Source organism: Xylanibacter ruminicola Ga6B6 (assembly GCF_000687715.1).
In the GTDB taxonomy this organism is placed as follows: domain Bacteria; phylum Bacteroidota; class Bacteroidia; order Bacteroidales; family Bacteroidaceae; genus Prevotella; species Prevotella ruminicola_B.
Map to the genome: position 1 here is coordinate 1 of NZ_JHXD01000009.1, position 56,272 is coordinate 56,272.

Genomic DNA, 56,272 nt, shown 5'->3' on the forward strand with positions numbered 1-56,272 from the left:
GTGTTCGCAGGTCAGGCCGTTGGTGCAACGAGTAGCGAACTGAGTTTCCAGACACTCGTTCCTGGTCAGGACAGCGGTTTCCTGCACACCCACAAGACTCACGAGGAACTTTACATTATCCTGAAGGGTGAAGGCCAGTATCAGGTGGATGGTGAGATATTCCCCGTCAGCGAAGGCACCATCATCCGCGTCGCTCCCGATGGCAAGCGTGCGCTGAAGAACACAGGCAGCGAGAACCTGACCATGCTCTGCATCCAGTACAAGGCCAATGCCTTCACCGAGGCTGACAGTCCCATGACTGATGGTGTCATCCTGCAGGAAGAACTGAAATGGTAAGCGAGATGTTCGACAAAGCAATTCAGTTTCTGAAAGACCACAAAGAGATTGCCCTTGCAACGTGCGAGGGCAATCTTCCTAAGTTGCGCATCTTCCAGATCATGAAGCAGGAAGGGCATGTGCTCTACTTTGCCACTTCTGCACAGAAGGCAGTCTATCGGGAGTTACGCCAGAATCCCAATGTTGAGATACTGGCCTACGCAGATAATATATCCGTCAGATGCTCAGGCATGGTGAACTTCAATGTCGAAGACGGTGTGAAACGATGGATATATGATAATAATCCCGTGCTGCCCCGCCTTTATACAAGTTATGACCAGATGGAATACTTCTGCCTGCCAATAGCAGAGATGGACTATTACGACCTGTCTCCAACACCGCCGGTATTTCAACATTTCGACCTCATTGCAGGTGAGGTCGGCAACGGTTTCGTTGGTGAGAGGTACAAGAATAATCAATAATTTTATTTCTATAACGATTCAAGATATGAATACAAACAGACTAGCTAATCCGCTATCTCAAAAAGGTAGCGGATTTTTCATATCCTTATTCGCCTATGATTGTTATTACCAACTCTCTGGAACCACCACAATTACGATATTCGCAGAAGTAGATACCCTGCCATGTGCCGAGATTCAACTTTTGTTAAAACTGATGGCAAAGATAGCGATTTTACGCTGATTATTGGTAAATTTGCAACAAAAGTTGCGAAAATGGGCTGCATCTCAGCAAAAAGCAAGCTTTCTGCATTCGATTTGCACCATCTTTGCCACCATATTTAAATGAATTTAGGCAAAAGAGTATTATAAAACAAATAATATGAAGAGTTTTAAGTCAACAGTAGGATTTATCTGCGTAGTCCTCATGCTGGCAGCGTGTGGACAGCAGAACAAAAATGAAACAACTATGGATTTTACAGATGATGTTCAGGTGGCTCTCGCCGACAGCGGGCGCATCGATTTAAACAGCCTGCAGTGGACACGTGAGCCAAAGGGCTATGAGGTAAAGGGCGACACCATTCTCATCACCACTGCACCAAAAACCGACCTCTGGCAGCGCACGTACTATCACTTCCAGAACGACAACGCCCCCGTTCTGCAGATGAAGACCCGTGAGAAATTCTTCAGTTTCGTGGTGAAGACCGACTTCACAGGCAGTCACCATCGCTTTGACCAATGTGGTATCGTGATGTATCTTGGCAGCGAGAACTGGCTGAAAGGCTCGGTGGAATACGAGAACGATGAGTTTCAGCATCTGGGTAGCGTAGTGACGAACAATGGCTACTCCGACTGGGCCACGACGGCTATTCCCGCAAACGTGAAAACCATGTGGTATCGCTTCTCCCGCCGCGAGGATGACTACTGTATCGAGTGCTCTGCTGACGGACAGACGTTCAGCCAGATGCGTGTCTGCCACATGCCTGCTGCCGCTGATGAAATCAGCTTCGGCATCTATGCCTGCTCGCCCGAGGAGTCGTCCTTCACAGCCATCTTCTCCGATATGAAGATTACCGAATGTGCCTGGAAGGCTCACGATGGTCAACAGCCTGACGAGTAAATTCCAATTTGGCAAGTCCCTTTATTTGTACCTTTTCACTTTATTTCGGCTGAAGACTCTGGCGATACTCGCTGGGCGACAGGCCAAGATGCTTGGTGCAGTAACGGCTGAAGTATGAGAGCGATGTAAAATTCATCGCATCGGCTATCTGGGTGAGGGACAGGCGTTCGTCATTCAGATAGTCTTTCAGTATAGGTACGGTGTGGCGGTCGATGTATGAGGTGACGCTGTGGCCGGTCACCCGTTTGATGGTGGCAGAGAGATATTTTGGCGATACGTTCAGACGCTCGGCATAGTAGCTCACATCACGCTCCGTTCGGCTGATGCCAGTGGCAAGCAGAGCCATCAGTTGTTTCACGATGTAGGCTGTGCGGTCGGTATGGGTGTCTGTTGCATCACGCCCAGCATGGGCCTCGAAGATGTCGTACATCATCGTTAGGCACAGACTGCCCATCAGTTCGCGATAAAACTGCAAATGGCGGTCATCCATGCGGTCGTGAAGACGATGGAAGTCATCAAGCAGATGTCGTGCTTGTTCATCTGTCAGTTTGATGATGGGGTCTTGGTTCAGCGAGATACTGCCACCGATGCTGTAGTTGTTCGATGGCAGCAGGTTCTGTAGGAACTTGTAATCGGCAGCAAACCACTCCACCTGCAAGTCTGCATGTGCCGCCAGGTTGCTGATACGATCGGGCATCGGTATCACAACCAGGTCGTTTTTTACGATGTGATAGCAATGCTCGTTGAACACAAAACTTGCCTCACCTGCCGTGCAAAGCAGATGCATGCAGGTGTGGCTCAACTCACGGGCATTCATCCCGTAGAAGTCTGTGGAATATAGAAAATCTGAATTCATATCTTTGTCTTTTGGGTGCGAAGATACACATTATTTTATATATTAAAGAATGATTTGTGTAAAAAGTGAAAATCGTGAAGTAATTTGTGAAACCGATATATCGAAAAATCGCCGTAACTTTGCACCCAGATTCAAAAGTATATTTAAAATGAATATCAAGTGTATCATTACTGCCGTTCTGGCTTTGCTTGTATCCACAGCATGCAACGGCGGTGCTAAACAGGAGAAAGTTATGAACAAAGACGGAAAGGCAATTGTAGTGTTCTTCTCGCATGCGGGAGACAACTACGCAGTAGGAAACATCGAGGTGGGCAATACGAAAATTGTGGCAGACTACATCACAGAGTTAACTGGTGCTGAGCAGTTTGAAATTGTTACCCACAAGTATGACGGCATGGCTTATACACCACTCATCAATCTGGCGAAGGAAGAGGCTAAGAACGGTGAGTTGCCTGAATATGAAGGTGACATCGACCTAAACAAATACGACACTGTGTTTATTGGTGGCCCCGTATGGTGGGGCACTTATCCGCAAGTAATGTTTACCTTCTTCAAGAAACACGCTAATGACCTGAAAGGCAAGACAGTCATCCCTTTCACCACCCACGAAGGCTCGGGTTTGGCCAATTGTGTGGAGGATGTGAAGGCAGCCTTCCCAGGGGCCAACGTCCAGAAGGGCTTCAGCATCTACGGTCACGAGGTGCACACGGAAAAGAAAAAGGTCGAGAAGTGGCTCAATGGTTTAGGATATTAAAATTGGAAATTATGGAGTATATTACATTATCAAACGGTGTCAAGATGCCGACATTGGGCTACGGCGTGTTTTTGGTAAGCCCTGACGAGTGTGAACGTTGTGTCAGCGATGCGTTAAGTGTAGGCTACCGCCTGATTGATACGGCACAGGCCTACCAGAACGAGGAGGGCGTTGGCAATGCCTGGCGCAAGAGTGGTATCAAACGCGAAGATCTGTTCCTCGTTACAAAGGTATGGATTTCTAATGCCGGTGAGGAAAAAGCAGCTAAGAGTATCGACGAGAGCCTGCGCAAGTTGCAGACAGACTATATTGACCTATTGCTTATCCATCAGGCCTACGGCGATGTGTTCGGTACTTGGCGGGCTATAGAGAAGGCGTATCGTGCTGGCAAGGTTCGCGCCATCGGCGTCAGCAATTTTCAGGCAGGCCGTTTCTTCGACTTCGCCCACTATGTAGAGCTGAAGCCGATGGTGAACCAGTTGGAGTGCAACACGCTCTCTCAGCAAACGGGCATCGAGCCGATTCATGGCGAGTTTGGCACCAAGATGATGGCATGGTATCCACTCGGTGGACAAGGTACTGACGGCATCGTGAAGAGTGAACTGCTGGCAGCTATAGGTGCTAAGTACAATAAAACAGCTGCCCAGGTTGCCCTCCGATGGCTCACCCAGCGCGGCATCGTAGCTATTCCCAAGTCGAGTCATAAGGAGCGTATGGCGCAAAACTTCGATGTCTTCGACTTCTCGCTGAGTGAGGATGATATGGCTCAGATAGCCAAGATGAACCAGCACGATGCAGGCACCAGAGATTTCGGTGACCCGCAGTTTGTGAAGTACTTGATAAAGACATACGGATGATGAAACAGGTATCAGTATTAGTGGGTGCTGGCAGTATTGGACAGGCTATTATCCGTCGTGTGTCGGCTGGTAAGCACATCGTGCTGGCAGACTACTCCATAGAGAATGCTCAGCGAGCAGCAAAGGCGCTGGAGGATGCAGGCTTTGAGTGTTCAACTATCCAATGCGACCTCGGCTCAAAAGAGGACATATTGAAGTTGGTGGAGTTTGCCACCAACAAGGGAGACGTGACAAATGTTGTCAATGCTGCTGGTGTATCGCCGTCACAGGCTCCTGTGGAAGAAATACTACGCGTAGACCTCTATGGAACAAGTGTCCTGTTGGAAGAGTTCGGTAAGGTGATTGCAGAGGGTGGCTCAGGTGTGATTATCTCGTCACAAAGCGGTCATCGTCTGCCAGCCTTACCACAAGAGCAAAACGATGCCTTAGCAACGACTCCTGTTGACGAACTGTTAGATTTGCCATTCCTAAAGGAAATCAACGACACGCTGAAAGCATACCAATACTCGAAGCGTTGCAATGTGCTCCGGGTGATGTTTGAGGCTACCCGCTGGGGGCGTCGTGGAGCTACCATTAACTCTATCTCACCAGGTATCATCATCACGCCATTGGCTAACGATGAACTGCATGGCCCGCGCAAGGATGGTTATCTGAAGATGATAGAGGGCATGCCAGCCCGTCGTGCAGGAACGCCAGACGAAGTGGGCGATATGGCTGAGTTCCTAATGTCCTCGCGCGGACGTTTCATCAGCGGTGCCGACTTCCTGATTGACGGAGGCTGCACAGCTTCCTATTGGTATGGTGACTTACAATATCTAAAAGCGACACATTGATGAACCGCCTTATTACGATATTGTTTTTGGGAATAACAACAATCATCATGCAAGCAAAGACGGACAAAGAACAGATAGAAACTCTCTATCGAGACATGTACGAGGCTATGGTGGCAAAGGACACGGTGGTACTAAACCGTGTCCATGCCGATGATTTTGTGCTGACTCACATGACAGGGATGCACCAGTCGAAGCAGGAATACATCAAGGCGATCACCAATGGTACGCTAAACTATTTTTCTGCCGAGCATGAGCAGATGGAGATCAAAGTCAGTGGCAATCATGCTACGCTGACAGGTCGCAGCCGAGTTACTGCAGCTGTTTTCGGAGGCGGACGTCATACTTGGCATCTGCAACTCACGCTCCAGTTAGTTAAACGTAACGGTCAGTGGATGTTCACCAACGCCAGAGCATCAACATATTAAACTCCTGCTGTGATTACCCATGTATAAATCCTAATTATTATTTTTTATTCTGCAAATCTTCTCTCCTGCAACATATTTTGAGCCGTAGAGCAACACGACTTTGGAAGTTTCTTTGTAATTTTGTACCCGAATTCTGATATTCGGTAAAACTAAAAAACAAATACACATTATGAAGGTATTATTATTAAACGGAAGTGCCAACAGAAAAGGCAACACATTTACAGCACTATCGGAGATTGCTAAGCAATTGGAGAAGAATGGTGTAGAGTCAGAAATCATGCAACTGGGTAACAAGCCCGTCCGTGGCTGCATTGCCTGTGGCCAGTGCAGGGCAAAGCAACTGGGCCAGTGTGTCTTCGATGATGATGTCTGCAACCGTATCGTTGAAAAGCTCAATGAGGCTGATGCCCTCATTGTGGGTTCGCCTGTCTATTATGGTCAACCCAACGGTGCTGTGATGGCAGTCCTGCAACGTGCTTTCTACTCAGGTGCCAAGGTTCAGAACAAGCCTGCGGCAGCGGTAGCTATCTGCCGTCGTGGTGGTGCTACGGCTGCATACCAGACGATGAACATGATATTCGAGATGATGAACATGCCTGTGGTTACTTCGCAATACTGGAACATCGCTTATGGTCAGGTACCGGGTGAAGCGGCACAAGACACAGAGGGTATGCAAACCATGCGAACCCTTGCCGACAATATGGCATGGCTATTGAAGAAGATTCATGCCGAAGGCAACCCCGAATACCCTGAGCGCGAACCTTGGAGCCCTATGAACTTTATCAGATAAATCAGAGACAATGACGATACAAGAATTTCGTGATTACATGACATCAGGCAAACCCGTCGTTGGCGGTGGTGATGTCCACATGATGTTTCATCAGCTGTCGCAGGAGGCACTGAAGATAACAGCAGAGATTAACGGCAGGTATCATACTCCAGAGCAGCTGCACGATTTGCTGGAACAGCTTTGGGGGCGTGAGGTACCCAAGACGGTAGGCATGTTTCCTCCGTTTCATACCGACTGCGGCAAGAACACCATCGTTGGTGAACGGGTCTTCATCAACATGGGTTGTAAGTTCCAAGACCAAGGTGGCATCACCATCGACGAGGGTGCACTCATAGGTCACAACGTCGTGTTGGCAACCATCAACCATGACCTTGACCCTGCCAAGCGTCAAAGCATGAGCTATGCACCAATTCACATCGGCAAAAACGTATGGATAGGAGCCAATGCTACCGTGTTGGCAGGCGTAACTATTGGTGATGGAGCCGTAGTAGCTGCTGGTGCAGTAGTGACAAAGGATGTAGAACCGAATACGATTGTTGGAGGTGTGCCAGCAAAGGTGATTAAAAAGATAGAAGAATAAAATATGAAAAAGGTTATTGTTATTTCTACGAGCCTACGTCATGGCTCAAACAGCGACATACTCGCCGACCAGTTTGTGGAAGGTGCCAAGTCTGCAGGAAACGAGGTGGAGAAGATTTCTCTCGTTGGCAAGAACATCCAGTTCTGCAAGGGTTGTCTGGGTTGCCAAAAGTTAGGGCGTTGTGTCATCAATGATGATGTGAACGACATCATGGCCAAGGTGCTGAAGGCTGATGTTATCTGCTGGGCAACACCTATCTACTATTACGAGATGAGCGGCCAGATGAAGACCCTCATAGACCGCATGAATGCGATGTATGAACAGGATTATGCGTTTCGTGATGTCTATCTGCTGACTACGGCTGCAGAGGATGAAACCGAGACTCCGAAGCGTGCAGAGACGGGGTTGACGGGCTGGATAGACTGCTATCCCAAGAGTCGCCTGGCAGGAACGCTTTTCTGCGGAGGTGTGAATGACCCTCGTGAAATTGAGGGCAATCCGAAACTGCAGGAGGCTTTTGATTTAGGAAAGAGCATCAGCTAAGACAATGAAGAGTAAAATGGTTGCTGGCGAAACCAAACGGCTGAGCCGAGTGCTCCGCTCTTATGCTGAAAAGTATGAGACGGCATTTTTCATTGAAGGAGATCCGTCTTGGTTCATGCATCAGGCAAGTGGCAAGGCAAATCAAGAAGTGACTGCTTTCATTGCTGCGTGTCTGGGTTATCGAATTGAGGGAATACTCGACTTCTCGCTCATCGGTATTCTTGCTAAGATATCAACTTGTTTGGCAGAGAATGGCATTGGTATCTTCGCCATCTCGACCTTCAACACCGACTACATCCTGACCAAGGCAGAGAACTTTGAGAAGGCAGTCAAAACGTTAGAAGCCGAAGGATACAAGATATGTTGACCATCGACACAACAAATATGTGCTCACACCTGCAAAAGAAACATGACGCTGACCTACATCTTCCATAGCGGCTTTGTGCTTGAAACGGAGCAGTCCATCTTGGTATTCGACTACTGGATGGATCCCTGTGGTGTGATGGATGGCGTGCTACGGAGTGAGAAACCCATGTATGTTTTCTCCAGCCACTTCCACGAAGACCATTTTACGAAGGAAATCTTTGAGTGGAAGAAGCTGCGTGAAGGTATCACCTACATTCTCTCCAAGGACATCTACAAACATCGGAGAGCCAGCAAGGAGGATGCTGACGTATGGTTGGCAAAAGGTGGTATATGGTCTGACGATACCATATCCGTATGGGCGTTAGGCAGCACAGACAGCGGCGTGTCGTGGATTGTTGAGACCGAAGGTAAACGTATCTTCCATGCGGGCGACCTGAACAACTGGTATGCAAAGTTTCTGTCAGACGACAATCCTGATCAGGAGCGATACAGCTTTGAGATGGAGGAGGTGTTTAACCCGATAGCTCACGAGAAGCAATTCCTTGGCGAGCTGAAGGATATCCGCAAGGTTGCCGACAGTTTCGATGTGGTGATGTTCCCCATAGATGGGCGTGTCGGCAACGGCTATACCCTTGGTGGCCGACAATTCATCGAGCGGTTCAAGGTCGGACTGTTCGTTCCTATGCACTTCACTTCAGGCTTCGAATCTTCATGGCGCATGAAGGAATTTACTGACGAAAAGGACATCACTTTCTGGGAAATCAACAGGGAAGGAGAAACTATTGAAATCTGAGTGCCGCTCGGCTTTGCCGCTTGCCTAAGCAAGAACTTTTTCCTATCAATATACGTCTAACAGATAGAAAATTTTAAAAGATAACGATTATGATACTCTCAACCGCTCGGCGACGAAGGAGACGCTTGGCTCGTCCAAGAACCCCACAGATTGAAGGTCACACCATCCGCGACATCGTAGGAGGCCGTGCTGGCGCTTACGAGAAGGTGCTTTCCGAAGCCAAGGACACCTCCATGCAGGAGATGATACAGCGTGCTCAGGCTCTTGGAGCCCGCTCGAGCTCTGCTCGCTTGCTACCAACGGGACGCAAGAATGCCATCGTAGGCATTGACATCGACTATGAGACTGTCGTCACAGACAGATGAATCAGAATATATCTTTTAAATTGCACTACCTAAATCATCTGTGCCAACTGCTATATTATTGCCTAACTTTTATATAAACTTGTTTTTATAACTCTATCACACGGAAAGTGTAAGGGGGGAGCGTGAGGGCGTTGGGGCCTGCTACTCCTTGCTTCATCTCAAGCGTCTGGTCGGTGGGCTGACCGCTGAACTCCTCGGTCTTGCTGTCGGCTGGGATAGTGAGGCCGTTGGCTTTGATGGTGAGCTCTACGGGCAGGGCGTTTACCAACTTGAGATAGCGACGGCCGGTGGCACTGTGGCGAACCAGACTGACGCCTACGCGATGTTTAAGTTCGGGGGCAATCTGGATGTCGGTGCTCACGTACTTGTCGCCACCATATACCGAGAACATGCGCTGAACATGGTAGGCAGGGGTGGGGCGGACTTCGGTGTTAGAGAAGTAGATCATGTCGGGATCCCAGTTGTGGTGCTTATCCTTGGCCAGCATCGGGGCGTAGCTGGTCATCTCTACCACGTCGCCATTGCGCTCAACATCGGTGAGATAGAGGGCTTCGGCCAGTGCGGTCTCGATATTGGGACGCTTGACATTGGTTGAGGCTGCATATTCGCCAAGATAAACCTTAGGCATGGTGCGATCGTAACCGTCGTAATAGTTGCGATGGTGCATGAACCAACCGGTTGACTCGTAGTAGTGCTCATCAACCATATACTGCAGCTCGGGATGGCGCTTGGTGAAGTCCCATCCTTCGACGTAATCGGCACTTGGGGCGTGGAAAGGTCCTACGGTGCCACAAATCTTAATTTCGGGATATTTCTGACGGATGGCCTTGCAGATCATCTCGTAGCGCTCTTCGAACACGGTGCCGATGATGTCCTCGTTGCCTATACCTATATATTTAAGGTTGAATGGGGCGGGGTGACCGGCATCAGCGCGAAGCTTGGCCCACTTGGAGGTGGCGGAATCGCCATTGGCCCACTCAATCAGGTCGAGCAGCTCCTGGATGTAAGCTGGCATCTGATCCATAGGGATGCCGCACTGCTGACCGCCTATACCCTGGGCGTTGGCGGCTGAGTTCTGGCATGGAACGCCTGCTGCAAGCACTGGGAGTGGCTCGGCACCGATGTCTTCGCAGAACTGGAAATACTCGAAGAATCCCAGTCCGCGTGTCTGATGATAGCCCCAGATATTGAAGTCGGGTTTGCGGTCCTGAAGTGGACCTACGGTGTGGTTCCAATGGTAGATATTGTCGAGGCCCTGACCATGGCTCATGCAACCGCCTGGGAAACGGACGAACTTGGGCTTCAGGTCGGCGATGACCTGAGCTAAGTCGCGACGCAGACCGTTAGGACGGTTCAAAAATGTTTCTTGTGGAAAGAGCGAAATCATATCGAGTCCCACACGGACGGACTTCTGCGGAATGATGGCCAGACGGGCCTTGGTGCAGCTCTTCTTGGTGCTGAGCACGCAGGTGTACTGTTGCCAATCGGTGCCCTGGGTTTTGAGTTTGCTGCTGGCAAGTATGGTGCCATCGGTGCCTATTAGCTGAATCGTGAAGTTCTGCTTCTGACCGTCGGCCAGAACATACATCGAGAAGTTGTACTTATGGCCGGCCTCTACGGCGATGCCATCCCAACCCTCGTTCCACAGTGTGTCGGCAGCAATCACAGCATAGTGGGGATTGTTGCTGCTGAGTGGGTGCTGGGTGGAAATATCGATAGGACTGGCTGAGTGCCAGGCGGTGGTGGCGTTCCACTCGCGACGATCTTTTGCGTTGTATTCGAAGTCGCGGTTCTGAATCAGTTCGGCATACAGACCGCCATCGGCAGCATAGCTGATGTCTTCGAAGAAGATACCTATCAGTTTGTCGCTGATGGTCTTCTCGCTGTTGCTCACGTGAAGTGTGGCTGTCACAGGCTGATGGGACAGCAGGGAATTCTTGGCATCGTCGTGCATGCGCTCACTGCTGAGACGTGCGTCGGCCTGCAACTGTTGGAAGTGACTAGTGATGGTGCTGAGCTCCTGCGCTGTGATGTCGAAGGTGTTGCCCTCGTGCAACTTGCCTGCTATGGTGGCGGTGTCGCGCGTCCAGGCAGCCTGATCGATCAGGCTCTTCTGGTCTTTGCTGAATTGACGGAAGTTGCCCGATGCAGATACCCAGCGCTTGTCGCCGGTCTTCGTCTGATAATAGATGTCGAAGGTGCCATTGTCATTGGCAAAGACTACCGGCTTGAGGCACTGTGGCGTTGACATCACAGGATAGTCTTGTGGGCGCCAGGTTACCAAGTTGCGGCTATAGGCTGCGGCAAAGAGTGGTGAACTGTCGTTGACCTGAAACACCAGGCGCCAGGTGCCATCGGCAGCGCGGGCCACTGAGGGGTGGTACATGCGCTTCTCGGCTCCCCATGTGCCATAGTCGGACGAGCACAGCTGACCCATCTCCTGCCAACCGTTGGGGGTGAATTGTGCTACATGCAAGCCGGCGTGCTCACCTGGGCTATAGACAAACACGCGCTTGGTGGTCTGAGCGCAAACGCTGATAGACGCTGTGGCGAAAATGCCTAAGAGGTAAAATCTTGATTCCTTCATTATTATTGTGTCATTAATTCTTTGAGGATGCAAAGGTAATGAATTATAGCGTAAAAATGCAAGTGAAATTCAGAAAAAGTTGCTTGGGAAGGAAATATCTTCAAAAACTTTTGTATATTTGTACCCGATATGATTATTACTATCTTTTTAAAACGTTACTATTTTGGAACTATTATGAACTGTAAAAAATCGCTCTTTATGGCCTGCTGGGCTGCTATGGCTGCCACTGCACAGGCTCAGATAACCATTGATATCGATGCACAGCAGCGAGGCCCTAAGGTGAGCCCCATGCTTTATGGAATCTTTTATGAGGATATCAACCATGCCGCTGATGGAGGCATCTATGCCGAACTGATCAGAAACCGCTCGTTTGAGGATGGACCGCGCTTTGGTGCTCCTGCCGACATGCAGGGGTGGGCTACCGTGGCTGCAGAGCCTTCTGTGTTGGCCGCCCGTCTCATTCAAGACTCGAAGAAAACGCCTCTGCTCAATAGTGCCCAGCACCATGCCCTGCAGTTGGATGTCAAGGCATCACCAGCTGCGCCTGTAAGTCTGATTAACGAGGGCTACTGGGGGATTAACGCCGTGCAGGGACGCACCTATCGCCTGTCGTTCTGGGCCAAGGCGCCAGCCTATAGGGGCACCGTGAAGGCAGAACTGCGCTCGGCCGACGGAAAACAGGTGTACGCTCAGCAGCAGGTGGCTGTATTCGCCGCTGCTAAAAAGCGGGGGTGGACAAAATACGAGGCCACGCTGACCGCTCTTGACAATGATGCCCAGGCGCAGTTCGCGCTTGTGTTCGATGGTGTAGGACAGGTGCAGCTGGATATGGTGAGCCTCTTCCCACCCACATTCCGCAATCGTGAGAACGGTATGCGTCCTGATTTGGCCAACATGCTGTGGCAGTTGCATCCTAAGTTTATGCGATTCCCTGGTGGTTGTTTCGTGGAGGGGCAGGAGAGTCCCGACAATGCCTTCCGCTGGCAGCGCACCATCGGTCCTGTCGAAGAGCGTGAAGGCCACTGGAATGTGAACTGGGGCTACCGTACCACCGACGGACTGGGGTATCATGAGTATCTGCAGTTGGCTGAGGATCTGGGGGCCAAACCGCTCTACGTGGTGAACGTGGGGATATGGCACGGCGGACAAACACCTTACGATAGTATCCAACCATGGATAGACGAGTGCTTGAATGCGCTGGAGTATGCCAACGGTCCCGTCAGTTCCAAGTATGGAGCCATGCGTGCCAAAAACGGTCATCCAGAACCCTTCGGAATAGAATATCTTGAGGTGGGTAATGAGAACAACCAGCCCGATCCGCGGCAGCAGAGCGATCACTATTACGAGCGTTACGAACAGTTCTACAATGCCATCAAGGCCAAATATCCCGATATGAAAATCATAGGCAATGTGGTGGCTTGGGGCGATGATAATCCGAAATGGGGCAGCAGTCTGCCCGTGGATTTGTTGGACGAGCATTATTACCGCTCGCCCGACTGGTTTGCTGATGCTTTCCACAAATACGACAGCTACGACCGCCAAGGACCTAAGGTGTATGTGGGTGAATATGCCGTGACCAATGGCTACGGCACGCTGGGCAATATGAATGCTGCACTGGGCGAGGCCATCTATATGATGGGTATGGAGAACAATGCCGACGTGGTGGAACTGGCATCTTATGCCCCCATCTTCGTCAACGAGAATGATGCCCGTTGGCGCCCGGATATGATACGCTTCAGCAGCAGTCGTGCGATGGGCACTCCGAGCTACTACGTGCAACAGCTCATGCCACAGCATCTGGGCACGCAGGTGCTGAAAGTGCAGCAAACTAATCCTTATAAAGATAAGGTGGTGAAACAGATTACGCCAAAGCAGAGTAGAGTGGGGTATGGTACATGGAACACACGCGCCACTTTCCAATGTGATAAAGAGGTGGACTGCATGTATGGCGACTGGCAGATAGAGGGTGGCATGCTGCACCAGACTGGACATAAGGATGCCACGCGCTGCATTCAGAAGGATGTCATAGACGGCGATCACTATACCTGTAAGTTCCGCTGTCGCAAAGACGAAGGGGCCGAGGGCTTTATCGTCATCTTTAACTATGTGGATGACAAGAACTACTGTTGGGTGAACCTTGGCGGATGGACCAACTCGCAGCATGCCATCGAGCAGATTAGCAATGGCGGCAAACTGCTGACCGACAGTAAGCGTGGGCGCATTGAGGCAGGGCGCTGGTATGATGTTACCCTGCAGGTGGCAGGCGACAGTGTGAAGGTATGGCTCGACAATGAGCAGCTGTTTGATACTGTGCTCAAGCGCGACCACACCAAGGGCATCTACTCATCGGCCACCATCAACGACGCCACTGGCGAGATTATTGTAAAAGTGGTGAACAACGATGATGCTGCCACCACAGCTCGTATTAGTCTGAAGAACTTTGCGCCAAGCGAAGCCCGAGTAGTGAGGTTGGCAGCCAACGACGGTATGGAGGAGAATACGCTCCAGCAGCCCACAACCATTCATCCCGTAGAGCAACAACTCTCGACAGCTGATGACCACGTGATGCTAACCGTGCCCCCATATTCGCTGAACATCGTCACAATAAAAACGTCGTGACTGCGAAACAGGCTCTTTTTCTCATTTTTTTCGTGATTTATTTGGTGGTTTAATTTGAAAAGTGTAGTTTTTTGCCATCAAAACTCATTGAAAAGTGTATAAAGGTCATGCTGTATAGGAAGATTACATCATACATCGAAGACAATTTGAACTGAGAACCTTATATCCTGTTGATTATCACCATGTTCTTTTGAGTCATACGATAGTCAGAGAGTAGGTTCCAAATGCCATCTTCTGATAAAACTCCACGTTTTAGGTCGGGAGGGAGATTTCCGGTTTCATCAGCAGCAAAGTCCTGCTTCCACAATTCACTGCTATAGTATTTGCTGAGTTCGGCAATATCTTCTTTAATAGCTTTCAGAGAATCTGCAGTCCCATCTTTGATGGCAGCCAAGGCTTTATTGAAACGTTGCTCCATCCACTTGATTCGCTCGATTTGTAACAGTTTACAAATCGGATTCTCTCTGATAATCTTTGGTGCAGACCTTCCTGCCAGCACAAGCACCTTTTTGCCGTTTCGGTAGATATGTAGTTGACGAGAGCGGACTACGGCAGTCAGCTCTGGATCATCCTGCATGGCTATCCATAGATAATGAAACATGCCATCCTCTTTAAACAGCTTCTTTTGCAAGTGCGAGCACATGCTTGTTGTGTCAGTCGTCAGCATTCTATTATAATCACAAAACATTTTTAAAGCTATGGCAAAGATAGTTGTTTTCAGAATAAAATTCGAATTTTTGCCTTCACTATTAGGATAGTTTATGAAGAAAAATGCTTTTTCAAGTAATATTTCTTGTGTGGACACAAAAAAAAAGACACCGCTTAAGCGATGTCTTTTGGAGGGTGCCCGGTGGGACTCGAACCCACGACATTCAGAACCACAATCTGACGCTCTAACCAACTGAACTACGGGCACCATTTCTGAATTGCGGGTGCAAAGGTACGGAGATTTTTTTAATCTACCAAACATTTGATGTAGTTTTTTATAAAAATTTAGTTTTTGGTTAAAAATGTATAACAAAGAGAGGCCGCTCGCGCGCGTTTCAATTATTCTTTGTAATTTTGCAGCCGTGAAGATAAAAGAAGTGCTGAGCGCCCTTGAACGTTTCGCGCCTCTGCCCTTGCAGGAAAGTTGGGATAATGCTGGCTTGCAACTGGGACTGACAGAGACGGAGGTTTCAGGGGCATTATTGTGTCTGGACGTGAACGAACGTATCGTTGACGAGGCTATGGCGAAGGGTTGCAATCTGATTGTAAGCCACCATCCGCTGTTGTTTCGTGGTTTGAAAACCATCAGCGATCTGACCGACGTTCAGCGCACCGTGATGCGTGCTATTAAGCAGGGCATAGCGGTGGTATCGATGCACACCAATATGGATAATGCCCGTGGTGGTGTGAACTTTAAGATAGCTCAGAAGCTGGGGCTGCAGAATGTGGCGTTTTTCGCGCAGAAGCAGGTTGACGGCATTGAGGCTGGCAGTGGGGTAGTGGGCGAGTTGCCCGAAGCTATGGCTGCCGACGACTTTATTATTGGTGTGAAGAATGCCTTAGGTGTGGAGTGTGCGATGTGCAACGAGTTGCTGCGCCGCCCCATTAAGCGCGTGGCCATCTGCGGTGGTGCGGGCGATTTTCTGCTCGACGAGGCCGTTAAGAACCAGGCCGATGCGTTTATTACTGGCGAGATGCACTACCATCAGTACTTTGGCTATGAGCAGCAGATACAGATTTGCGTGATAGGTCACTATCAGAGCGAACAGTACACTGCCGAAATCTTTGAGGAGATTATCCAGAAAGAGTGCCCCGGCGTAAAGACCTGCATAGCCGAAACATGTACGAATCCAATATTGTATATTTAAATAAATTAGTAGAATTATGGCAAAGAAAGATCCATCAGAACTGTCAGTTGAAGAGCGCCTGAAGACGCTGTATCAGTTGCAGACCGCCCTCTCGGCTATCGACGAGAAGCGTATGTTGCGCGGTGAGCTGCCCCTGGAAGTACAAGACCTGGAAGACGAGATTGAGGGTTTGACCACTCGTGTTGAGAAGATTGCAAACGAGATTGCGGACTACCAGAGAGCTATCAGCCAGAAGAAGGGCGAGATTGCCGATGCCGAGGCCAGCGTAGAGCGCTATAAGGCTCAGCTGGATGAGGTTAAGAACAACCGTGAATACGACACACTCTCGAAGGAGATTGAGTTCCAGACACTGGAAATTGAGCTGTGTAATAAGAAGATTCGCGAGGCTAACAACAAGATTGCCGACAAGCAGCGTGAGCAGGAAAGCAGCGAGGCTCTGATTGCAGAGCGTCAGAGCGACCTGGAGGTTAAGAAGAACGAGCTTGAGGAAATTATGGAAGAGACTCGCGTAGAGGAGGAGAAGCTGAAGGAGCAGGTTAAGACACTAGAGGCTAAGATTGAGGGTCGTTTGCTTACTTCGTTCAAGCGCATCCGTAGAAATGCTCGCAACGGTCTGGGTATCGTTTACGTACAGCGTGATGCCTGCGGTGGTTGCTTTAACAAGATTCCACCCCAGCGCCAGTTGGATATCAAGATGCACAAGAAGATTATTGTATGCGAGTACTGCGGACGTATCATGATCGACCCAGAGCTGGCAGGCGTTAAGATCGACAAGGCAACAGGTGCTACCGAGGAGAAGAAGGGTCGTGCAAAGCGCTCTATCCGCAAGACTTCGACCTCGAAGAAGTCGACCGATGCCAACGATATGGAATAATCGGAAATGTTATAAATTCTGATAGTCGGGGATATCCTCTAAAAAGTAATATTTTTGGTTGGCATAATCCATTTTACAGCAGATGTGCTGCATGCCGTTGCTAACTATCAGATAATCTACCTTCAGCAAAAGATTGTAAGCCGATATTTGGTTGAACGTCTTTTGCTGAAGTTTTATTTGTGGGGCTTTGTACTCGATAATCATCTGTGGGGCGGCCACCTTATTATATAATACGGTGTCGCAGCGCAGGCGCTTTTCGCCCACGTTCAGCTCAATCTCGTTACCCATCAGTCCGGCTGGGTAACCCTTGTGTTCAACCAGATAATGCACAAAATGCTGGCGAACCCACTCCTCGGGTGTCAGCGCTACGTATTTTCGGCGTAAAAAGTCGAAAATTACCTGTTTATTGCCCTGCTGGGCTATTTTTATTTCGTATGTAGGGAGGTTTAATCGAAACATTTTTGTAAATTTGCAGGCAAAATTACAAATAATAAATGAAATAGCAACATGGCTGAGGCAAAAAATGTGAGTTTTGAGAGCATTATGCGCGATTTGGAGGCTGGAAAATTTGCGCCCGTCTACTATCTGATGGGCGACGAATCGTATTATATCGACAAGATTGCCGACTATATAGCCGACCACGCATTACGCCCTGAGGAACGTGATTTTAACCAGACTGTGGTGTTCGGATCGGACGTGAATGCGTCGCAGATTGCCGATCTGGCGCGTCGCTATCCTATGATGGCCGAGCGCCAGGTGGTGATAGTAAAAGAGGCGCAGAATATTAAGAATACGGAGGCGCTTGAGCGCTATTTTGCGCAGCCTATGGCCAGTACGGTTTTGGTGATGTGCCACAAGAACGGCAAGGTTGACGGTAGAAAATCGGGCTACGTGAAGGCGATCAAATCACACGGCATACTGTTTGAGAGTATGAAACTCAAGGATAGAGAACTGCCTGGTTTTATAGAAAACTACCTGAGAACGCGTCGTGTGAAGATTGATGCCAAATCGGTTCAGATGATAGCCGAGAATATTGGCGCCGATTTGAGTCGACTGGTGGGCGAGCTGGATAAAGTGATTATTTCGTTGCCCGAGGAGAATAGGGTAGTGACCCCGCAGGTGGTTGAGGAGCAGATTGGTGTGAGCAAAGAGTTTAATGGATTTGAGCTTCGCGATGCCATTGTGAACCGAAATGTGTTTAAGGCAAATCAGATAATAAAATATTTTGACGAAAATCCAAAGGCTGGTTCCATCTACTCATTTCTCCCGTTGCTCTTTAATTACTTCCAGAATTTGATGATTGCGTATTATGCGCCAAATAATAAGAGTCAGGAGGGTGTTGCAGAGTGGCTGGAATTCAAAAATCCATGGCAAGCTAAGGACTACATGACGGGTATGCGAAACTACTCTGGAATGAAGGTGATGCAGATCATTTCTAAAATGCGAGAGATTGACGCTAAAAGTAAGGGCTTGGATAACCCAAATACCCCTGCTGGAGAGCTTATGAAAGAACTGATTTTTTACATTTTGCACTAAATTAGGCCAAAAGCTTACTCTAGAATTTGCAAAAACAGCGCTTTTCGTGAGCGCTTTTTTTGTGCCTAAATGTCTGTAAAATAGGGGAGTTACGGCATTTCCTACCCGTTCAAAACTCGCGTATTTCCAGCTTTTCGGCCGATGGTTCAGAATACGCGAGAAATGGCAAAATCGCAATTTCTGGAGCTCGACGAATTCGGTCTTCACATTTATTAGGATTTGATTCTGTTGATTTAAATTCTTAAATCCGAATATTTGTTTAGGGATTTATTGGTTTGAGGATGTTGATTTTGAAAATTAAAAGCAAAAATCAGGTATTTAGATTTAAATATCAATATCTAAATATTGAGATTCTGCTTTGTATATTGATATTTATGCATACTAATTATAATAGGTTTAAGTGGTTAAATATCAACTAGTTATGTGGGTCGTATATAAACACCTTGCAGAAATTAATACTGTATTAAACCAAAAGCTGCAAAAGAGGTTTTAAAAGTATAAAGATTATGTAACTACCTTATTTATACCCAATTAGTTAGCTTAAAATATTAAAATAAGCCTTTGTATAGATTTATAATCACGAATTTAGATTTAAAAATATAAAGTCCAATTTTACCCTTAATCATCTTTTGGTTTACAAATATAAAACTATAAACTAAAATTATAAAATCTTAAATTGTATCTACATTTGTTGTATATTTCATTTTTTTGTTTTACCTTTGTAAACTGAAAGAAAACAGGGCCTAACAGCCCTATTAAGCACTTAGTTACAGCAATGAAAGATAGAATCAGGCAAATTATGGAGAGCCAGCACATGACTCAGCAGCTCTTCGCCGACTACATCGGTCAGAGTCCAGCTACCCTTAGTAGCATCTTCAACGGTCGTACACGTCCTACCTTAAACATCGTTGAAGCCATCAAAAAGAAAATTCCTAACATCAATACCGATTGGTTGATGTTTGGCTCGGGTGATATGTATCTGCTCCAAAATAACCCCGATCAGGATCTGTTTTCGGAGGCTGATGGTACCCCTGGTACCCACCCTATCGAGCAAAATCTGATGTTGAATTTTGATGATGCATCTGTACAGGCCCCCCAAAATGTGGCTCAGCAGCCCCAAAATTATAATAGTGTACGTAATACACACCCCGAAATTGCTCGCGAAGAGGTAAAATTCATTGACAAACCGCAGCGTAAGGTAATCGAGATTCGTGTGTTTTACGATGATCAGACATGGGATACTTTTGTACCTGCGAAGAAATAAAGTTTTGTGGTTTCAAAAAATAATAGTACCTTTGTACCCGAATTAAAAATTTGAAGTATGAAGAAGTATATACTTGACCTCAAGGTGAAGCAGGTAGAGCAGATTCATCAGCGTTATGTGCTTATAAAACTAACTGATGATAAACCTCTGCCCGATATGCTGCCCGGTCAGTTTGTCGAGGTGCGTGTAGATGGTTCTACATCTACCTTTTTACGCCGCCCCATTTCCATTAACTTTGTTGATCGCACCGCCAACGAGCTTTGGCTGTTAGTAGCCACCATAGGCGACGGAACCCGTACATTAGCTAAACTGCAACCTGGCGATACGCTTAACTGTGTGCTACCATTAGGCAACGGCTTTACACCTGCCAAAACTGGCGAGAAGGTGCTGCTGGTTGGCGGTGGCGTAGGTGTGGCCCCACTGCTGTATATGGGTGCCGAGATGAAGCGCCAGGGTATTGAGCCAACTTTCCTGTTAGGAGCGCGTACGGCCAACGACCTGTTGATGTTGCCTATATTTAATATGTACGGGCGCGTGTACGTAACAACCGAGGACGGATCGATGGGTGAGAAGGGATTTGTAACTAATCACTCGCTGCTGAGTCTGGAGCGCTTCGACCGTATCAGTACCTGTGGTCCAACGCCAATGATGAAGGCTGTGGCTCGTTATGCCCGCCAGAACAACATCGACTGTGAGGCCTCGTTAGAGAACCTGATGGCTTGCGGACTGGGTGCTTGCCTGTGCTGCGTAGAGAAAACTACCGAGGGCAATTTGTGTGTTTGTAAGGATGGACCCGTGTTTAATATTAAGAAACTGTTATGGCAAGACTAAATGTAAAGATTGCTGACTTGGAGCTGAAGAACCCTGTGATGACTGCATCGGGTACTTTTGGTTACGGATTGGAGTTTGCCGACCTGATGCCTCTGGATGGTATCGGCGGTATTATTGTGAAGGGAACCACCCTGAATCCACGTGAGGGTAACGACTATCCACGTATGGCCGAAACAGCCAGCGGTATGCTGAACTGTGTAGGACTGCAGAATAAAGGCGTAGATTACTTCTGTGAGCACATCTATCCGCTGATTAAGGATATAGATACCAATATGATTGTAAACGTGAGCGGATCGAGTCCTGAGGATTATGCTGAGTGTGCTGCCCGTATCGATGCATTAGAAAAAATCCCTGCCATCGAGCTGAATATCTCGTGTCCTAACGTAAAGGATGGCGGTATGGCCTTTGGTGTTACGTGTGCTGGTGCTGCCAGTGTGGTAAAGGCTGTGCGCCAGCGTTACCACAAAACACTGATAGTAAAGCTGAGTCCTAACGTAACTGATATTGCCGAGATTGCGCGTGCTGTAGAGGCCGAGGGTGCTGATAGCGTATCGCTGATAAATACGCTGATGGGTATGGCTATTGATATCGAGAAGCGCAAAACACTGCTGAGTATCAATACTGGCGGTTTGAGCGGTCCCTGTGTAAAGCCTGTGGCGCTGCGTATGGTGTGGCAGGTGGCTAAGGCCGTTAAGATACCTGTAATAGGCTTAGGTGGTATTAGTTGTGCCAAGGATGCCATCGAGTTCCTGATGGCTGGTGCAACGGCTATCGAGATTGGTACAGCCAACTTCCTGGATCCGGCAGTAAGTATCAAGGTGAGAGATGGCATTAACGAGTGGCTTGATGCACACGGCTGCCAGTCGGTAAGCGAGATAATAGGGGTTATTTAACCCCTTTTTTTGTGCCGTATAGATACAAAATTTGGGGGCTACCAATCGGCAGCCCCCAACCAACACAAAAACTAAACTAGACTTAACTAAAGCAATTCCGGGGTTTTCCCAAATCCCTGATTGCGGTGCAAAGATACGCATAGTTTTTGAAACTACCAAATCTTTTTTGCATTTTTTTGCAATCGGGGTGTTCTTTTCTATAAAATTACCGCATTTCGCAGTAAAATATAGTCTAAAATTGTCATTGCAGCCATCGATTCAACAACAGGCACTGCTCTGGGCAAAACGCACGGATCGTGGCGCCCGTGAGCCGTGAAAGTGGTGGCATTTCCTTCCTTATCTACTGTTTGCTGTTCAGTAAGAATAGTGGCTACTGGTTTAAAGGCCACGCGGAAGTAAATGTCCTGCCCGTTGCTGATACCGCCCTGAATGCCGCCACTGTGATTAGTGGTGGTAGTGATGGGCTGCTGATTGTCAGTTGATGGTACGAACACGTCGTTTACCTGACTGCCACGCATGGTAGCACTGTCGAAACCATCGCCATACTCAAAGCCTTTGACGGCATTGATGCTCAGCATGGCCTGACCTAACGAGGCGTGCAACTTATCGAACTCAGGCTCGCCTAAGCCTGTGGGACATCCCTTGATTACACAAGTAATGATACCGCCAATGGTGTCTCCCTCGGCCTTTACCTTAGCTATCAGCGCCTCCATTTCGGCTGCTTTCTGCTGGTCGGGGCATCGTACGGCGTTAGTCGCGGTAAGACTAAGGTCGTAACGGCTGTAATCCTTATCAAGTGCAATATCGCCTACCTGTGATGTGTAGGCCTGAATACTGATACCCTTCTGGCGCAATACCAGTTTGGCCAATGCGCCGCCCACGCAACGGCTGATGGTGATACGTGCCGATGAGCGGCCGCCACCACGATGATCGCGAATGCCGTACTTCTCGAAATACGTATAGTCGGCATGCGATGGACGGAAAAGGTTACGCATATTCTCGTAATCGTTGGAGTGCTGATTGGTGTTACAAACGATGAATCCGATGGGGCAGCCTGTAGATTTGCCCTCAAACACACCGCTTAGCAGTTCTACACGGTCGGCTTCCTGTCGCGAGGTGGTGATAGCACTCTGACCAGGGCGACGGCGATTCAGCTCGCTCTGAATAAACTCCATATCGATGTCGATGTCGGCAGGCATGCCATCAATCACGCCGCCAACGGCCTCGCCATGACTCTCGCCGAAGGTTGTGAGTGTGAATATGTGTCCAAATGTGTTGCGCATAGGGGTAGGGGGATTTTTTAGGGGTTAGTGACAGTGTCCGCAACCGCAACCACAACCATCGTCGTGGTGGTGATGCTCGTGATCGCAGCCTTCGTGATTGCAGCCCTCGTGGTCGCCACCGCAGCCACCACAACCGCCGCATCCGCCTGTCATGTGCTTAATCAGGTGCTGAATCTCCTCGTCGGTAGCCTCGCGGTTCTCAATCACCTTACCCTTGAAGTTCAGGGTCTTGCCAGCCAATGGGTGGTTGGTGTCAACAGTAACACCGTCTTCCTCGATCTTTACCACCTTAGCCATGAACTGATGGTCCTCGTTGTCCATCAGGGTGATAACGGCACCCTCGAAGATGTTATCGTGATCGAAATGACCGTTAACGGTAAATACCTCGCGGCTAACCTTGTGAACGCCCTCAGCTACATACTCGCCGAATGCCTGAGCAGGAGCCAACTCGAAATCAAAGTCGCTGCCCTTCTCAAGACTCTTTACCTTCTCCTCGAAGGCATCGAGTGCTACGCTGAAGCCGGTGATAAACTCAAATGGACGGTCGTCGCCAGTCTGCTCCTCAAGCTCACTCTTGCCATCCTTCAGGCTGTATAACTGGTATACAACCGACATGAATCTGTTTTTTGTCTCTTCCATTATACCTATTATATATATATTTAGTTTCAGCCTGCAAAGTTACGCATTTTCTGCCAAATACACGAACGTTTAATTGGAAAAAGTAAAAAAATACTTATTTCTGCCTTTCTTTGATATGTATCAATAAAAGGACTGTGTTCGCACACAATTACACAAAAATGCTTGCGAGTATCAAAAAATCGCCGTACCTTTGCACCGTCAAAAAGACAAAAGGATAACAAATTAAAGTATAAAAGTAGGTTGGCTGTAAAAAGTCACCGAGTAAAAAAAGAAAGGGTAAAAAGATGAAAAAGATGATGATGACATTGGTAGCAATGCTGAGCATGACAACTGCATTTGCTGAGGGTGAGAACACTAACGCTGTAAACAACGTTGAGGCTTACAAGATGGACGTTAACATGGACAAGCTCTCAAAGGTTCTGAACCTGGCTATCGACCAGCGCGAGGCAGTAGAGAACATCCACAATGTATTCAATACTGAGATTTCTTATGCAGCTCAGGCAAGTAACAGCGAGCGCGAGGCTATGGTTAAGCACGCTATCGATACCGACGTAAAGCGTATGCGCTACGTGCTCAACGAGGATCAGATACGTACATACCTCCTGTTGCTGAACACCACTATCAACAACCGTGGTTTGAACAAGTAAATTCGTAGTTTTTTAGTTATTATTGGTCATTCTTTATAGAGGCATTCCTTTGGGAATGTCTCTATTTTTATGCTTAAAATTTGCAAATGTCGATTTTTTTTGCTTACTTTGCACGCTGAAAATGATTATAACCAAATAATAGCATAAAAGGTATGAAGAATATTAAGTTTTTACTGATGTCGATGGTTGCCGCTCTGCTGGTTAGCTGCGGTACCACAAGTACTGTGCCTATCACAGGTCGCAAGCAGAATCTGATGGTTAGCGATGGTGAGATGCTGAGTCTGTCGACCCAGCAGTATCAGGAGTTTATGAAAACTGCCAAGCTTTCTACCGATGCCACCAAAACCGCTATGGTTAAGCGTGTGGGACAGAATCTGGCCAACGCTGTGGTAAGCTATCTGAATGCTAACGGTATGCAGAACGATGTGCAGAACTACAAGTGGCAGTTTAACCTGGTGGCCGATAAGCAGGCCAACGCATGGTGTATGCCTGGCGGACTGATTGTGGTTTACGAAGGTATCTTGCCTATCACACAGGACGAGGCTTCGTTGGCTATCGTGCTTGGACATGAGATTGCCCACGCTGTAGCACGTCACTCTGCCGAGCAGATGAGCACCCAGATCAAGCAGCAGTATGGTGTGCAGGGAGCAGGTGCTCTGGCCAGCATTCTGGGTGTAGGCAGCAATACCGTTGCCGTCGGCCAGGCTGTGGTTAGCTCTGGTATCAACTTGTTTAATCTTAAATACTCGCGTAGCCATGAGAGCGAGGCTGATTACATGGGTTTGATTTTTGCTGCGATGGCAGGTTATAATCCTGAAGCTGCTGTTACTTTCTGGCAGCGTATGGCATCGGCCAGCACCAGCAACACATCTGAGTTCCTGAGCGATCACCCATCAGATGCTACCCGTATCAAGAATATTCAGGGTTGGTTGCCCGAGGCTAAGAAGTACTACAAGCCAAAGACCACCACTACGGCTAAGAAGACAACCACCACAAAAAAGACTACAACTAAAAAAACTACAAAAAAGAAGTAAATAAATGAATAGAAGTACAATTACTATTGCGTTTGCTGCCTGCGCAATGATGGCACAGGCGCAGACACAGGGTGGAGGCATCTCTGCCCAGATGTTACAGGAAATCCAGAAGGAACAGAAACAGTGTGGTAAGGAGCGTGTTATCGCCAATGCCATCTATGGTATGAGCATTGATGCGCTGGCCAAGAACTACAAGGTGGCCGCCCTGCCTATCGACACTCATTTCTCGGTTGAAACCCGTAAGCAGTCGATTACCGATCAGAAATCATCTGGCCGTTGCTGGATGTTCAGCGGACTGAACGTGCTGCGTTCAAACTATATGGCTCAGGCCGATTCTGTAAGCATCGAGTTCTCACAGGCTTATCTGTTCTTCTGGGATCAGTTGGAGAAGTCGAACCTGATGCTTCAGGGCGTGATTGATACTGCCAAGAAGCCTATGGACGATCAGCGTGTGCAGTTCTTCTTCCAGTCGCCTATTGGTGATGGTGGTACTTTCTGCGGTGTGGCCGACCTGGCACCCAAATACGGACTGGTTCCCTCAGAGATCATGCCTGAGAGCTTTACTAGCGAGAACACCTCGAAGGCTCGCAGTCTGATTTCGTCGAAACTGCGTGAGTTTGGACTCCAGCTGCGTGATATGGTAGCTAAGAAAAAGAGTGCTGCCGATATCCAGAAGGCAAAGACCGAGATGCTGGCTCAGATCTATCGTATGCTGAAGCTGACACTGGGCGTTCCCGTTGAGAAGTTCACCTATGCTTTCCACGATAAGAACGGTCGCCAGTTAGGCGAAGCCAAGGAGTACACCCCACTGAGTTTCTATCAGGAGGTAGTAGGTGGCGAGCTGAACGGCACCTTTATCATGGTGATGAACGACCCACGTCGTGAGTACTACAAGACTTACGAGGTAGAGTACGATCGCCACACCTATGATGGAAGCAACTGGCGCTATCTGAACCTGCCTATGGAGGAGATTGAGCAGCTGGCTATCGCCTCGCTGAAGGATGGCCGTAAGATGTACAGCTCGTACGATGTTGGCAAACTGCTGGATCGTAAACGTGGCTATGCTTCGTTAGATAATTTCGACTACGGATCGGTATTCGGAACCACCTTTAAGATGGACAAGGCTCAGCGTATTTCTACCTTTGACAGTGGTTCTACCCACGCTATGACGTTGACTGCTGTCGACCTGGATAAGCAGGGCAAACCCATTAAGTGGAAGGTTGAGAACTCGTGGGGTGCTACCAACGGTCAGCAGGGCTGCCTGATTATGACTGCCGACTGGTTCCGTGAGTATATGTTCCGACTGGTTGTAAATAAAAAGTATGTTTCAGAGAAGTTGCTGAAGGCATACAACACCAAGCCAGTAATGGTAATGCCCGAGGACCCATTGTTCTTGCCCGATGAGTAAAGCTATTATTGTAGGCGCCTCATCAGGTATCGGACTCGAAGTGGCCCGTCTATTCATCCAGCGAGGCTGGACGGTAGGCGTGGCCGCTCGTCGTTTAGACCTGTTGCAAACCATTGGCGCCGCCGATGTGGAGCAGATTGATGTAACCAGTGCTGATGCACCCGATAAGCTGATGCAGCTGGTTGAGCGTTTGGGGGGAATGGATTTGTTTTTCTATGCTTCGGGTATCGGAAAGCAGAACCGTGAACTAACGCCCGATATCGAGTTGGCTACTGTTGAGACCAATGGCTTGGGCTTTACCCGTATGATAGGCTGTGCCTATCGCTATTTTGCCCAGCAGGGCAGGGGACATATCGCTGCTATCACCTCTATCGCTGGTACCAAAGGACTTGGTCCGGCACCAGCCTATTCGGCAACCAAAGCCATGCAGAATGTGTATCTGCAGGCTTTAGAGCAGCAGGCCAACGCCCGAAAGCTCGATATCAGGTTTACCGATATCCGTCCTGGTTTTGTGGATACGGCCCTGTTGAGTGGTACGTTCCACTATCCCATGATGCTGAAGCCACAGGCTGTGGCACGCGAGATTGTGAGTGCCATCGAACATCATAAGCACATTCGTGTGATCGACTGGAAATATCGCATCCTGACTGCCGTTTGGCGCAGAATACCCAGATGCATCTGGCGTAGAATCAAATTGTAAAATCGATTAAAACTAAACTATATTATAATGAATAAGGTAGAGAAATACCAGTTGCTGCAGCAGCAGATCAAGGCGCTGAGCGCTGGTGAGACCGATCAGGTGGCTGTGATGGCTAATGTGGCTGCAGCCATATATTTGGAGATGGGATTCTGGTGGACAGGATTCTATCGTGTACAGAACGGCGAGTTGGTACTGGGTCCATTCCAGGGACCTGTGGCCTGCATGCATATCGGCTATGGCAAGGGTGTATGCGGAACCTCGTGGAAACAGGGCGAGACCATTGTGGTGCCCGATGTAGAACAGTTCCCTGGTCATATCGCTTGCAGCAGCGAGTCGCGTTCGGAAATTGTTGTGCCAGTAAGATCGGCCGAAGGCGAAATTATAGCTGTACTCGACATCGATAGCAAGGATTTGGCAACATTCGATGAGGTTGACAAGCAGTGGCTGGAAGAGATTGTCAAGGTGTTCGAATAAAAAATAAAAAAACGCAGAGAAATTTTTGGCAGTGTGGGCAGAAATGCTTAAATTTGCACCCGATTTAAATAGTTAACGCCCAAGTCGCATCCTCGTGTAGGGTGGGAGCGAACTGACAAGACGACGGCTCTCGGGTAGGGCTGGCACGGAACGCAGGGATTAAGTACAACTCCTTGGCAAACTTATTGGCGAGCCGAGTAAAAATTTAAAGCTATATGGCACAAATGAATTTCGGTGGCGTAACAGAAACTGTTGTCACCAGCAAAGAGTTCTCACTTGAGAAAGCACGTGAAGTATTGAAAAATGAGACCATCGCTGTAATCGGTTATGGCGTTCAGGGACCAGGCCAGGCCTGCAACCTGCGTGATAACGGATTTAATGTGATTGTGGGTCAGCGCCCTGGCAAGACCTACGACAAGGCTGTGGCCGACGGTTGGGTTCCTGGCGAGACTCTGTTCTCAATCGAGGAAGCCGCTGAGAAGGGTACTATTCTTTGCATGCTGCTCTCTGATGCTGGTCAGATTCAGCAGTGGCCCACCATCAAACAGTATCTGAAGCCTGGCAAGACTCTTTATTACAGCCACGGTTTCGCCATCAACTGGAGCGATCGTACAGGTGTAGTTCCTCCAAAGGATGTTGACGTGATTATGGTTGCACCTAAGGGTAGTGGTACCAGCCTGCGCACTATGTTCTGCGAGGGTCGTGGTTTGAACTGCTCATATGCTGTTTACCAGGATGCTACTGGTAATGCTAAGGAGAAGACTCTGGCCTTTGGTATCGGTATTGGTGCTGGATATATGTTTGAGACCACCTTCGAGCGCGAGGCTACATCAGACTTGACTGGTGAGCGTGGTTCGTTGATGGGTGCCATTCAGGGACTGCTGCTGGCTCAGTACGAGGTACTGCGCGAGCACGGACACTCTCCCTCAGAGGCTTTCAATGAAACTGTAGAGGAATTGACCCAGAGCCTTGGCCCTCTCTTCGGTGCTAAGGGTATGGACTGGATGTATGCTAACTGCTCGACCACCGCACAGCGCGGTGCTCTCGACTGGGCTCCACGATTCCACGATGCTATCAAGCCCGTTATGGAGTGGTTGTACTACTCGGTACAGACGGGTAACGAGGCTCAGATTACCATCGACGCTAACTCGAAGCCCGACTACCGCGCCGGACTGGAGAAAGAGTTGGAGGCTATGCGTAATCAGGAAATGTGGCGTGCTGGCGAGACCGTACGTAAGCTGCGTCCTGAGAACCAAGACGTATAACACTACAATCACGGGGGTGCACACGCATCCCCGTGATTCATTTTTAAATATGATATGGGAAAATTAGTAATTAATTCGTACGATGAATTCGCAGCCCACTTGGGTGAGGAGCTCGGCGCTTCTGACTGGCTGCAAGTAGACCAAGACCGTATTAATCTTTTTGCCGACGCTACACTGGATCATCAGTGGATTCACGTTGACGTGGAGCGCGCCAAGAAGGAGAGTCAGTATCAGAGCACTATCGCTCACGGCTATCTGACCCTGTCGCTGTTGCCCTATATGTGGGACCAGATTATCGAGGTGAACAACATTAAGATGCTGGTTAACTACGGAATGGACAAGATGCGATTCGGACAGCCAGTTATCACAGGCTCAAAGGTACGTTTGGTAACCAAATTGCACAACATTCAGAACCTGCGTGGTATCTGTAAGGCAGAGATTGAGTTCAGAATTGAAATCGAGGGACAGCGCAAACCCGCACTCGAGGGTATCGCATCGTTCCTGTATTATTTTAATTAATAGGTATGGGTGGATTTTTTGGAACCATTTCCACAAAGTGCTGTGTAAACGATTTGTTCTACGGCACCGATTATAATTCGCACCTGGGTACCAAGCGTGCAGGACTGGTAACATTTGATGAGGAGAAAGGTTTTAGTCGTAAAATCCATAACCTGGAGCGTGATTATTTCCGCTCTAAGTTTGAGGATGAACTCGACTCGTTTTCAGGAAAACAGGGTCTTGGCGTAATTAGCGATACCGACCCACAACCCATACTCGTTAACTCGCACTTAGGCCGCTATGCCGTAGTTACCGTAGCTAAGATTAACAACCTGGAGGAGATTGCACAAGAGCTGCTGGATCGCCGCATGCACTTTAGTGAGTACTCGGCCAATACCATCAACCAGACAGAGCTGGTGGCCCTGCTTATTAATATGGGTCGCACATTTGTTGAAGGTATCAACCTGGTTTACAAAAAGATTGAGGGATCGTGCTCGATGCTGATTCTGACCGAGAAGGGTATTATTGCTGCCCGCGACTTCCTGGGCCGCACACCTATCGTTATCGGACAGAAGGATGGCGCCTATGCCGTAAGTAGCGAGACTACCAGTTTCCCCAATCTCGACTATAAGCGTGTTCGTGACCTTGGTCCTGGTGAGATTGTATATCTTACTGCCGATAAGCTGGAGGTACTGCAGGAGCCTTGGAAACGTGAGCAGATCTGCTCGTTCCTTTGGGTTTACTATGGTTTCCCCGCATCAGATTATAATGGTATCAACGTAGAAAACGTACGTGAGACCAATGGTAAGATGATGGGTGAGAGGGATGAAACTGAGGTTGACTGCGTTTGCGGTGTGCCCGATTCGGGTGTTGGTATGGCACTCGGTTATGCCGAGGGTAAGGGCGTACCTTACAAGCGTGCCGTATTGAAGTATACACCAACCTGGCCCCGTTCGTTTACTCCTGGCAACCAGGAGCGCCGTTCGCTGGTGGCTAAGATGAAACTGATACCTAACCCAGCTTTACTGAAGGATCAGCGCGTGGTATTCTGCGACGACTCTATCGTACGTGGTACACAGCTCAAGGATAACGTAAAGACTTTCTTTGAGTATGGCGCTAAAGAGGTGCATTGCCGTATCTCTTGTCCACCACTGGTTTACGGTTGTCCATTCATCGGCTTTACCTCATCAAAGAGCGATATGGAGTTGATTACACGCCGTATCATCAAGGACTTTGAGGGCGACGATAAGAAGAATCTGGAGAAGTATGCTACCACCGATTCACCTGAGTACAAGCGTATGGTAGATGAGATTGCCAAGCGTCTGGGCCTGACCTCGCTGAAGTTTGCTAAGCTTGAGGATCTGGTTAAGAGCATTGGTATGGACAAGTGCCGCGTGTGCACACACTGCTTTGATGGCAGCAGCTACTGCCACGAGCATGATAAAGAAGACGAGCGTCAGCTTAAGTTAGATTTCTGATTTAAGACTTCGCGATACATCCATCCTCCAGTCGGATGATATATTCTTCGTCTGTGAGATATTCAATTGCAGCATCGAGTTCGCTTACGGGCAGCTCGATGCTTTTTAATTCGGTAATAAAGTGGGGCTTGCCATCATCCAACAACTGCAGAATTTTCTTGGCTGCTGCATTTAGACGGGCTTCAATCACCATCCCCTCAGCGCGATGAGCCAGACAAACATCGCACTGCTCGCAATTATGATCGTTCTCCTCGCCAAAATAGCGTAACAGCTGTCGGCTACGACACACCTTATCGTTGGTAGCGTAGCGGATCATGGCCTGAATATGTGCTTCAAACTGTACTTTGCGCTCTTCGTACACCTCAGGCATCAGCTGTATAAACTCCTTATCCTCGCGGCGCTGGGTGTAGCGGATGTAAGGCGTCTTTTTTTGTGGGATAAAGTGCAGGATATGGCGCTGCGACAAACTCTTAAGCACCAGATAAACCTGCTGGGGCTTTAAGTTGGTGGCCTGCGCCAGGAAAGCTTCGTCGATAAAATTGTAATCGGTAAACAGTCCGCCGTAATTGCGCAGCAGGGCTGTGATGATAGCGTCTTCGTTCGGACTGTTGTTCTCCAAACGATACAGATCGCTACGGCTCACGGTAAACTTTACGCGTGCCTTGTTGTCCTGCTCCTCAGTATATTCCAGATAGCCTGCGCGCTGCAGAATCTTAAGGGCCGAATCAACTCGGATAGGGAAGTGGTTGAAGTTGTGGCAGAACTTATCGATATTAAACTCGAACGTATGGTTAAAACCTGAGCCCACACCTATCTGATAATAATAGGCCAGATGCTCATAAACCTGGCGGATGTAATCCTTATCAGGGAAGGTGTCGGTAATGCGCTTTTTAAGTTTGGTTTCGTCGTGGCGGTTATACAAAAGTACAGCATATGCCTTGAAACCATCGCGACCAGCACGACCTGCCTCCTGGAAATAGGCCTCGATACTATCCGGACAATCCATATGTATCACCACACGCACATCGGGCTTGTCGATACCCATGCCAAAGGCGTTGGTAGCCACCATTACACGATACTTGTTTTCCTGCCACTCGCGCTGTCGCTCATCTTTCGTGCTGGCATCAAGGCCTGCATGATAGAATGTGGCTGTAATACCAGCTTCGCTGATTATCTGTGCAAACTCCTTGGTGCGCAGGCGACTGCGGGCATACACAATAGCCGAGCCATTTACGTGTTTTAGAATGTGTATCAGCTGTTCTGTCTTATCCTCAGCGTGCCTTACCACATAAGCCAGATTCTTGCGCTCAAAACTCATCTTGAACACAGAGAAGTCGCCTGACAGTTTTGCTTGGATATCATCAACGACCTGAGGGGTGGCAGTGGCAGTGAGTGCCAATACGGGCACACCAGGCACCAGACTGCGTATCTTTGCTATCTGCAGATAAGAGGGACGGAAATCGTAACCCCATTGCGAAATACAGTGGGCTTCGTCAACCGTAATAAAGCTCACCTTCATGTGGTGGAGCTTGGTCTGGAACAAGTCGGATGAGAGTCGCTCTGGCGAAACATAGAGCAGCTTGATGGCGCCAAAGATGGCGTTTTCGAGTGTTACAATGATTTCCTCGTGGGTAAGTCCGCTGTAGATAGCGGCTGCTTTGATACCTCTGCGGCGCAGATTCTCAACCTGGTCTTTCATCAGGGCTATCAGAGGGGTAATTACAATGCAAGTGCCCTCGTGTGCCAAAGCTGGAACCTGGAAGGTAATGGATTTACCACCACCAGTAGGCATCAGTCCTAATGTATCGTGGCCACTACCGATAGACTCGATGATTTCGCGCTGAATACCGCGGAAATCATCGTAGCCCCAGTAGCGATGAAGAATCTCCCTATAATTATCAATTGTCAATTGTCAAATGATTAATTATTCCTCAGAAGGCTGAATATCTTCTATCTGCAGCTGCACTTCAGTGCGCTTGTAGATATTATCTTCGATAGTGTAGACAATATCGAACGAACGCTTTGATTTGATGTAGCGTGCCGATGCGCTCTGTCCGAAGGCAATGCCATTGAGCACGTTGCTTGATTTAGAATCAACCAGCTCGAGTTTGATGTGCTCCTGCTGACGGCCCACTACCTTTGAGGTTCCGTAATCGTAAACATTGCGTGTACAGAACAGTGGTTTGGGATTATCGGGACCATGAGGTGCAAACTTCTTCAGGTCGTTGTGCAGGCGCTTGGTAACATCCTTAAAGTCGATAACCGCATCGATATCGAGTGTCGCCTCAGTCTGTTCTGGCTGAATGTGCTCCATCACGTATTTCTGGAAGCGGCTGCGGAACTCAGGGATGTTCTCGATCTTGAGCGAAAGACCTACAGCATAGGTGTGACCGCCAAAGTTCTCAAGCAAATCGCGACAGCTCTTGATGGCATCATACACATCGTAGCCAGCCACACTGCGGGCCGAACCTGTAGCAATACCGTTGAACTTGGTGAGTACTACCGTGGGGCGGTAGTAGAGTTCGGTGAGTCGCGAAGCTACAATGCCGATTACACCCTTTTTCCAGTTCTCATCGTAAAGCACGATACTGGCGTGATGCTTCTGGCTCTCCAGCTTTTCTACAATCTGGTTGGCCTCTTCGGTCATCTGCTTGTCAACATCCTTACGCTGCTCGTTGTACTCGTTAATATGGTTCGCCTCGGCCAGTGCCTTGTTCAGGTCTTTCTCAACCAGCAGGTCGACAGCCTCGGTACCATTCTGCATACGTCCTGATGCATTGATACGTGGACCAATCTTGAATACGATATCACTCATGGTGATTTCGCGTCCGGTCAAGCCACAGATATCAATAATAGCCTTTAAGCCCACCGACGGGCTCTGGTTCAGCTGTTTCAGTCCGTGGTAGGCCAGAATACGGTTCTCACCCATGATAGGCACGATATCAGCTGCAATACTTACAGCACAGAAATCGAGCAGTGGTATCAGTCGCGAGAATGGGATGCCATTGTTCTTGGCAAATGCCTGCATAAATTTAAAACCTACACCGCATCCACACAGGTCTTTGAATGGGTAGGTGGAATCTTCGCGCTTGGGGTTGAGTATCGCGACAGCATTGGGCAACTCATCATCGGGCACGTGGTGGTCGCAAATGATGAAATCAATGCCCAGACTCTTGGCATAGGCAATCTCTTCGATGGCCTTGATACCGCAATCCAGTACAATAATGAGCTTGATGCCTTTTTCTGCAGCATAATGTAGTCCCTTCTTGCTGATACCGTATCCCTCTTCATAGCGGTCGGGGATGTAATATTCGATGTTTGAATAGAACTGCTGCAGGAATTTGTACACCAAGGCTACCGCCGTACATCCATCGACATCGTAGTCGCCGTAGACCATGATACGCTCTTTGCGCCCCATCGCATCGTTGAGCCTGTCTACCGCCACATCCATGTCGTTCATCAGGAACGGATCTATCAGCTCGTTTAGCATCGGACGGAAGAAGCGCTTGGCAGCGCTCTCCGTTTTGATGCCTCGCTGGATAAGGAGATTGGCGAGTATCGGACTCATGCCGATTTTCTCTCCAAGCTCCTTAGCCGCCGTCTGTTGTTCTGATGTAGGTGGTTGGTAATTCCACTTAAAATGCATTAGATACCTAACTTTTTACGTATGTCGGCAGGAATAGCATTCTTATTAATCAGGAAGTCCATCGTGTTCAGAGCGATGTAATCCTTTGTCATATACCAGATTCCCTTGTAGGCACCAGTCTCGCCCCAAGAGTTCTTCACCAGATAATACTCCTTACCATACTGATCCTTGGCAACACCGTAAATCAGCATACCGTGGTCGTCGGTCAGCTCCCAGTTGTCGAAACGCTCCTGTCGCATCTCCTGTGTAGGCTTAACCTCAGGCACCTTGCAACCCAGTGAGTCGATGATGTTACGCTTCTTGTCCTGAGCCAGATTCAGCCAGCGAGCCATATCGCTACCAGCGAGGCTCTGAGCAGCCTTACCGTCAACGGCATAAGCCAGGCCGTTACGTGTGAATCCCTCTTCTGATACGTCGCCGCCCCAAGCGATGGTGTAACCGTTCTCAACAGCGTTGTCGATCACGCGCATCATCTCGTCCATTGGCAGGTTGTAGCTCTGTGGGAAACGCCAGTTGTCCTGTACCTCTACAGCGAAAGTAGAGTAGAAGGGGTGGTGAGTATAGCTAGTAATGCTAACATAATCGTCGAGGTTGATGTCTAACGAAGCCATGAAGCTCTTTGGAGTATACTCCTTGCCCTCGAAAGTGAATTTCTCAGGGCACTTGCCCAGATAAGCATCCAGGATACCCTGCAATCCAACCTTCCACTGGTTAGAAATCTTGCGAGCGCTACTCTTGGCAATAGCAGCAACGTATGGCTCAAGCTGACCAAAGAACTCGTTGAAGTTGTTCAGTGAGTCGCCATACAGCGAGCCTGGGAAAGGCATGATACCCTGTGGAATGATACCATGAGTCTTCATGGTGGCGAGCACGTCCTCTGCCGATCCACCCTGAGCAAACTGGCAGTCGCCGTGATAGCGAACAACCTGGATAGCACGCTCCATGTAAGTCTTGTTGGCTACGAACGACTCGTCGAGGTCGTAACTCTTACCTGTTGCCTTCAGGATCTCAGCCTCAAAGAAAGAGAGGGTAGAGTAGTCCCAGCACGTACCCGAACGGTTCTGATCCTTAATGCTTGTGATAGGGTTCTCCTTGATGGTAGTGAACACGGGCTTGTTCGCATCCTTTGCAGGCGCCTTTTTCTTGGCTGCCGAAGCACTCAAGGCCATGATAGCCACGAGTGCAAGTGTTGTCATTTTCTTCATTTTGTTTTTATTTTTTAATTTATTAATTATTCATAGCCATAAACTCCTCAACATCCTTGGGGTGGTAAGGAATTCTGTTTTTGCCCAGGAATCGGCAGCCGTCCTTGGTAATCAGGATGTCGTCCTCGATACGAATACCGCCAAAGTCCTTGTAGGTCTCGAGCTTGTCGAAGTTCAGGAACTCCTTGCAGTGTCCGCTGGCTTTCCATTCGTCGATGAGCTGTGGAATAAAATAGATACCAGGCTCGTCGGTAATTACAAAGCCCTCTTCAAGCTTGCGGCCCATACGCAGACAGTTGGTACCAAACTGCTTGAGGTTAGGACGTGTCTCCTCGTCAAAACCTACGTAAATCTGACCCAGTCCTTCCATGTCGTGAACGTCCATACCCATCATGTGTCCCAGTCCGTGAGGCAGGAACATGGCATGGGCGCCGGCACGAACGGCCTCGTCGGTATCACCCTTCATCAAACCGAGCTCCTTCAGGCGCTCTGTCATCAGTCGGCATACTGCAAAGTGTACATCCATATATTTTACGCCTGGTTTAGCCACCTCGATGGCATAATCGTGACAGGCCTCTACAATCGAGTAGATTTCTAACTGGCGCTGACTGAACTTACCGTTAACTGGCATGGTACGGGTGTGGTCCGAGCAATAGTCGTCCAGTTCGCATCCTGCATCGCAAAGAGCCAGTCGGCCAGCTTCCAGTTTAGCATCCGATGGGTTGCCGTGCATAATCTCGCCATGCTGGCTGAAGATAGTTGCAAAGCTGGTACCCTGAGCCAGACTGCGGGCGATACCGTCCACCTGTCCGCCGATATAACGCTCGGTTACACCTGGACGAATCAGCTTCTGGGCTGTGGTATGCATCATATAGCCCACCTCGCAGGCACGCTCAATAGCCTCAATCTCCTGTGGCTCCTTGGTGGCGCGCATTTTTACTACAGCCTTAATCAGCTGCAGCGAGGCCTGCTCCTTCTGCTGGTTGGGATGAATGCCCAGCAGGTCCATAATCTGTATCTTGGTATCGAAACGGTATGGGGGTAGGAAGTGATATTTAGTGTTGGGTGAGAGGTTATGGATATATGTAGCCAGTTCCTTCATGGGGGCTGTCTTCTTTACGCCAACCTCAGCAGCCAGATCGGCTACCGATGGGGTAAAGCCCATCCATACGATATCCTCTACGTCGATATCATCGCCAAAAATCATCTCTTCGTTGTTGTCGATATCAATCACACCTACCAGTCCGTCGCGGTGCTGTCCGAAGTAGTAAAGAAAAGAAGAATCCTGTCGCATAGGAGCATAAGCGTTGGCCGGATAATTAACCGGTGCATCGTTGTTTCCAAACAGAATAATAACTCCTTCGCCTACGAGTTTCTTCAGTTCTTCGCGTCTCTTAATATAAGTATCTATGCTAAACATTTGTCGAAAATACGTTTAATTTTATCAATTTGTCGGCAAAGATACACATTATTTATCAAAAAGCCATCCCTTTACTCCTATTTTTTACAATAATTATGCAGATTAGTAGAATTTATTTCGTACCTTTGCACGCAAAATTAGAAAAATAAGACTAAAAGACATATGGGAAAAGTAATTTTGACGGGCGACCGTCCCACTGGTAAACTTCACCTTGGACACTATGTCGGTTCACTCCGTCGTCGTGTTCAATTGCAGAATCAGGGCGATTTTGATCGCATGTTTGTGTTTATGGCCGATGTGCAGGCTCTGACTGATAATGCTGATAATCCTGAGAAAATTCGCCAAAATATCATCGAGGTAGCACTCGACTACCTGGCTGCAGGTCTCGATCCTGAGAAGTGTACGCTCTTTATCCAGAGTCAGATTCCTGAGCTGGCCGAGCTTACCACCTATCTGATGAACCTGGTTTCGGTTAGTCGTGTACAGCGCAACCCAACTGTTAAGACCGAGGTAAAGATGCGTGGTTTCGAGGGCGAGAGTATTCCTCTCGGATTCTTCTGCTACCCTGTATCGCAGGCTGCCGATATCACCCTGTTCAAGGCCACTACCGTTCCTGCAGGTGAAGACCAGGAGCCTATGCTCGAGGTAACTCGCGAGTTGGTTCGCCGTTTCAATCAGATTTATGCACCTGTATTGGTTGAGCCTAACATCATGCTGCCCGAGAACCTCACAGCACGCCGCTTGCCTGGTACTGATGGTAAGGAGAAGATGTCGAAGTCGCTGGGCAACTGCATCTACCTCTCTGATACAGCCGAGGATGTATGGCAGAAGGTGCGCTCTATGTACACCGACCCTGAGCACGTGAACCTGAACGATCCTGGTCACGTAGAGGGCAACGCTGTGTTTACTTATCTCGACGCTTTCTCTACCGATGAGGATTTTGCCAACTTCCTGCCTGAGTATCAGAATCTCGACGAGCTGAAGGATCACTACCGTCGTGGCGGTCTGGGCGATATGAAGTGCAAGAAGTTCCTGAATCAGGTGCTCAACCAGTTCCTGGAGCCCATGCGCCAGCGTCGTGCTGAGTTCGAGAAGGATATCCCTGAGATTTACAATATCCTGAAGAAGGGTACAGAGCAGGCTCGCGAGGTTGGCGCCCAGACCATGGACGAGGTTCGCAAGGCCATGCGTATCGATTATTTCAACGATGCCGAGCTTATCCGTCAGCAAGCTGAGCGTTTCGCAAAATAAAAACAAAAATGGTGCTCAACTCGAGCACCATTTTTGTTATTTCTCTTTTAGTAAGTCGGGACGGAGACGGCGTGTACGCTCCATGGCCTGTTCAAATTCCCATTCGCGTATTTTTGCTTCGTTACCGCTCAGCAGTATCTCGGGCACTTTCCAGCCCTTGTAGTCGGCAGGGCGGGTGTAGATAGGTGCTGCCAGAATATCATCCTGGAAGCAATCGCTCAGTGCACTCTGTTCGTCGCCAATCACGCCAGGCACCACTCTCACGATGGCATCAGCAATCATGGCTGCTACCAGTTCACCACCCGTCAGCACAAAGTCGCCGATCGAAATCTCCTTGGTAATCAGATGCTCACGAATACGCTGGTCGATACCTTTATAGTGGCCGGCCAATATGATGAGGTTGCCCTTCATGGAGAGGTCGTTGGCCATATGCTGGTCGAAACGCTCACCGTCGGGCGAGGTGAATATCACCTCATCATAGTCGCGCTCGGCTTTCAGGGCTGTGATACAACGGTCGATAGGCTCGCACTGCATCACCATACCTGCGCTACCACCGTATGGGTAGTCATCCACGCGGCGCCATTTGTCAAGTGTGTAGTCTCTCAGGTTGTGCAAACGGATTTCTGCCAATCCCTTTTTCTCTGCTCTAGCCAGAATCGACTCGTGTACAAAGCCTTCCAACATCTCTGGCAGTACGGTTATAATATCTATTCTCATCTAAAAAATGCTTTAATTCGTTCTATATACTTCATGCCTGTTTGTCGGCCAATATCATACACACGCTGCATCTCGTCAGGGTTGTGTGAGATATGTCCGATGGGCAGTTTCTCGTCGGGACGTATCACCAATGCTCGTCCCGTTGACTCTGCCTGATACACATACGATAGTTGCTGGTTGTACATCACGTGTCGCTGGTCCATCGCCTCTATCATCTTCGGATATTTTCTGAGCGCTATGCGCATCAGCGGCATCAGCTTGTTGTGCTCTTTCACGTAGCCGTCGGGCTGGGTGAGTATCACCAGATTCTTCTCGTAGCCGATACTTTCAAAATACTCTAGTGGTATCGAGTCGGCCACACCGCCATCCAGCACCTTCATGCCTTCCAACTCAACCACCTTCGATACCAGTGGCATCGAGGCCGAGGCGCGAATCCAGTCGTAGGTGGTGGGTGTCACTTTCGGCAGACTCTTATATACCGCCTTACCCGTCTCGACATCCGTGCAAACGGCGATGAACTCCATGGGGTTGGCATCGTAGGCCGCATTGTCAAACACGTCATATTTGGTAGGGATTACATGGTAGCCGAACTCGGCATTGTAGAGATCGCCCGATTTCAACAATGACTGCCACGAACAGAACCGGCTGTCGTGGGCAAATGCCTTGTTGTAGCGTATGGCGCGCCCTATCTGACGACTCTTGTAATTGCAGCCAAAGGCTGCTCCTGCCGAGACACCAATTAGTCCGTCGGGCTCAATCCTGGCTTCCATCATCACATCGATGATGCCTGCCGTAAACAGCCCGCGCATAGCGCCTCCTTCTAATACCAGTCCCTTTTTCATGGGTGCAAAGATAATTATTTTAATTAAGAATTAAGAAATAAGAATTAAGAAATAACAAAAATTATGTTGATTATTTGGCGATTTCGCTTTTTCTACTTATTTTTGCAGCAGTTATGAATAGGATAGCATTATTGGTTGTATCGTTTATGACGTCGCTGATGGTTTGTGCTCAAGCTATCTATGATCCCAAGTGTGTGACCATGATGGATGCACCTTTGGAGGGTACCGATTCGGCGTTTATACCTGCACTTAAAAGCGTGGGATTTGTACCTGTTGAGAATGACGACGAAGAAGAGGGTACCTATCATTTTACGGGCGACTTTTATGGTATTAAGGATGCTCGCCTTGAGGTAACGGTAAACGAAAAAACTAAACTGCTCAGTGAGGCTACTGTAACCTGTGGTCCTTATCGCACCCGCGAACTTTTCGAGCGTAATCAGAAGTATTTGCTGGGTAAGCTGCAGCGCGAGTGGGGTAACTTTAAGGCCAAGGGTGATGGCTCGCTCTATATCCTGACCGAATACGGCTATATCCGTCAGAGTGTGACGCTCCACGAGAATGGGGCGCACTCCATCACCTACTATTATCTGAATATGGCCCCATATTATAAAGATGTGTCGAATATGGGCCTGAAAGGATTTGTGCAGGAGGTGATTACTGAGAATCCTGTGGCCGAGAATCCCATTGAGCATTTCGACGAGATGGGTAAGATAGAATCGGCCGAACTCACAGAACGTAAGTATAATCAGGTGGGCTATCTGATCTCGGCTACCACTACCGAGGGTGGCGAGAAAAAGCTGATTACCTACGAGTATAACGACGAGGGTAATCTGAAGCGCACAATTCAGACAAACACAGTTTCAGGTTTGAAACTGGTTACTGATTACAAGTGGAATGATGATGGAGAGATGGTTCAGCAGAGTCAGAAAGCCTTCGACAAGGACAATGAGTGCATTATGAGCGTAACGATGAAATACGACATACAGGAACGTGACGACAACGATAACTGGACTCGCAACCAGCTGCACATTACCAACTGGCTAAAAGGACAGCGTGCCCAGACGATGGAAGTCGTCCAGACACGCACTATCAGTTATTGGGATGAGGATTAACCTATCATCTCTAGGAATTCCTCCTCGCTCATAATCTTAATTCCCAGCTTCTCTGCCTTCTGCAGTTTTGATGGTCCCATATTCTCGCCAGCCAGTATAAACGATGTTTTGCTGCTGATGCTACCTACGTTTTTACCACCATTCTGCTCGATGATGGTCTTGTACTCATCACGGCTGTGATGGGTAAACACACCACTAATCACAATGCTTTGTCCTGCAAGCTTATCAGATATGTTAGCCGTCTGAGCCTCAGATAGTTCCATCTGCAAACCATAACCTCTCAGTCGCTCCACAATCTTCAGGTTCTCCTCGTTATGGAAGTAGGTGATAATACTCTTGGCCATCACCTCGCCTATACCCTCAATCTCCTGCAACTCCTCAATGCCGGCATTCATCAGCGCATCGATATTCTTAAAGTGGCGTGCCAGCAGTTTAGCCGATGTTTCGCCAACAAAGCGGATGCCAAGGGCGAATACTACACGCTCGAAAGGTACTTCTTTCGAAGCTGCGATGCCATTAACCACGCGCTGGGCCGACTTGGTGCGACTGCCATCGCCATTAATCTGCTGCACATCAATGTCATACAGGTCGGCAATGTTATGTATCAGTCCGTGGCGGTAGTAATCATCCACCGTCTCGGGACCCAGTGAATCGATATTCATGGCCTTGCGGGCAATAAAGTGCTCGATACGACCCTTGATTTGTGGCGGACAACCGCTATCATTGGGACAATACCACGCAGCCTCGCCCTCGTAGCGGACCAATGGAGTGCCGCATTCAGGACAACGCTTAATAAACTCAACGGGCTGGGCGATGATGGGGCGCTGATCGATATCCACACCAACAATTTTGGGGATAATCTCGCCACCCTTCTCTACATATACGTAGTCGCCAATATGCAGGTCGAAACTCTTGATAAAATCCTCGTTGTTAAGGGTGGCGCGCTTAACTGTTGTGCCTGCCAATTGTACAGGATCCATGTTGGCCACTGGGGTGATGGCGCCAGTACGGCCCACTTGATAGGTAACCTCGTTCAGGCGGGTGCAAACACGCTCGGCCTTGAACTTATAAGCGATGGCCCAACGTGGACTCTTGGCTGTAAAGCCTAAGGCACGTTGCTGACGGATAGAGTTTACTTTCAGCACAATACCATCTGTTGCTACAGGCAGTTTTTTGCGCTCGGTGTCCCAGTAGTTGATGAAGTCGTAAATCTCCTGCAGCGTTTTTACCTTCTTCATACCCTCCGAGATCTTAAAGCCCCACTGTCGAGCCACTTCCAGATTCTCAAAGTGTCCCTCGGCAGGCAGCTCTTCGCCTAGCAGATAATACAAGTAGGCATCCAACTGGCGGCTTGCTACCAAGCTCGACTTCTGACTCTTCAATGTGCCGCTTGCTGCGTTTCGTGGGTTGGCGAACAAGGGCTCCTCGGCCTCTTCGCGCTCCTTGTTAAGGCGTTCAAACACGCTCCAAGGCATCAGAATCTCGCCACGAATCTCAAATTCGCGAGGGTAGGCTGGGGCAGCAAACAAGTCGCCGGCAGCAGGTGGTGTAAGTACCAAAGGTATGCTTCGTATGGTTTTTACATTCGTGGTCACATCGTCGCCATGCACACCATCGCCACGTGTCACGGCCTGTGTCAGCTTGCCATCCACGTAGGTAAGTGAAATCGACAGTCCGTCGTATTTCATTTCGCAGCACACCTCAAAATCCTCGCCCGCCAGGCCTTTCTTCACGCTCTCGTACCAGTCGGCCACATCCTGCTCGTTGTAGGTGTTGGCCAGCGATAGCATGGGGTATTTATGCTCCACCTGTCGGAACTCTTCGTTCAGGTCGCTACCCACGCGTTGGGTGGGCGAATTTGGGTCCGCCATCTCAGGGTGCTTAGCCTCCAGGTCCTGCAGTTCGTGCATCATAAAGTCGAACTCCTGGTCGCCTATAATAGGCTGGTTCAGCACGTAGTATTTGTAATTATGCTCGTGCAGCTCTTTGCGGAGCTGTTCAATACGTTTAATTTCGTCCATGATTAAAATAATTATTGGTTGCAAATTTACTATTTTTTTTTGTACGAACCAAAAAAATAGTGTAATTTTGCAATCGTTATGTGGATGATGTTTCGTGTGGTGCCCATCATGTGGCGTGCGGTTCGTCCCAGTAAGGTACAGGATATGCCTGCTGTGGTAAACTCTTTCTGGATGCGGAAAGGGTTCGAGGGGCTCACGTTCTTTGGACATATCCTTACCCCGTCGCAAGCTGAGGCCGATCTATTTGGTCATCATCAAGAGATGAAGAACCACGAGATGATTCATCTGCGCCAAGCCCAGTCGTGTGGCGATTCGTGGTGGCGCTTCTACCTATTATATATATGGTACTGGCTCAAGGCCTTGCCTGCCAATCGGCAGCTAAAGCATGGCGCTTACCTGGTGAATCCCTTCGAGCTGGAGGCCTATCGCCACATGAACGATCTTACTTATCTGGCGAATGGCAAGGCCACTGAATGGCGCCAATACACCAAAATGTCAATCAAAGAAAGAATCAAATTGTATGAACAAAAAACTCCAAGCGCATAGCGCTATCTTTTTAGCCAACACCATCTTCGGATTAGGTGTTCCTGTAACCAAACTGTTGCTCGATGAGTGGGTTACCCCTATGGGCTATATGGCCTCTCGTTCTTTGGGAGCTTGTATCGTGTTTTGGGCGATTGCGGCCTTTTTGCCTAAGAAGAAGGTTGAACGTAAGGACTTGATAACCATATTGTTAGGTGGTTTGCTTGGATTTGTAGTTTCACAAACCCTTACTGCCTGGTCGCTCGATTATACCAGCCCGGTTTACTTCTCGCTTATAGCCACACTTACCCCTGTTGCGGTAATGCTTTGTGCGGCACTCACCATTGGCGAGAAGATTACGCCTATGAAATCTATAGGTGTGTTGTTGGGTATAGCAGGCGCTGTGTTGATGGTGTTAATGAGTCAGTCGATGGGGTCGGGTAAGAACGATCTTATTGGTATCGTACTTGCCATTCTGAGTGTACTTACCTGGGCCATCTATCTCATTATCACCCGCAATGTGGCCTCCAAGTATTCACCCGTTACCCAGATGAAGTATGTGTTCCTTATTTCAGCCATCGTTACCGTGCCCATCGCTTGGCCTGAACTCTCTGCCAACGCCCTTTATACCCCAGCGTGGGGCTGGGATGGTGTAGCCGAGATGGCCTTTATCGTGATTGGTGCCACAGCCTTTGGTTTCTTCCTCATTCCCTTTGCCATGAAGTATCTGCAGGCCACAACGGTAAGTATCTATACCAACCTGCAACCCGTTATCGCCTCGTTTGTGGCTATCCTTCTGGGACAGGATGTCATAACCTGGGATAAGCCCGTAGCTGGCGCCTTGGTGCTCATTAGTGCCTACATTGTTACAGTAGTCACCGCCAAGGAAAAATAGTTATACTTTGAATACTATCTTTGCCATCATTAATAATGTATAAACTACAAAAATGAGGCTCCAGATGAAATAATCGATAATTACCTGTAACATAACTCTATAACGTTTAATTGTGATTATTCGTTTCTATACTCTAATATATCGCCTGGCTGACAGCCCAGCTCACGGCAGATAGCTTCGAGTGTGCTGAAGCGGATGGCCTTGGCCTTACCCGTCTTCAGTATCGAGAGGTTGGCAAGCGTAAGTCCTACGCGCTCAGCCAGTTCGCTGAGCGACATTTTTCGCTTGGCCATCTCAACGTCTAAGTTTACTACTATTTGTCCCATAGGCTTAAATCGTTAAATCCTGTTCCTCTTTCAGTTTCATGGCATCCTTAATCAATTTGGGGATAAACATAAAACAAATCATAACAAAGAGTAACGGACCAGTTAATACTCTGCGGGCATGAGCGGCCATCTTAAAGATGTTTTCTTGGTTAGCATAATCGAACATATAGTCGTAAACCATACCCGATACGATAAAATATGCCAGACTTGCTACGCCCCATACATAGAAGAGCCACATACACCACTTGGAATACTGCTTATTGATGTAAACAAGGTAAACCATGATAAAATAAAGGCATGAGAAAATGAGTGCGCCGACTATGTATACCATATTAGATAGGTAATAACAATAATCTTCGTTCGATTCTGCGCAAAGTAGACCTTGTGCTACGCCCCAGATTCCCCAGCAGAATAATGCTAACCAGCCTAAGGCGAATATAATAAAAATGGTAGATGCTGATAACTTTTTCATATGCAATTAAATCGTTAAATCCTGTTCCTCTTTCAACTTTAATCCGATAGCAAAAGCCTCGGCCATGATAAGAACAAACACGCCGTCTAAAATCGAACTTAGAACATCACTCCAAGCTTCTAACGGTCTATCAATCTCTGGCGTCAAAACACCTATTACTATTATTGGTGTAATAATGAAACACCACCCAACAATACGTAGCAACGAAACATTATCCCAAGTAAACACTTCGCCATGGTTCACACAGAGAATAAAACGGATAAAGCAGCCAAGAGCGTAAAGCCAGGTCAAAACACCGATTAAAAACAAAATAAAACCCAATGCAGCATAACCGCCCATAGGTTCGTGGTGGTTTGCGCCTTCATGCCAGCCTTTGGCGAAATCCTCGGCACCAGCTAAGCAACTCATTACAAAGCTGACAATCATCAGCACCAGCAGCAGAATACAGAAGCAATTCAGTTTCTTTTTCATATAATTTATCGTTTATTATTGATTATACAGTAAGTTCTTGTTCCTTCTTAAGTTTGATGGTGTCCTTGATGAGTTTAGGCATGAAGATGAAGCTAAACCCAAGGAAATAGAGTGGGGCACCATATATACTGCGGGCCATGGATGGGAAACGGTCGAGGTGTTCAGTACCAATGTGGTTGAAAACATAGTCGAGCGTATTGCCTGCAGATATATAATAAACGACGAACACTACTGCTGTGAGATAATACAGCCATAAAATCCAGCGGGTGTACTGCTTATGTATATAAGTAAGGTAGCACACAACGAAGTAGACACACCAGGTGATAGTCTTACCAATGAACTCAACCAGGTCGCAAAGGGCTTTACAATAATCGTAATCAGTTGTAGCTCGACGCATGGTCTGGATGTCGTCAATAATAGAATAGGCTACATAGCCAAAGAAGAGCAACAATAGAATTGTGCTAACTGGGTTCTTTTTGGCATTCTGAAATAAACTTGTACTCATAGTCGTATTTATCGTTTTAATTTGTTTATTTATCGTTTATCGATATGCAAAAGTAGAAATATTTTCAATACCAACCAAATAAAAACGATAAAAACTTATCGAAAAACGATAAATTTAACTTTCTGTAACTAAATATTCCCCAAATACACATGCTTGATGCCCTCTTCTTCGGCTATCTGCTTGGCAGCATATAGTGTTTGATGAGGGGTAGGTGGGGTATCTTGCATTTTATAGCGAGGGAAGAATCGGCTAAAGTGTAATGGTGCTTCGGATAAGCCATTATCTTTCAACCATTTGCACATTTCTTTAATCATCTGCATATCGTCGTTGATGCCTGGAATCACCAGGTTGGTTATCTCTAACCAAACGCCAGCATCACGCATAGCTAGAATGGTGTCGAGTACAGGTTGCAGATGGCCGCCACTCACACGCTGGTATATACTTTCGCTAAACGATTTTAAATCTACGTTGGCGGCATCAAGATAAGGTAGCAGATGGCTCAGTGGTTCCTGGCAAACATAGCCAGCTGAAACCAATATGTTCCAGAGTCCGGCTTCGTGGGCTTTTCGGGCTGTATCAGTGATATATTCTATATAGGTAAGTGGCTCGGTGTAGGTATAGGCGATGCTTGGACAATGGTGCTTTTGGCATAGTGCAACCACTTCGCTAGGTTGTAGCTCATAGTAGTTCACATCTTGTGGTGAAACCTGCGATATCTCGTGATTCTGACAGTTTAAGCAACGGAAGTTACATCCTGTACAAGCTATGGAGAGACATGTAGTGCCTGGGTGAAAATGGTAAAGTGGCTTCTTCTCTATCGGATCGATGGCCAGCGAACAAGGCTTGGCATACACCTCGCTCACCAGCGTGCCGCCATGATTCCGTCTACTGCGGCAGATACCCGTTTGGCCATCGCTTATCTTACAGTGATGCGGACATAGTTCGCATTCCACTCGTCCATCCTCCAATCGATGATAATATCTGCACTCCATCAGAAAACTATTGCTTCGTAAACATACAATTCTGCATCGCGCCATCCATCCCAACCTATGCCAGCCTTATCTTGTGCGCAATGCCCTATGAATTCTTCTTTAGTCCAGTTCACCTCATCGGCTACTTGTGGAAGGAAAGTGCCGCTACGATAACCTTTCTTAATATAGATGCCATGATGATGCAATTCAAACTCGTCGATATTCTGTATGCGGCGCATAGGTGTGAGCACAGAAATCTCGATGTCGATATCAGCAAGTTCATCACTGGTAACGGGCATAAATCGTGGGTCTTCGAATGCTGCAGCACGAGCCATCTTGGCCACAATCTCATGTAGAGCAAAATCCTCGCCAAAGTGCCCTATACAACCACGCAATCGTCCATGTTTGTGCAGCGATACAAAGGCTCCGCATTTCGAATTGAGAAAGGATGAGCGGATTGGTTGCTGTGCGATAGGCTTACCGTCAAGGGTATCTTTAATGCTTTGAAAAGCGATGTCCTTCAGCGCTTTCTTGTCGTCATCAGAAAGAGCGAAACTTGTGTTGTTACGCAGGATGGCGAACGAATGATAGCCCACCACGCGACTAAGATCGCGATTGTCGATATCGCCAGAGTTCTGATACATCAGGTGCTTAACGTCGTATCTACTATCCATCATCAGCATTAACGTAACGATGGCAAATTCACCGCATGCACTCGTTGCCAGATTGCGTTTGCCGCTATTTGCATTGGCTTCGATGGCGGCAATAAACTCCTCTACATCGCCTGTTTCGATGGCTTTGCCTGTTTTTGCATCCACCTCGTAGGCATCTTGGTACGATGGATAATGCGAAAAATCGCTGCTGATTACAAACAGATTCTCGTCAGTAAAATACGGTTTCAGCACATCGGCCATCCGTTTAAGTTTGTAGTAGTCGTTGGCCGAAATGATGATAGGCACTATTGGGGGCACTTCGCCCAGTTTGCGCTGCAGAAATGGCAGTTGCACCTCCAGACAATGCTCTTGCGCATGAGCCGAACGGTGATAGGCGAAAATGCTATCAGCCTTAGTCAGTTCGATAGCTGTTTCGTGGTCCACTTTTACATTGCCAAGTGGTGTGGCGTAATAGTCGGCCTCGGTGTTTACCGATGCACCATTAAGCCATTCGTGATGGCTGGGACCTAACAAGAAAATGCGTTTGTATTCTTTCTTGGCATCAATCGTCATATAGGCCGATGCTGCCACATTTCCAGAGAAATAGTAGCCTGCATGGGGTACAATGAGTGCTGCCAGATTATCGTAAACCTGACTATTGTGCTGTTTTAGCAGGCTATCCACCTCATTCTCAAGCTCTTCTGCATCGCCCGTGTAAAAGCGGTTGGCCTGTGTGGCTGGTCTTACTTGTCCTAATTTCATGTCGCAAAGATAGCAATAATCTCCATATCATCCTAATATTTTCGCTATTAAATTTGGAACTTCCCACTTTTTTGTTTACTTTTGCGGACGAGCTATAGATGTTAGCGTATGGCACATTATTATAAAACAATTATTGCATTGATGCTGATGGCAACAACGGCATCGGCACAGGAGAATCTGCAGCGCGGAGCCATTGCTTCGCAGGTAAAGAAATCGTTTACTACGGTGAAGGAACTTCCGATAACCAGTGTAAAGAACCAATATCGTAGTGGTACCTGCTGGGCATACGCTACATTGGGCTATTTTGAAAGCGAGATACTGCGACAAACGGGTAAAACCTACGACCTGTGCGAGATGTTTGTGGTTAACAACGACTATATGGACAATGCCACACACTATGTGCGTATGCATGGCTACAGTCAGATATCAGAGGGAGGCTCGTGTGATGATGTGCTTGAGGTGATACGTCAGCATGGCATCTGCCCTGAGAACGCAATGCCTGCACCAGGCTCGTTAACGGGCGATTCGCTGGCTAATTTCAAAGTGTTCTTCCCAGAGTTGGAACGTACTGTAAGCAGTATCGTAACAAAAAATGCCAAGGCCCCCAAGGCTCATTGGCAGGATAGCGTGCAGGCAGTCATAAATCGCTATATTGGCAGCTGTCCTGAGCAGTTCGTATATCAGGGAAAAACGTACACGCCAAAAACATTTGCTGAGAGTCTTGGTCTGAACCTCGACGATTATGTAAGTCTTACTAGCTTTACCCACCATCCGTTCAACCAATGGTTTGTGATTGAGGCACCCTACAAATGGCGACTGAAACCTAGTTACAACATCCCCATAGAGCAGTTGATGGATGTACTTGATAAGGCTATTGATGCAGGTTATACAGTAGCTTGGGGTGGCGATGTAACAGGTGATTTTACGCGCACAGGATTGGCTATGCTACCCGAAGGCGTGAAGCCTACCCAGCAGTTGCGACAGGCACAATGGGACGACTGGCGATTTACCTACGACCACGTGATGCTTATCTACGGCAAGGCCACAGACGAGCAAGGTAATCCTTACTATATGGTAAAGAACTCATGGGGCCAGAGTGGCGATTACAAAGGTATATGGTATATGTCGCGCGACTATATCGCCCTGAACACTACCTACATCTTCCTTAACCGCCACGCACTTCCCAAAGGTTTTAAACTGTAATTTGTTGTAGTCCTCCTTACGGATGACTGCAGTCCTGATACTAAATGACTCGAGTCCTTCCTAAGGAGGACTCGAGTCATTAATAAGGAGGACTGGAACTGGGATTAATCGTTCCAGTTCAGTTTCTCTACATAAGCATCAAACTTTAGCTCTTCGTGGCCGATGGCTTTAAGGGCATCTTCAACTTGCTTGATATCGCTGGGTGAACAGAGTTGGGCACCCTTGCGACGTTCGAAGTAAGGATTGCGACCAAACTTGCCCTGCAGTTGATACATAAACGTCTGGTACTCATCGGGTAGCATCTTCTTCTGCATATTCTTAAAACCTTTGCCATAAACCTGAGGCTTATCGTCGCGATAGTATTCGCAACCTTCGCCAGTTTGGGTTAGCTGTGGATTCAGAATTGTTACTGCCGTCAGGTTGCTAGGCAAGTTCTGCATAGCCAACTGGCGCAAACAGTGGTCGGCCATCTTGCAATCTGCCTTGATGCAATGCAGATAGCAGCCAGGAACTTCATCGTAATTAATCTTGCTCATAAATAGTTTTGTTATTTTTGTTAAACCTCTCACTCAAATACACTGAAAGTCGCATCTGTAAAGGAGTTGAGGCTTATGAGAGGTTTGTGTAACCTCTCACTATACCTCTCACTCAACCTCTCACTTTTTTCATCGTCATGCTGCATCAACAGGCACCACATTGTAGTATTTAACATGTCCGCGCTCAGTATGCTCAAAGCCCAGATCCTTCATTGCCAATCCCAAATGCACCTTGGTGCTAACGGTCTTTTTAAGCGAAGGATACTCCTTGCTAATCAACTCCAGCATCTGCGTGCAGTTCATTGCTTTTACCTTCTCGCCTTCGTTAGGTTTGCGGAAACATGCCTCAATAATCTCTGTAATGTCCTTTTCGTCGGTATAGTTCTGGTTCAGCTCCTGAATACGTGCCACCTGCTCGTTGGTAAACCAGTAAGGTGCCTTCAACTCGTTCACCTCATACACCAACTGAGCATATAGCTGCTCGTAATCAATCTCACCAGCATTGTCGATATACTGCCCATCAGGAATCTCAATACAGATGAATCGACGACTACCTGTTACATCCGACAAGGGATGGGGATTGTTGGTAGTGGCCACGAACGATGCATAACGAGGGCGATCCTGCTGCGAACTGCCATAGATGGTACGTCCGTTAACCTTGATTTTCGAGAGCGTTTGCTTCAAGGCCGCCTGCTGACTGGGGCGGATGGCATCCAACTCATCGAGATTCACCAGCAGATTATTAGTCAAGGCCATCTCCTTATCGAACTTGTTTGATAGGTTCAGATGGTCGAGATAATACTCCTGTAGTTCAGGAGGCAGCAAACGAGCGATGAAAGTTGACTTGCCACAGCCCTGCGAACCAATCAGCGTGGGCACACTCTCGTTGGCATGCAGCTTATCCTTCTGCAACCAATGCGCCACAGCCGAACGGAACCAGATAACCAGGAAATCCAACTGCTCGCTGCTGATGCCAGGCAAGCGGCTGAACAACTTGGCCAGATGATTCTGTCCGTCCCATTTGGGCAGATGCATTAGAAACTCATTGATAGGATCGTACACGGGCGTTGCATCCGAGTAAATTACCTCTTGGATATCAGTCTTAGGACTGTTTTTGGTAATCTGCTCCTGCTTAGCCTTGCGAACGATGCTGTTCAGAGCTTCAGACGTAAGCGTTCGCCAAACAGGCTGACTATCAGCCTGTTTGGTATTCAAGATTAGGTACTCTACCTTGCCGTTGAGAATGTTTCGACGGAACTGGTAATTGTCAGAAAGGAACTGCTCAACCGCGAGCGAGTTCTGCAGAGAGGCTCCTAGAGACTCTCCGTTAATTGTCATTTTACTCATAAGATATTGTCAGTTTATTATTTATAATTCTGTTAAGTGCACTTTTCATACTCACGTATGTCTTTGTGTACGGTTTTTGCTATTGCGCTGGCAAAGTTACAAAAATTAAAAGGCGGTTTCAAGTCTTTCCTGTTAAATTTTTGTTAAATTCCCCAAGTGTTAAAATTGAGTGAGAGGTTGAGTGAGAGGTTAGGTGAGAGGTTTGCCCAACCTCTCATGTCTCAAAATCCCAGTGTTTATGCACCTTTCGCCGCATTTGAGTGAGAGGTTGAGACCATGAGCCTTATTGTGTGTTTTTGTGGTATTCGTTTTTATTCGCGGAATTTGATGGTTTGGGTTTCGTAGTTCATATCTTCGATGATGGCGAGGGATTCCAGGTGGTAGCCTTCTTCACGAAGTATGCGACCGCCATTCTGGTTGCCCTTTTCTACTGCAATACCAATGCCTGCAATTGTGGCACCTGCCTGGTGGGCGATGTCGATAAGGGCGTGAACAGCTTCGCCTTCGGCAAGGAAATCATCTACTATCAGCAGATGGTCGGAAGCTGAGAGATAGGGGACTGAAACAAACACCATGTTCTGCATCTTATGGGTAAAAGAATAGGCGTGCGACATGTATTTGTCGTCGCTGCTATTGAGTGTCTGGCTCTTCTTAGCAAACACTACGGGCACATCAAGACTGTTGCCAAGCATCGTGGCAATAGCTATGCCACTGGCTTCGATGGTGAGAATCTTGGTAATCTTGGTGTCTGCAAACCTTCTCTTGAACTCCAGGGTAATAAACCGCATCACGTCCATCTGAATCTGATGATTGAGAAAACTGTCAATCTTCAGAATATTACCAGGTCTGACCTCACACTCTTGAAGGATTTTCTGTTCTAGATAGTTCATAAAAACACAAAAGGCCCCACCTTAGCGGTGAGGCTTTAATTATTATTTTAGTTTGCTGATTCGAATTCTTCGAGGAATCGGGTGTCGTTCTCAGAGAACATGCGGAGGTCGGAAACACGGTATTTGAGGTTGGTGATACGCTCAACACCCATACCGAAGGCGTAACCTGTATATTCCTTAGAGTCGATACCGCAGAGCTCGAGCACGTTAGGATCAACCATACCGCAACCCAGAATCTCTACCCAGCCGGTGTGCTTACAGAAGCCGCAGCCCTCGCCACCACAGATAAAGCAAGAGATATCCATCTCGGCACTGGGCTCGGTGAATGGGAAGTAAGATGGGCGCAGACGAATCTTGGTGTCGGCACCAAACATCTCCTTGGCAAACGAAAGCAGAACCTGCTTCAGATCGGTAAACGATACGTTCTTATCGATATACAAACCCTCAACCTGATGGAAGAAGCAGTGTGCACGGGCGGTGATGGCCTCGTTACGATATACGCGACCTGGACAGATTACACGGATAGGAGCGGTAAGCTTACCGTTCTCGTCGTGCATGTGCTCCATCACACGAGCCTGAACACTTGATGTGTGCGAACGCAACAGGATATTCTTGGTAACATCGTTAGGATGCTGCGATACAAAGAAGGTATCCTGCATATCGCGTGCGGGGTGATCGGCAGCAAAATTCATCTTGGTGAAGATGTGGTTATCATCTTCAACCTCAGGACCATCGGCGAGCACAAAGCCCATACGCGAGAAAATATCGATAATCTCGTTGGTTACGATTGTAAGTGGATGGCGTGTACCCAGCTCAATGGGGTAGGGTGTGCGGGTAAGGTCGAGAGCCTCTTCGCCTCCCTCCTGGGTCTCGCACTCCTCGCGCAGCTGATTGATGCGCTCGGTGGCCAGTGTCTTCAGTTCGTTAATCTTCATGCCGACAGTTTTTTTCTGATCGGCAGCAACCTCGCGGAAGTCGTTCATCAGGGCTGTAATCTCACCCTTCTTGCTCAGATATTTCAGTCGGAGCTGCTCAACTTCCTCTGCGTTTTTGGCGCTCAAATTCTGTACTTCTTTCAGAAGTTCGTCTATCTTATCAAGTATCATAAACTATAAAAATTGCAATTTTGCGTGCAAAGGTACTTATTTTTTGGGATAAAAAGAACAAAAGAACAGAAAAAAGTTTATTCTTGTGTACTTATATCTAAAAAAATGTGTATCTTTGCCGAAATTTTGAGAGAAATAGAAAGATTAGGGTACTACATTAAGTAGATGAAAAGGTTTTTTATCGCGATTTTCGCAACGGTACTGATGATGTTCTCATGCACAGGGAACAAAGCCAATCAGACAGAAGAGGTGCCAGCCGATAGTGTGGCTGACTCTATTGACACCACGGATGTTGACTCGATGGAGATGCTGATTACAGAAACTCCAATGCCAAGAGCTGCTGATGCCATGTTCGACGATTTCTTGTTTAACTTCCTGGCTAACAAGAAACTACAGAAAGAGCGCATTGTTTTCCCACTCAGAGTGACCGAAAACGGAAAGACGACCACAGTTGAAAAGGACAAATGGAAGATGGAACACCTGTTTATGCGTCAGGGGTACTATACCTTGTTATTTAACGACGACAAGCAGATGCAGCTGATGAAGGATACTGCCGTGAGCGAGGCTGTGGTTGAGAAGATCCTGCTGTCGAAGAATCAGGTAAAGAACTATGTGTTCCAGCGTATCAAAGGCGCGTGGCTGTTGCTCGAAATCAGAGTTACGCCACTGCAGGCTGATGCAAACTCTTCGTTCCTGAGTTTCTATCGCCGATTTGTTACAGATAGCGTTTTCCAGGTTAATAGCTTGAGCGAAACGGTGGATTTTGTAGGTCCTGATCCCGACGACGACTTTAACATGATGGAAGGTGTGATTACACCTGATACATGGGAGGCCTTTGCGCCAACCCTGCCACATAAAACCCTTTATAACATAATATATGGCAAACCACAACCTGAGGGTAAGCAGAAGATTTATCTGCTGCGAGGTGTGGCTAACGGACTCGAAATGGAGTTGCGCTTTAGAAAAGAAGGCGGCAAATGGCTGCTGAAGAAAATGATGACATAAGAGTGAATAGTGATTAGTGAATAGGTAATAGTGAGAAGAGAACAGAACTATAGTCTGAAGCAACATAACACATTTGGCATTGAGGCTAAGTGTGCACAGTTTGTGGAGTACAGCACTGAGGCCGAAGCTAAAGAGGTGGCCGAGTTGCTACGCACCACGCGCGTACCTTATATTATAATAGGTGGTGGCAGTAATTTGCTGCTTACTCGCGATTACGAGGGTATTGTGGTTCATTCGACCTGTAAAGGTATAGAGCGCAATGGCAACCGTCTGGTGTGTGGTAGCGGCGAGGTGTTCGACGATGTAGTGGCCCAGAGCATTGAAATGGGACTTTATGGTGCTGAGAACCTGTCGCTGATTCCTGGCGATGTGGGTGCGAGTGCCGTTCAGAATATCGGTGCTTATGGTGCTGAGGCTAAGGACTTGATTCGTAGCATTCGTGCTGTTGAGATTGCCACAGGAAATGTGTGCGTGATAGAGAATGCTGAGTGCGAATATGGTTATCGTCAGAGCAAGTTTAAGCACGACTGGAAGAATCAGTACCTGATACTAAGCGTAGAGTACGAATTTGCAGCTACGTTCGAGCCCCGATTAGACTATGGTAATATTCGTGCCGAGCTGGAGAAGGAGGGCATTAGCCTGCCTACAGCCCAGCAGTTACGTGATACGATTATCCGCATACGCGAGGCTAAATTGCCCGATCCCAAGGTGCTGGGCAATGCAGGCAGCTTTTTTATGAATCCCATTGTGGATCGCCAGAAATACGAGGCGTTAGCTGCTCAGTACGAAGTTATGCCGCACTACGACATCGATGCCGAACACGTAAAAATACCCGCTGGTTGGATGATCGACCAGTGTGGATGGAAAGGAAAATCGATGGGTAGGGCAGGTGTACACGATAAGCAGGCTTTGGTACTGGTAAATCGTGGTGGCGCAACAGGTCAGGAGGTGGTGGCACTTTGCCAGCAGATTCAGGCCGACGTGAAGCAGAAATTTGGTATCGATATCTATCCGGAAGTGAACGTGATATGAAACTAACGTTTTTAGGCACAGGAACCTCGTGTGGCGTACCCGTTATCGGGTGCCAGTGTAAGGTATGTAAAAGTACCGACCCGAAGGATAAGCGTACACGCTGTTCGGCGTTGGTTGAAACAGATAATACACGTATATTGATAGATTGCGGACCAGATTTTCGTGCGCAGATATTGCCACAGCCTTTCCGTAAAATCGATGGCATCCTGATTACCCACTCGCATTACGATCATATGGGCGGTATGGACGATATCCGTCCGTATTGTCAGTTTGGTGCTATCAATGTGTATGCTGATGCGCTGGCCAAACAGGGTATGCTGCAAATGCTGCCATACTGTTTTGCTGATAACCGCTATCCGGGTGTGCCTGCAATAGGGCTGCATGAGATTGAGCCACACAAGCCTTTGCAGATTGGTGATAT

59 protein-coding genes, 1 tRNA gene and 1 pseudogene (1 of these 61 cut by a window edge) are annotated in these 56,272 nt (G+C 48.1%); 36 read left to right on the forward strand and 25 right to left on the reverse strand.

Annotated features, from left to right (window positions below):
- Nucleotides 1–336: cupin domain-containing protein (locus tag T500_RS0106985; protein ID WP_028907516.1), on the forward strand; the 336-nt coding region annotated here is incomplete at its 5' end.
- Nucleotides 337–341: 5 nt separating this feature from the next.
- On the forward strand, nucleotides 342–797 hold the full coding sequence (locus tag T500_RS0106990) for a pyridoxamine 5'-phosphate oxidase family protein (protein ID WP_036908786.1): 456 nt from the start codon (nucleotides 342–344) through the stop codon (nucleotides 795–797).
- Nucleotides 798–882: 85 nt separating this feature from the next.
- On the opposite strand, the pseudogene T500_RS16915 reads toward T500_RS0106990, so the two are convergent.
- A pseudogene (locus tag T500_RS16915) lies at nucleotides 883–978 on the reverse strand (YjbQ family protein); the annotation flags it as partial.
- 177 nt (nucleotides 979–1,155) lie between these two features.
- Here T500_RS16915 and T500_RS0106995 point away from each other — a divergent pair.
- Complete coding sequence (locus T500_RS0106995; RefSeq protein WP_230580868.1) at nucleotides 1,156–1,893, forward strand: DUF1349 domain-containing protein; 738 nt, start codon at nucleotides 1,156–1,158, stop codon at nucleotides 1,891–1,893.
- A 40-nt stretch (nucleotides 1,894–1,933) separates the two neighbouring features.
- Here T500_RS0106995 and T500_RS0107000 read toward each other — a convergent pair whose 3' ends face one another.
- A complete protein-coding gene (locus T500_RS0107000) occupies nucleotides 1,934–2,749 on the reverse strand; it encodes a helix-turn-helix domain-containing protein (protein ID WP_028907519.1) in 816 nt (271 codons plus the stop codon).
- A 148-nt stretch (nucleotides 2,750–2,897) separates the two neighbouring features.
- Here T500_RS0107000 and T500_RS0107005 point away from each other — a divergent pair, with 148 nt between their 5' ends.
- The 10 genes from T500_RS0107005 to T500_RS15410 all read left to right on the forward strand — a co-directional run bounded on the left by T500_RS0107005 (nucleotide 2,898) and on the right by T500_RS15410 (nucleotide 9,055).
- Nucleotides 2,898–3,503 carry a flavodoxin gene (locus T500_RS0107005; protein ID WP_051611937.1) on the forward strand — a complete coding sequence of 202 codons (606 nt, stop codon included), beginning with the start codon at nucleotides 2,898–2,900 and terminating at the stop codon, nucleotides 3,501–3,503.
- Between the two features lie 11 nt (nucleotides 3,504–3,514).
- Entirely contained in the window at nucleotides 3,515–4,360 is an 846-nt protein-coding gene (locus tag T500_RS0107010; protein ID WP_028907521.1) for an aldo/keto reductase, read from the forward strand.
- Nucleotides 4,357–5,193, forward strand: a complete 837-nt coding sequence (locus tag T500_RS0107015) for an SDR family oxidoreductase (protein WP_036908743.1) — start codon at nucleotides 4,357–4,359, stop codon at nucleotides 5,191–5,193. Before T500_RS0107010 ends, T500_RS0107015 begins: the two co-directional genes overlap by 4 nt.
- Before the next feature lie 47 nt (nucleotides 5,194–5,240).
- Nucleotides 5,241–5,618, forward strand: a complete 378-nt coding sequence (locus T500_RS0107020) for a nuclear transport factor 2 family protein (protein WP_036908789.1) — start codon at nucleotides 5,241–5,243, stop codon at nucleotides 5,616–5,618.
- Nucleotides 5,619–5,787: 169 nt separating this feature from the next.
- On the forward strand, nucleotides 5,788–6,408 hold the full coding sequence (locus tag T500_RS0107025) for a flavodoxin family protein (protein ID WP_028907524.1): 621 nt from the start codon (nucleotides 5,788–5,790) through the stop codon (nucleotides 6,406–6,408).
- A gap of 10 nt (nucleotides 6,409–6,418) precedes the next feature.
- Complete coding sequence (locus T500_RS0107030; protein ID WP_028907525.1) at nucleotides 6,419–6,988, forward strand: DapH/DapD/GlmU-related protein; 570 nt, start codon at nucleotides 6,419–6,421, stop codon at nucleotides 6,986–6,988.
- 3 nt (nucleotides 6,989–6,991) lie between these two features.
- Nucleotides 6,992–7,531 (forward strand): flavodoxin family protein, encoded by a 540-nt coding sequence (locus tag T500_RS0107035; protein WP_028907526.1) that lies wholly within the window; start codon nucleotides 6,992–6,994, stop codon nucleotides 7,529–7,531.
- A gap of 4 nt (nucleotides 7,532–7,535) precedes the next feature.
- Entirely contained in the window at nucleotides 7,536–7,898 is a 363-nt protein-coding gene (locus T500_RS17440; protein ID WP_028907527.1) for an ACT domain-containing protein, read from the forward strand.
- Nucleotides 7,899–7,940: 42 nt separating this feature from the next.
- Complete coding sequence (locus T500_RS0107045; protein WP_028907528.1) at nucleotides 7,941–8,690, forward strand: MBL fold metallo-hydrolase; 750 nt, start codon at nucleotides 7,941–7,943, stop codon at nucleotides 8,688–8,690.
- A 125-nt stretch (nucleotides 8,691–8,815) separates the two neighbouring features.
- Nucleotides 8,816–9,055: a heavy metal-binding domain-containing protein gene (locus T500_RS15410; RefSeq protein ID WP_051611939.1), complete on the forward strand. Its 240-nt coding sequence runs from the start codon at nucleotides 8,816–8,818 to the stop codon at nucleotides 9,053–9,055.
- 85 nt (nucleotides 9,056–9,140) lie between these two features.
- Here the strand turns inward: T500_RS15410 and T500_RS0107055 are convergent, their stop codons facing one another.
- Complete coding sequence (locus T500_RS0107055; protein WP_028907529.1) at nucleotides 9,141–11,642, reverse strand: alpha-L-arabinofuranosidase C-terminal domain-containing protein; 2,502 nt, start codon at nucleotides 11,640–11,642, stop codon at nucleotides 9,141–9,143.
- A 174-nt stretch (nucleotides 11,643–11,816) separates the two neighbouring features.
- On the opposite strand from T500_RS0107055, the gene T500_RS0107060 reads away from it, so the two are divergent.
- The gene (locus tag T500_RS0107060; RefSeq protein WP_028907530.1) at nucleotides 11,817–14,261 is read left to right on the forward strand and encodes an alpha-L-arabinofuranosidase C-terminal domain-containing protein; all 2,445 of its coding nucleotides are present in this window, start codon (nucleotides 11,817–11,819) and stop codon (nucleotides 14,259–14,261) included.
- Between the two features lie 160 nt (nucleotides 14,262–14,421).
- On the opposite strand, the gene T500_RS16365 is transcribed toward T500_RS0107060, so the two are convergent.
- Entirely contained in the window at nucleotides 14,422–15,066 is a 645-nt protein-coding gene (locus T500_RS16365) for a DUF4298 domain-containing protein (RefSeq protein ID WP_155267472.1), read from the reverse strand.
- Nucleotides 15,067–15,103: 37 nt separating this feature from the next.
- Nucleotides 15,104–15,177: transfer RNA gene (locus tag T500_RS0107070), tRNA-His, on the reverse strand.
- Nucleotides 15,178–15,331: 154 nt separating this feature from the next.
- On the opposite strand from T500_RS0107070, the gene T500_RS0107075 reads away from it, so the two are divergent.
- Both T500_RS0107075 and T500_RS0107080 read left to right on the forward strand, forming a co-directional pair.
- Nucleotides 15,332–16,117: a Nif3-like dinuclear metal center hexameric protein gene (locus T500_RS0107075; RefSeq protein ID WP_028907531.1), complete on the forward strand. Its 786-nt coding sequence runs from the start codon at nucleotides 15,332–15,334 to the stop codon at nucleotides 16,115–16,117.
- A gap of 16 nt (nucleotides 16,118–16,133) precedes the next feature.
- On the forward strand, nucleotides 16,134–16,991 hold the full coding sequence (locus T500_RS0107080) for a zinc ribbon domain-containing protein (protein WP_028907532.1): 858 nt from the start codon (nucleotides 16,134–16,136) through the stop codon (nucleotides 16,989–16,991).
- A gap of 9 nt (nucleotides 16,992–17,000) precedes the next feature.
- On the opposite strand, the gene T500_RS0107085 is transcribed toward T500_RS0107080, so the two are convergent.
- On the reverse strand, nucleotides 17,001–17,450 hold the full coding sequence (locus tag T500_RS0107085; RefSeq protein ID WP_028907533.1) for a type I restriction enzyme HsdR N-terminal domain-containing protein: 450 nt from the start codon (nucleotides 17,448–17,450) through the stop codon (nucleotides 17,001–17,003).
- A 48-nt stretch (nucleotides 17,451–17,498) separates the two neighbouring features.
- Here T500_RS0107085 and holA point away from each other — a divergent pair, with 48 nt between their 5' ends.
- The 4 genes from holA (at nucleotide 17,499) to T500_RS0107110 (ending at nucleotide 21,515) form a co-directional block, all read left to right on the forward strand.
- The gene (gene holA, locus T500_RS0107090; RefSeq protein WP_028907534.1) at nucleotides 17,499–18,527 is read left to right on the forward strand and encodes a DNA polymerase III subunit delta; all 1,029 of its coding nucleotides are present in this window, start codon (nucleotides 17,499–17,501) and stop codon (nucleotides 18,525–18,527) included.
- Between the two features lie 775 nt (nucleotides 18,528–19,302).
- On the forward strand, nucleotides 19,303–19,791 hold the full coding sequence (locus tag T500_RS0107100) for a helix-turn-helix domain-containing protein (RefSeq protein ID WP_028907535.1): 489 nt from the start codon (nucleotides 19,303–19,305) through the stop codon (nucleotides 19,789–19,791).
- Between the two features lie 57 nt (nucleotides 19,792–19,848).
- The gene (locus tag T500_RS0107105; RefSeq protein ID WP_028907536.1) at nucleotides 19,849–20,622 is read left to right on the forward strand and encodes a dihydroorotate dehydrogenase electron transfer subunit; all 774 of its coding nucleotides are present in this window, start codon (nucleotides 19,849–19,851) and stop codon (nucleotides 20,620–20,622) included.
- On the forward strand, nucleotides 20,610–21,515 hold the full coding sequence (locus T500_RS0107110) for a dihydroorotate dehydrogenase (RefSeq protein WP_028907537.1): 906 nt from the start codon (nucleotides 20,610–20,612) through the stop codon (nucleotides 21,513–21,515). The genes T500_RS0107105 and T500_RS0107110 overlap by 13 nt, the downstream gene beginning before the upstream one ends.
- A 197-nt stretch (nucleotides 21,516–21,712) precedes the next feature.
- Here the strand turns inward: T500_RS0107110 and aroC are convergent, their stop codons facing one another.
- Both aroC and T500_RS0107120 read right to left on the reverse strand, forming a co-directional pair.
- Nucleotides 21,713–22,798 (reverse strand): chorismate synthase, encoded by a 1,086-nt coding sequence (gene aroC / locus T500_RS0107115; RefSeq protein ID WP_028907538.1) that lies wholly within the window; start codon nucleotides 22,796–22,798, stop codon nucleotides 21,713–21,715.
- A gap of 24 nt (nucleotides 22,799–22,822) precedes the next feature.
- Complete coding sequence (locus T500_RS0107120) at nucleotides 22,823–23,437, reverse strand: peptidylprolyl isomerase (RefSeq protein WP_028907539.1); 615 nt, start codon at nucleotides 23,435–23,437, stop codon at nucleotides 22,823–22,825.
- Between the two features lie 284 nt (nucleotides 23,438–23,721).
- Between T500_RS0107120 and T500_RS0107125 the strand changes: the two genes are divergently transcribed.
- The 8 genes from T500_RS0107125 (at nucleotide 23,722) to T500_RS15420 (ending at nucleotide 30,941) form a co-directional block, all read left to right on the forward strand.
- Entirely contained in the window at nucleotides 23,722–24,084 is a 363-nt protein-coding gene (locus tag T500_RS0107125; protein WP_028907540.1) for a hypothetical protein, read from the forward strand.
- Nucleotides 24,085–24,236: 152 nt separating this feature from the next.
- Nucleotides 24,237–25,118, forward strand: coding sequence for a M48 family metallopeptidase (locus T500_RS0107130; protein ID WP_028907541.1), 882 nt, complete (start codon nucleotides 24,237–24,239; stop codon nucleotides 25,116–25,118).
- Nucleotides 25,119–25,122: 4 nt separating this feature from the next.
- Nucleotides 25,123–26,526, forward strand: a complete 1,404-nt coding sequence (locus T500_RS0107135) for an aminopeptidase C (RefSeq protein WP_028907542.1) — start codon at nucleotides 25,123–25,125, stop codon at nucleotides 26,524–26,526.
- Nucleotides 26,519–27,226, forward strand: a complete 708-nt coding sequence (locus tag T500_RS0107140) for an SDR family NAD(P)-dependent oxidoreductase (protein ID WP_028907543.1) — start codon at nucleotides 26,519–26,521, stop codon at nucleotides 27,224–27,226. The genes T500_RS0107135 and T500_RS0107140 overlap by 8 nt, the downstream gene beginning before the upstream one ends.
- 27 nt (nucleotides 27,227–27,253) lie before the next feature.
- Complete coding sequence (locus T500_RS0107145) at nucleotides 27,254–27,700, forward strand: GAF domain-containing protein (RefSeq protein WP_028907544.1); 447 nt, start codon at nucleotides 27,254–27,256, stop codon at nucleotides 27,698–27,700.
- Nucleotides 27,701–27,915: 215 nt separating this feature from the next.
- Nucleotides 27,916–28,965 (forward strand): ketol-acid reductoisomerase, encoded by a 1,050-nt coding sequence (gene ilvC, locus T500_RS0107150; RefSeq protein WP_028904416.1) that lies wholly within the window; start codon nucleotides 27,916–27,918, stop codon nucleotides 28,963–28,965.
- A 54-nt stretch (nucleotides 28,966–29,019) separates the two neighbouring features.
- Nucleotides 29,020–29,484: a MaoC family dehydratase gene (locus tag T500_RS0107155; RefSeq protein WP_013065248.1), complete on the forward strand. Its 465-nt coding sequence runs from the start codon at nucleotides 29,020–29,022 to the stop codon at nucleotides 29,482–29,484.
- A 5-nt stretch (nucleotides 29,485–29,489) separates the two neighbouring features.
- A complete protein-coding gene (locus T500_RS15420; protein ID WP_036908747.1) occupies nucleotides 29,490–30,941 on the forward strand; it encodes an amidophosphoribosyltransferase in 1,452 nt (483 codons plus the stop codon).
- Between the two features lies 1 nt (nucleotide 30,942).
- Here T500_RS15420 and T500_RS0107165 read toward each other — a convergent pair whose 3' ends face one another.
- From T500_RS0107165 to T500_RS0107180, 4 genes are read right to left on the reverse strand one after another with little or no spacing between them, the layout of a single operon-like run.
- Nucleotides 30,943–32,850 (reverse strand): ATP-dependent DNA helicase RecQ, encoded by a 1,908-nt coding sequence (locus tag T500_RS0107165; RefSeq protein WP_028907545.1) that lies wholly within the window; start codon nucleotides 32,848–32,850, stop codon nucleotides 30,943–30,945.
- 15 nt (nucleotides 32,851–32,865) lie between these two features.
- Nucleotides 32,866–34,587, reverse strand: a complete 1,722-nt coding sequence (gene recJ / locus T500_RS0107170; RefSeq protein ID WP_013063106.1) for a single-stranded-DNA-specific exonuclease RecJ — start codon at nucleotides 34,585–34,587, stop codon at nucleotides 32,866–32,868.
- Nucleotides 34,587–35,819 (reverse strand): aminopeptidase C, encoded by a 1,233-nt coding sequence (locus tag T500_RS0107175; RefSeq protein WP_262502942.1) that lies wholly within the window; start codon nucleotides 35,817–35,819, stop codon nucleotides 34,587–34,589. The genes recJ and T500_RS0107175 overlap by 1 nt, the downstream gene beginning before the upstream one ends.
- On the reverse strand, nucleotides 35,815–37,212 hold the full coding sequence (locus T500_RS0107180) for an aminopeptidase P family protein (protein WP_028907547.1): 1,398 nt from the start codon (nucleotides 37,210–37,212) through the stop codon (nucleotides 35,815–35,817). Before T500_RS0107180 ends, T500_RS0107175 begins: the two co-directional genes overlap by 5 nt.
- A 162-nt stretch (nucleotides 37,213–37,374) precedes the next feature.
- On the opposite strand from T500_RS0107180, the gene trpS reads away from it, so the two are divergent.
- A complete protein-coding gene (gene trpS / locus T500_RS0107185) occupies nucleotides 37,375–38,463 on the forward strand; it encodes a tryptophan--tRNA ligase (RefSeq protein ID WP_028907548.1) in 1,089 nt (362 codons plus the stop codon).
- A 36-nt stretch (nucleotides 38,464–38,499) separates the two neighbouring features.
- Here trpS and trmD read toward each other — a convergent pair whose 3' ends face one another.
- Nucleotides 38,500–39,180, reverse strand: a complete 681-nt coding sequence (gene trmD, locus T500_RS0107190) for a tRNA (guanosine(37)-N1)-methyltransferase TrmD (protein ID WP_028907549.1) — start codon at nucleotides 39,178–39,180, stop codon at nucleotides 38,500–38,502.
- Entirely contained in the window at nucleotides 39,177–40,022 is an 846-nt protein-coding gene (locus T500_RS0107195; protein ID WP_028907550.1) for a patatin family protein, read from the reverse strand. Before T500_RS0107195 ends, trmD begins: the two co-directional genes overlap by 4 nt.
- Before the next feature lie 113 nt (nucleotides 40,023–40,135).
- On the opposite strand from T500_RS0107195, the gene T500_RS0107200 reads away from it, so the two are divergent.
- On the forward strand, nucleotides 40,136–41,134 hold the full coding sequence (locus tag T500_RS0107200; RefSeq protein ID WP_155267473.1) for a hypothetical protein: 999 nt from the start codon (nucleotides 40,136–40,138) through the stop codon (nucleotides 41,132–41,134).
- Here the strand turns inward: T500_RS0107200 and ligA are convergent.
- On the reverse strand, nucleotides 41,131–43,155 hold the full coding sequence (ligA, locus tag T500_RS0107205; protein WP_028907552.1) for an NAD-dependent DNA ligase LigA: 2,025 nt from the start codon (nucleotides 43,153–43,155) through the stop codon (nucleotides 41,131–41,133). The two genes, T500_RS0107200 and ligA, sit on opposite strands and share 4 nt — an antisense overlap.
- Nucleotides 43,156–43,233: 78 nt before the next feature.
- Here ligA and T500_RS16370 point away from each other — a divergent pair, with 78 nt between their 5' ends.
- Together T500_RS16370 and T500_RS0107215 are read left to right on the forward strand one after the other, a co-directional pair.
- Nucleotides 43,234–43,701, forward strand: a complete 468-nt coding sequence (locus tag T500_RS16370) for a hypothetical protein (protein ID WP_051611941.1) — start codon at nucleotides 43,234–43,236, stop codon at nucleotides 43,699–43,701.
- Nucleotides 43,676–44,572, forward strand: a complete 897-nt coding sequence (locus T500_RS0107215; protein ID WP_028907553.1) for a DMT family transporter — start codon at nucleotides 43,676–43,678, stop codon at nucleotides 44,570–44,572. Before T500_RS16370 ends, T500_RS0107215 begins: the two co-directional genes overlap by 26 nt.
- A 116-nt stretch (nucleotides 44,573–44,688) precedes the next feature.
- Here the strand turns inward: T500_RS0107215 and T500_RS0107220 are convergent, their stop codons facing one another.
- The 6 genes from T500_RS0107220 to amrB all read right to left on the reverse strand — a co-directional run bounded on the left by T500_RS0107220 (nucleotide 44,689) and on the right by amrB (nucleotide 48,732).
- Entirely contained in the window at nucleotides 44,689–44,898 is a 210-nt protein-coding gene (locus T500_RS0107220; RefSeq protein ID WP_028907554.1) for a helix-turn-helix domain-containing protein, read from the reverse strand.
- A 4-nt stretch (nucleotides 44,899–44,902) separates the two neighbouring features.
- The gene (locus tag T500_RS0107225) at nucleotides 44,903–45,229 is read right to left on the reverse strand and encodes a hypothetical protein (RefSeq protein ID WP_155267474.1); all 327 of its coding nucleotides are present in this window, start codon (nucleotides 45,227–45,229) and stop codon (nucleotides 44,903–44,905) included.
- Nucleotides 45,230–45,376: 147 nt separating this feature from the next.
- Nucleotides 45,377–45,841 carry a DUF2975 domain-containing protein gene (locus T500_RS0107230; protein ID WP_080694820.1) on the reverse strand — a complete coding sequence of 155 codons (465 nt, stop codon included), beginning with the start codon at nucleotides 45,839–45,841 and terminating at the stop codon, nucleotides 45,377–45,379.
- 22 nt (nucleotides 45,842–45,863) lie between these two features.
- Complete coding sequence (locus tag T500_RS0107235) at nucleotides 45,864–46,346, reverse strand: hypothetical protein (protein WP_155267475.1); 483 nt, start codon at nucleotides 46,344–46,346, stop codon at nucleotides 45,864–45,866.
- Nucleotides 46,347–46,474: 128 nt separating this feature from the next.
- Entirely contained in the window at nucleotides 46,475–47,338 is an 864-nt protein-coding gene (amrS, locus tag T500_RS0107240; protein ID WP_051611942.1) for an AmmeMemoRadiSam system radical SAM enzyme, read from the reverse strand.
- Nucleotides 47,338–48,732, reverse strand: coding sequence for an AmmeMemoRadiSam system protein B (gene amrB / locus T500_RS0107245; RefSeq protein ID WP_028907559.1), 1,395 nt, complete (start codon nucleotides 48,730–48,732; stop codon nucleotides 47,338–47,340). Before amrB ends, amrS begins: the two co-directional genes overlap by 1 nt.
- Nucleotides 48,733–48,840: 108 nt before the next feature.
- On the opposite strand from amrB, the gene T500_RS0107250 reads away from it, so the two are divergent.
- On the forward strand, nucleotides 48,841–49,935 hold the full coding sequence (locus tag T500_RS0107250) for a C1 family peptidase (protein ID WP_028907560.1): 1,095 nt from the start codon (nucleotides 48,841–48,843) through the stop codon (nucleotides 49,933–49,935).
- Between the two features lie 104 nt (nucleotides 49,936–50,039).
- Here T500_RS0107250 and T500_RS0107255 read toward each other — a convergent pair whose 3' ends face one another.
- The 4 genes from T500_RS0107255 to pheS all read right to left on the reverse strand — a co-directional run bounded on the left by T500_RS0107255 (nucleotide 50,040) and on the right by pheS (nucleotide 53,814).
- Nucleotides 50,040–50,471, reverse strand: coding sequence for a DUF6078 family protein (locus T500_RS0107255; protein ID WP_028907561.1), 432 nt, complete (start codon nucleotides 50,469–50,471; stop codon nucleotides 50,040–50,042).
- A gap of 135 nt (nucleotides 50,472–50,606) precedes the next feature.
- A complete protein-coding gene (locus T500_RS0107260; RefSeq protein WP_028907562.1) occupies nucleotides 50,607–51,818 on the reverse strand; it encodes a VapE domain-containing protein in 1,212 nt (403 codons plus the stop codon).
- A 311-nt stretch (nucleotides 51,819–52,129) separates the two neighbouring features.
- Entirely contained in the window at nucleotides 52,130–52,708 is a 579-nt protein-coding gene (locus tag T500_RS0107265; protein WP_028907563.1) for a xanthine phosphoribosyltransferase, read from the reverse strand.
- A 47-nt stretch (nucleotides 52,709–52,755) separates the two neighbouring features.
- Complete coding sequence (gene pheS / locus T500_RS0107270; protein ID WP_013064371.1) at nucleotides 52,756–53,814, reverse strand: phenylalanine--tRNA ligase subunit alpha; 1,059 nt, start codon at nucleotides 53,812–53,814, stop codon at nucleotides 52,756–52,758.
- Between the two features lie 165 nt (nucleotides 53,815–53,979).
- On the opposite strand from pheS, the gene T500_RS0107275 reads away from it, so the two are divergent.
- The 3 genes in view from T500_RS0107275 to T500_RS0107285 are tightly spaced (at most 30 nt apart) and all read left to right on the forward strand, a layout consistent with a single transcriptional unit that may run on beyond the window.
- Nucleotides 53,980–54,819: a DUF4348 domain-containing protein gene (locus T500_RS0107275; RefSeq protein ID WP_028907564.1), complete on the forward strand. Its 840-nt coding sequence runs from the start codon at nucleotides 53,980–53,982 to the stop codon at nucleotides 54,817–54,819.
- 30 nt (nucleotides 54,820–54,849) lie between these two features.
- Nucleotides 54,850–55,851: a UDP-N-acetylmuramate dehydrogenase gene (gene murB / locus T500_RS0107280; RefSeq protein WP_028907565.1), complete on the forward strand. Its 1,002-nt coding sequence runs from the start codon at nucleotides 54,850–54,852 to the stop codon at nucleotides 55,849–55,851.
- Nucleotides 55,848–56,272 carry the 5' portion of an MBL fold metallo-hydrolase gene (locus T500_RS0107285; RefSeq protein ID WP_028907566.1) on the forward strand. Its footprint extends 337 nt past the window's final position, so only the first 425 of its 762 coding nucleotides appear in the window; its start codon is at nucleotides 55,848–55,850; its stop codon lies off the right edge, out of view. Before murB ends, T500_RS0107285 begins: the two co-directional genes overlap by 4 nt.

What these genes read in the sequence shown, in the direction of transcription:
- T500_RS0107265 (WP_028907563.1), bottom strand. Translation starts at nt 52,708, where the DNA reads ATGAACTATCTAGAACAGAAAATCCTTCAAGAGTGTGAGGTCAGACCT.
- trpS (WP_028907548.1), top strand. Translation starts at nt 37,375, where the DNA reads ATGGGAAAAGTAATTTTGACGGGCGACCGTCCCACTGGTAAACTTCAC.
- T500_RS0107260 (WP_028907562.1), bottom strand. Translation starts at nt 51,818, where the DNA reads ATGAGTAAAATGACAATTAACGGAGAGTCTCTAGGAGCCTCTCTGCAG.
- T500_RS0107145 (WP_028907544.1), top strand. Translation starts at nt 27,254, where the DNA reads ATGAATAAGGTAGAGAAATACCAGTTGCTGCAGCAGCAGATCAAGGCG.
- T500_RS0107235 (WP_155267475.1), bottom strand. Translation starts at nt 46,346, where the DNA reads ATGAGTACAAGTTTATTTCAGAATGCCAAAAAGAACCCAGTTAGCACA.
- amrS (WP_051611942.1), bottom strand. Translation starts at nt 47,338, where the DNA reads ATGGAGTGCAGATATTATCATCGATTGGAGGATGGACGAGTGGAATGC.
- T500_RS0107010 (WP_028907521.1), top strand. Translation starts at nt 3,515, where the DNA reads ATGGAGTATATTACATTATCAAACGGTGTCAAGATGCCGACATTGGGC.
- T500_RS0106995 (WP_230580868.1), top strand. Translation starts at nt 1,156, where the DNA reads ATGAAGAGTTTTAAGTCAACAGTAGGATTTATCTGCGTAGTCCTCATG.
- T500_RS0107225 (WP_155267474.1), bottom strand. Translation starts at nt 45,229, where the DNA reads ATGGTATACATAGTCGGCGCACTCATTTTCTCATGCCTTTATTTTATC.
- T500_RS0107250 (WP_028907560.1), top strand. Translation starts at nt 48,841, where the DNA reads ATGGCACATTATTATAAAACAATTATTGCATTGATGCTGATGGCAACA.
- T500_RS0107155 (WP_013065248.1), top strand. Translation starts at nt 29,020, where the DNA reads ATGGGAAAATTAGTAATTAATTCGTACGATGAATTCGCAGCCCACTTG.
- T500_RS0107015 (WP_036908743.1), top strand. Translation starts at nt 4,357, where the DNA reads ATGATGAAACAGGTATCAGTATTAGTGGGTGCTGGCAGTATTGGACAG.
- T500_RS0107110 (WP_028907537.1), top strand. Translation starts at nt 20,610, where the DNA reads ATGGCAAGACTAAATGTAAAGATTGCTGACTTGGAGCTGAAGAACCCT.
- amrB (WP_028907559.1), bottom strand. Translation starts at nt 48,732, where the DNA reads ATGAAATTAGGACAAGTAAGACCAGCCACACAGGCCAACCGCTTTTAC.
- T500_RS15420 (WP_036908747.1), top strand. Translation starts at nt 29,490, where the DNA reads ATGGGTGGATTTTTTGGAACCATTTCCACAAAGTGCTGTGTAAACGAT.
- pheS (WP_013064371.1), bottom strand. Translation starts at nt 53,814, where the DNA reads ATGATACTTGATAAGATAGACGAACTTCTGAAAGAAGTACAGAATTTG.
- T500_RS0107130 (WP_028907541.1), top strand. Translation starts at nt 24,237, where the DNA reads ATGAAGAATATTAAGTTTTTACTGATGTCGATGGTTGCCGCTCTGCTG.
- T500_RS0107230 (WP_080694820.1), bottom strand. Translation starts at nt 45,841, where the DNA reads ATGAAAAAGAAACTGAATTGCTTCTGTATTCTGCTGCTGGTGCTGATG.
- T500_RS0107005 (WP_051611937.1), top strand. Translation starts at nt 2,898, where the DNA reads ATGAATATCAAGTGTATCATTACTGCCGTTCTGGCTTTGCTTGTATCC.
- T500_RS0107035 (WP_028907526.1), top strand. Translation starts at nt 6,992, where the DNA reads ATGAAAAAGGTTATTGTTATTTCTACGAGCCTACGTCATGGCTCAAAC.
- ligA (WP_028907552.1), bottom strand. Translation starts at nt 43,155, where the DNA reads ATGGACGAAATTAAACGTATTGAACAGCTCCGCAAAGAGCTGCACGAG.
- T500_RS0107060 (WP_028907530.1), top strand. Translation starts at nt 11,817, where the DNA reads ATGAACTGTAAAAAATCGCTCTTTATGGCCTGCTGGGCTGCTATGGCT.
- T500_RS0107125 (WP_028907540.1), top strand. Translation starts at nt 23,722, where the DNA reads ATGAAAAAGATGATGATGACATTGGTAGCAATGCTGAGCATGACAACT.
- T500_RS0107020 (WP_036908789.1), top strand. Translation starts at nt 5,241, where the DNA reads ATGCAAGCAAAGACGGACAAAGAACAGATAGAAACTCTCTATCGAGAC.
- T500_RS0107180 (WP_028907547.1), bottom strand. Translation starts at nt 37,212, where the DNA reads ATGTTTAGCATAGATACTTATATTAAGAGACGCGAAGAACTGAAGAAA.
- T500_RS0107195 (WP_028907550.1), bottom strand. Translation starts at nt 40,022, where the DNA reads ATGAAAAAGGGACTGGTATTAGAAGGAGGCGCTATGCGCGGGCTGTTT.
- T500_RS16370 (WP_051611941.1), top strand. Translation starts at nt 43,234, where the DNA reads ATGTGGATGATGTTTCGTGTGGTGCCCATCATGTGGCGTGCGGTTCGT.
- T500_RS17440 (WP_028907527.1), top strand. Translation starts at nt 7,536, where the DNA reads ATGAAGAGTAAAATGGTTGCTGGCGAAACCAAACGGCTGAGCCGAGTG.
- T500_RS0107215 (WP_028907553.1), top strand. Translation starts at nt 43,676, where the DNA reads ATGAACAAAAAACTCCAAGCGCATAGCGCTATCTTTTTAGCCAACACC.
- T500_RS0107120 (WP_028907539.1), bottom strand. Translation starts at nt 23,437, where the DNA reads ATGGAAGAGACAAAAAACAGATTCATGTCGGTTGTATACCAGTTATAC.
- T500_RS0107055 (WP_028907529.1), bottom strand. Translation starts at nt 11,642, where the DNA reads ATGAAGGAATCAAGATTTTACCTCTTAGGCATTTTCGCCACAGCGTCT.
- holA (WP_028907534.1), top strand. Translation starts at nt 17,499, where the DNA reads ATGGCTGAGGCAAAAAATGTGAGTTTTGAGAGCATTATGCGCGATTTG.
- T500_RS0107275 (WP_028907564.1), top strand. Translation starts at nt 53,980, where the DNA reads ATGAAAAGGTTTTTTATCGCGATTTTCGCAACGGTACTGATGATGTTC.
- T500_RS0106990 (WP_036908786.1), top strand. Translation starts at nt 342, where the DNA reads ATGTTCGACAAAGCAATTCAGTTTCTGAAAGACCACAAAGAGATTGCC.
- T500_RS0107135 (WP_028907542.1), top strand. Translation starts at nt 25,123, where the DNA reads ATGAATAGAAGTACAATTACTATTGCGTTTGCTGCCTGCGCAATGATG.
- T500_RS0107140 (WP_028907543.1), top strand. Translation starts at nt 26,519, where the DNA reads ATGAGTAAAGCTATTATTGTAGGCGCCTCATCAGGTATCGGACTCGAA.
- T500_RS0107220 (WP_028907554.1), bottom strand. Translation starts at nt 44,898, where the DNA reads ATGGGACAAATAGTAGTAAACTTAGACGTTGAGATGGCCAAGCGAAAA.
- aroC (WP_028907538.1), bottom strand. Translation starts at nt 22,798, where the DNA reads ATGCGCAACACATTTGGACACATATTCACACTCACAACCTTCGGCGAG.
- T500_RS0107080 (WP_028907532.1), top strand. Translation starts at nt 16,134, where the DNA reads ATGGCAAAGAAAGATCCATCAGAACTGTCAGTTGAAGAGCGCCTGAAG.
- T500_RS0107000 (WP_028907519.1), bottom strand. Translation starts at nt 2,749, where the DNA reads ATGAATTCAGATTTTCTATATTCCACAGACTTCTACGGGATGAATGCC.
- T500_RS0107200 (WP_155267473.1), top strand. Translation starts at nt 40,136, where the DNA reads ATGAATAGGATAGCATTATTGGTTGTATCGTTTATGACGTCGCTGATG.
- T500_RS0107105 (WP_028907536.1), top strand. Translation starts at nt 19,849, where the DNA reads ATGAAGAAGTATATACTTGACCTCAAGGTGAAGCAGGTAGAGCAGATT.
- T500_RS0107045 (WP_028907528.1), top strand. Translation starts at nt 7,941, where the DNA reads ATGACGCTGACCTACATCTTCCATAGCGGCTTTGTGCTTGAAACGGAG.
- ilvC (WP_028904416.1), top strand. Translation starts at nt 27,916, where the DNA reads ATGGCACAAATGAATTTCGGTGGCGTAACAGAAACTGTTGTCACCAGC.
- trmD (WP_028907549.1), bottom strand. Translation starts at nt 39,180, where the DNA reads ATGAGAATAGATATTATAACCGTACTGCCAGAGATGTTGGAAGGCTTT.
- T500_RS0107030 (WP_028907525.1), top strand. Translation starts at nt 6,419, where the DNA reads ATGACGATACAAGAATTTCGTGATTACATGACATCAGGCAAACCCGTC.
- T500_RS0107025 (WP_028907524.1), top strand. Translation starts at nt 5,788, where the DNA reads ATGAAGGTATTATTATTAAACGGAAGTGCCAACAGAAAAGGCAACACA.
- T500_RS0107100 (WP_028907535.1), top strand. Translation starts at nt 19,303, where the DNA reads ATGAAAGATAGAATCAGGCAAATTATGGAGAGCCAGCACATGACTCAG.
- T500_RS0107255 (WP_028907561.1), bottom strand. Translation starts at nt 50,471, where the DNA reads ATGAGCAAGATTAATTACGATGAAGTTCCTGGCTGCTATCTGCATTGC.
- recJ (WP_013063106.1), bottom strand. Translation starts at nt 34,587, where the DNA reads ATGCATTTTAAGTGGAATTACCAACCACCTACATCAGAACAACAGACG.
- T500_RS0107085 (WP_028907533.1), bottom strand. Translation starts at nt 17,450, where the DNA reads ATGTTTCGATTAAACCTCCCTACATACGAAATAAAAATAGCCCAGCAG.